Annotated in this window: 58 protein-coding genes; 30 read left to right on the top strand and 28 right to left on the bottom strand. The window is 67.6% G+C overall.

Annotation, left to right across the window (positions count from 1 at the left end; all coding sequences use genetic code 11):
• Window positions 1-256 precede the first annotated feature (256 nt).
• The 4 genes from N5D62_RS11640 (at window position 257) to N5D62_RS11625 (ending at window position 5,549) form a co-directional block, all read left to right on the top strand.
• Window positions 257-664: an Hpt domain-containing protein gene (locus N5D62_RS11640; RefSeq protein ID WP_279757951.1), complete on the top strand. Its 408-nt coding sequence runs from the start codon at window positions 257-259 to the stop codon at window positions 662-664.
• Window positions 661-2,871 carry an EAL domain-containing protein gene (locus N5D62_RS11635; protein ID WP_279757949.1) on the top strand — a complete coding sequence of 737 codons (2,211 nt, stop codon included), beginning with the start codon at window positions 661-663 and terminating at the stop codon, window positions 2,869-2,871. Before N5D62_RS11640 ends, N5D62_RS11635 begins: the two co-directional genes overlap by 4 nt.
• Before the next feature lie 57 nt (window positions 2,872-2,928).
• Window positions 2,929-4,875 (top strand): GGDEF domain-containing protein, encoded by a 1,947-nt coding sequence (locus N5D62_RS11630; protein ID WP_279757948.1) that lies wholly within the window; start codon window positions 2,929-2,931, stop codon window positions 4,873-4,875.
• Window positions 4,876-4,958: 83 nt separating this feature from the next.
• Window positions 4,959-5,549 carry a hypothetical protein gene (locus N5D62_RS11625; protein ID WP_279757947.1) on the top strand — a complete coding sequence of 197 codons (591 nt, stop codon included), beginning with the start codon at window positions 4,959-4,961 and terminating at the stop codon, window positions 5,547-5,549.
• Between the two features lie 67 nt (window positions 5,550-5,616).
• On the opposite strand, the gene N5D62_RS11620 is transcribed toward N5D62_RS11625, so the two are convergent.
• The 5 genes from N5D62_RS11620 to N5D62_RS11600 all read right to left on the bottom strand — a co-directional run bounded on the left by N5D62_RS11620 (window position 5,617) and on the right by N5D62_RS11600 (window position 11,682).
• A complete protein-coding gene (locus tag N5D62_RS11620) occupies window positions 5,617-6,132 on the bottom strand; it encodes a DUF1697 domain-containing protein (protein ID WP_279757946.1) in 516 nt (171 codons plus the stop codon).
• 77 nt (window positions 6,133-6,209) lie between these two features.
• Entirely contained in the window at window positions 6,210-8,486 is a 2,277-nt protein-coding gene (locus N5D62_RS11615) for an Ig-like domain-containing protein (RefSeq protein WP_279757945.1), read from the bottom strand.
• Window positions 8,487-8,683: 197 nt separating this feature from the next.
• Window positions 8,684-9,988, bottom strand: a complete 1,305-nt coding sequence (locus tag N5D62_RS11610; protein WP_279757943.1) for a DUF445 domain-containing protein — start codon at window positions 9,986-9,988, stop codon at window positions 8,684-8,686.
• A gap of 96 nt (window positions 9,989-10,084) precedes the next feature.
• Window positions 10,085-10,573, bottom strand: a complete 489-nt coding sequence (locus N5D62_RS11605; RefSeq protein WP_279757942.1) for a hypothetical protein — start codon at window positions 10,571-10,573, stop codon at window positions 10,085-10,087.
• Entirely contained in the window at window positions 10,570-11,682 is a 1,113-nt protein-coding gene (locus N5D62_RS11600; protein ID WP_279757941.1) for an ATP-binding protein, read from the bottom strand. The genes N5D62_RS11605 and N5D62_RS11600 overlap by 4 nt, the downstream gene beginning before the upstream one ends.
• 209 nt (window positions 11,683-11,891) lie before the next feature.
• Here N5D62_RS11600 and N5D62_RS11595 point away from each other — a divergent pair, with 209 nt between their 5' ends.
• From N5D62_RS11595 to N5D62_RS11580, 4 genes are all read left to right on the top strand, one after another.
• On the top strand, window positions 11,892-12,692 hold the full coding sequence (locus N5D62_RS11595) for a DUF4198 domain-containing protein (RefSeq protein WP_279757939.1): 801 nt from the start codon (window positions 11,892-11,894) through the stop codon (window positions 12,690-12,692).
• Window positions 12,689-13,201, top strand: coding sequence for a hypothetical protein (locus tag N5D62_RS11590; RefSeq protein ID WP_279757938.1), 513 nt, complete (start codon window positions 12,689-12,691; stop codon window positions 13,199-13,201). Before N5D62_RS11595 ends, N5D62_RS11590 begins: the two co-directional genes overlap by 4 nt.
• A gap of 107 nt (window positions 13,202-13,308) precedes the next feature.
• Window positions 13,309-13,629 carry a hypothetical protein gene (locus N5D62_RS11585; RefSeq protein ID WP_279757937.1) on the top strand — a complete coding sequence of 107 codons (321 nt, stop codon included), beginning with the start codon at window positions 13,309-13,311 and terminating at the stop codon, window positions 13,627-13,629.
• A gap of 38 nt (window positions 13,630-13,667) precedes the next feature.
• Window positions 13,668-14,033 (top strand): DUF4844 domain-containing protein, encoded by a 366-nt coding sequence (locus N5D62_RS11580; RefSeq protein ID WP_279757935.1) that lies wholly within the window; start codon window positions 13,668-13,670, stop codon window positions 14,031-14,033.
• 69 nt (window positions 14,034-14,102) lie between these two features.
• On the opposite strand, the gene N5D62_RS11575 is transcribed toward N5D62_RS11580, so the two are convergent.
• Window positions 14,103-15,188 (bottom strand): alpha/beta hydrolase, encoded by a 1,086-nt coding sequence (locus N5D62_RS11575; protein WP_279757934.1) that lies wholly within the window; start codon window positions 15,186-15,188, stop codon window positions 14,103-14,105.
• 114 nt (window positions 15,189-15,302) lie between these two features.
• Here N5D62_RS11575 and N5D62_RS11570 point away from each other — a divergent pair, with 114 nt between their 5' ends.
• Entirely contained in the window at window positions 15,303-15,548 is a 246-nt protein-coding gene (locus N5D62_RS11570; protein WP_279757933.1) for a hypothetical protein, read from the top strand.
• Between the two features lie 48 nt (window positions 15,549-15,596).
• Window positions 15,597-16,070 carry a hypothetical protein gene (locus N5D62_RS11565; RefSeq protein WP_279757931.1) on the top strand — a complete coding sequence of 158 codons (474 nt, stop codon included), beginning with the start codon at window positions 15,597-15,599 and terminating at the stop codon, window positions 16,068-16,070.
• Between the two features lie 2 nt (window positions 16,071-16,072).
• On the opposite strand, the gene N5D62_RS11560 is transcribed toward N5D62_RS11565, so the two are convergent.
• Window positions 16,073-16,465 (bottom strand): hypothetical protein, encoded by a 393-nt coding sequence (locus N5D62_RS11560; protein WP_279757929.1) that lies wholly within the window; start codon window positions 16,463-16,465, stop codon window positions 16,073-16,075.
• A gap of 35 nt (window positions 16,466-16,500) precedes the next feature.
• Complete coding sequence (locus N5D62_RS11555; RefSeq protein ID WP_279757928.1) at window positions 16,501-17,172, bottom strand: DUF6338 family protein; 672 nt, start codon at window positions 17,170-17,172, stop codon at window positions 16,501-16,503.
• 356 nt (window positions 17,173-17,528) lie between these two features.
• Here N5D62_RS11555 and N5D62_RS11550 point away from each other — a divergent pair, with 356 nt between their 5' ends.
• The 3 genes from N5D62_RS11550 to N5D62_RS11540 all read left to right on the top strand — a co-directional run bounded on the left by N5D62_RS11550 (window position 17,529) and on the right by N5D62_RS11540 (window position 18,927).
• Window positions 17,529-17,741 carry a hypothetical protein gene (locus N5D62_RS11550; protein WP_279757927.1) on the top strand — a complete coding sequence of 71 codons (213 nt, stop codon included), beginning with the start codon at window positions 17,529-17,531 and terminating at the stop codon, window positions 17,739-17,741.
• A gap of 245 nt (window positions 17,742-17,986) precedes the next feature.
• Window positions 17,987-18,487 carry a type VI secretion system amidase effector protein Tae4 gene (locus N5D62_RS11545; protein WP_279757926.1) on the top strand — a complete coding sequence of 167 codons (501 nt, stop codon included), beginning with the start codon at window positions 17,987-17,989 and terminating at the stop codon, window positions 18,485-18,487.
• Between the two features lie 32 nt (window positions 18,488-18,519).
• Window positions 18,520-18,927 carry a type VI secretion system amidase immunity protein Tai4 gene (locus N5D62_RS11540; protein WP_279758040.1) on the top strand — a complete coding sequence of 136 codons (408 nt, stop codon included), beginning with the start codon at window positions 18,520-18,522 and terminating at the stop codon, window positions 18,925-18,927.
• Between the two features lie 125 nt (window positions 18,928-19,052).
• On the opposite strand, the gene N5D62_RS11535 is transcribed toward N5D62_RS11540, so the two are convergent.
• The 19 genes from N5D62_RS11535 to N5D62_RS11445 form a co-directional block, all read right to left on the bottom strand.
• A complete protein-coding gene (locus N5D62_RS11535; RefSeq protein ID WP_279757925.1) occupies window positions 19,053-19,547 on the bottom strand; it encodes a hypothetical protein in 495 nt (164 codons plus the stop codon).
• A 321-nt stretch (window positions 19,548-19,868) separates the two neighbouring features.
• Window positions 19,869-20,855, bottom strand: coding sequence for a DUF4062 domain-containing protein (locus N5D62_RS11530; protein ID WP_279757924.1), 987 nt, complete (start codon window positions 20,853-20,855; stop codon window positions 19,869-19,871).
• Window positions 20,856-20,885: 30 nt separating this feature from the next.
• A complete protein-coding gene (locus N5D62_RS11525) occupies window positions 20,886-22,175 on the bottom strand; it encodes a methyl-accepting chemotaxis protein (RefSeq protein WP_279757923.1) in 1,290 nt (429 codons plus the stop codon).
• Window positions 22,176-22,319: 144 nt separating this feature from the next.
• A complete protein-coding gene (locus tag N5D62_RS11520) occupies window positions 22,320-23,033 on the bottom strand; it encodes an RNA polymerase sigma factor FliA (protein WP_279757921.1) in 714 nt (237 codons plus the stop codon).
• A gap of 21 nt (window positions 23,034-23,054) precedes the next feature.
• Window positions 23,055-23,876 (bottom strand): flagellar biosynthesis protein, encoded by an 822-nt coding sequence (locus N5D62_RS11515; protein ID WP_279757920.1) that lies wholly within the window; start codon window positions 23,874-23,876, stop codon window positions 23,055-23,057.
• A gap of 354 nt (window positions 23,877-24,230) precedes the next feature.
• Window positions 24,231-25,913, bottom strand: a complete 1,683-nt coding sequence (gene flhF, locus N5D62_RS11510) for a flagellar biosynthesis protein FlhF (RefSeq protein ID WP_279757919.1) — start codon at window positions 25,911-25,913, stop codon at window positions 24,231-24,233.
• Window positions 25,910-28,009 carry a flagellar biosynthesis protein FlhA gene (gene flhA / locus N5D62_RS11505; RefSeq protein ID WP_279757918.1) on the bottom strand — a complete coding sequence of 700 codons (2,100 nt, stop codon included), beginning with the start codon at window positions 28,007-28,009 and terminating at the stop codon, window positions 25,910-25,912. The genes flhF and flhA overlap by 4 nt, the downstream gene beginning before the upstream one ends.
• A gap of 284 nt (window positions 28,010-28,293) precedes the next feature.
• Window positions 28,294-29,490, bottom strand: coding sequence for a flagellar type III secretion system protein FlhB (locus N5D62_RS11500; RefSeq protein ID WP_279757917.1), 1,197 nt, complete (start codon window positions 29,488-29,490; stop codon window positions 28,294-28,296).
• Between the two features lie 210 nt (window positions 29,491-29,700).
• Window positions 29,701-30,339 carry a protein phosphatase CheZ gene (locus N5D62_RS11495; protein ID WP_279757915.1) on the bottom strand — a complete coding sequence of 213 codons (639 nt, stop codon included), beginning with the start codon at window positions 30,337-30,339 and terminating at the stop codon, window positions 29,701-29,703.
• A gap of 16 nt (window positions 30,340-30,355) precedes the next feature.
• Window positions 30,356-30,748 (bottom strand): chemotaxis response regulator CheY, encoded by a 393-nt coding sequence (cheY, locus tag N5D62_RS11490; protein WP_279757914.1) that lies wholly within the window; start codon window positions 30,746-30,748, stop codon window positions 30,356-30,358.
• A 72-nt stretch (window positions 30,749-30,820) separates the two neighbouring features.
• Window positions 30,821-31,768 (bottom strand): flagellar motor protein MotB, encoded by a 948-nt coding sequence (motB, locus tag N5D62_RS11485; RefSeq protein ID WP_279757913.1) that lies wholly within the window; start codon window positions 31,766-31,768, stop codon window positions 30,821-30,823.
• Window positions 31,769-31,783: 15 nt separating this feature from the next.
• Entirely contained in the window at window positions 31,784-32,641 is an 858-nt protein-coding gene (motA, locus tag N5D62_RS11480; protein ID WP_279757912.1) for a flagellar motor stator protein MotA, read from the bottom strand.
• A 177-nt stretch (window positions 32,642-32,818) separates the two neighbouring features.
• Complete coding sequence (locus tag N5D62_RS11475; protein ID WP_279757911.1) at window positions 32,819-33,577, bottom strand: class I SAM-dependent methyltransferase; 759 nt, start codon at window positions 33,575-33,577, stop codon at window positions 32,819-32,821.
• Between the two features lie 10 nt (window positions 33,578-33,587).
• Window positions 33,588-34,124 (bottom strand): flagellar transcriptional regulator FlhC, encoded by a 537-nt coding sequence (gene flhC, locus N5D62_RS11470; RefSeq protein ID WP_279757910.1) that lies wholly within the window; start codon window positions 34,122-34,124, stop codon window positions 33,588-33,590.
• Window positions 34,125-34,180: 56 nt separating this feature from the next.
• Window positions 34,181-34,504 carry a flagellar transcriptional regulator FlhD gene (gene flhD / locus N5D62_RS11465; RefSeq protein WP_067276158.1) on the bottom strand — a complete coding sequence of 108 codons (324 nt, stop codon included), beginning with the start codon at window positions 34,502-34,504 and terminating at the stop codon, window positions 34,181-34,183.
• 163 nt (window positions 34,505-34,667) lie between these two features.
• On the bottom strand, window positions 34,668-35,687 hold the full coding sequence (locus N5D62_RS11460) for a glycosyltransferase (RefSeq protein WP_279757909.1): 1,020 nt from the start codon (window positions 35,685-35,687) through the stop codon (window positions 34,668-34,670).
• 9 nt (window positions 35,688-35,696) lie between these two features.
• Complete coding sequence (gene flhC / locus N5D62_RS11455; protein ID WP_279757908.1) at window positions 35,697-36,233, bottom strand: flagellar transcriptional regulator FlhC; 537 nt, start codon at window positions 36,231-36,233, stop codon at window positions 35,697-35,699.
• A 54-nt stretch (window positions 36,234-36,287) separates the two neighbouring features.
• Window positions 36,288-36,611, bottom strand: coding sequence for a flagellar transcriptional regulator FlhD (gene flhD / locus N5D62_RS11450; protein ID WP_279757907.1), 324 nt, complete (start codon window positions 36,609-36,611; stop codon window positions 36,288-36,290).
• A 267-nt stretch (window positions 36,612-36,878) separates the two neighbouring features.
• Window positions 36,879-37,370 (bottom strand): tetratricopeptide repeat protein, encoded by a 492-nt coding sequence (locus N5D62_RS11445; RefSeq protein WP_279757906.1) that lies wholly within the window; start codon window positions 37,368-37,370, stop codon window positions 36,879-36,881.
• Window positions 37,371-37,974: 604 nt separating this feature from the next.
• On the opposite strand from N5D62_RS11445, the gene N5D62_RS11440 reads away from it, so the two are divergent.
• The 7 genes from N5D62_RS11440 (at window position 37,975) to N5D62_RS11410 (ending at window position 44,901) form a co-directional block, all read left to right on the top strand.
• The gene (locus tag N5D62_RS11440; protein WP_279757905.1) at window positions 37,975-38,814 is read left to right on the top strand and encodes a flagellin; all 840 of its coding nucleotides are present in this window, start codon (window positions 37,975-37,977) and stop codon (window positions 38,812-38,814) included.
• A gap of 411 nt (window positions 38,815-39,225) precedes the next feature.
• On the top strand, window positions 39,226-40,068 hold the full coding sequence (locus tag N5D62_RS11435; RefSeq protein ID WP_279757904.1) for a flagellin: 843 nt from the start codon (window positions 39,226-39,228) through the stop codon (window positions 40,066-40,068).
• 369 nt (window positions 40,069-40,437) lie between these two features.
• Entirely contained in the window at window positions 40,438-41,307 is an 870-nt protein-coding gene (locus N5D62_RS11430) for a flagellin (RefSeq protein ID WP_279757903.1), read from the top strand.
• Between the two features lie 164 nt (window positions 41,308-41,471).
• On the top strand, window positions 41,472-42,929 hold the full coding sequence (gene fliD / locus N5D62_RS11425; protein WP_279757902.1) for a flagellar filament capping protein FliD: 1,458 nt from the start codon (window positions 41,472-41,474) through the stop codon (window positions 42,927-42,929).
• A gap of 215 nt (window positions 42,930-43,144) precedes the next feature.
• Window positions 43,145-43,582, top strand: a complete 438-nt coding sequence (gene fliS, locus N5D62_RS11420; protein WP_279757900.1) for a flagellar export chaperone FliS — start codon at window positions 43,145-43,147, stop codon at window positions 43,580-43,582.
• 114 nt (window positions 43,583-43,696) lie between these two features.
• Window positions 43,697-43,996 carry a flagellar protein FliT gene (locus N5D62_RS11415; protein ID WP_279758039.1) on the top strand — a complete coding sequence of 100 codons (300 nt, stop codon included), beginning with the start codon at window positions 43,697-43,699 and terminating at the stop codon, window positions 43,994-43,996.
• Window positions 43,997-44,163: 167 nt separating this feature from the next.
• A complete protein-coding gene (locus N5D62_RS11410) occupies window positions 44,164-44,901 on the top strand; it encodes a flagellar brake protein (protein ID WP_279757898.1) in 738 nt (245 codons plus the stop codon).
• Between the two features lie 99 nt (window positions 44,902-45,000).
• On the opposite strand, the gene fliE is transcribed toward N5D62_RS11410, so the two are convergent.
• Window positions 45,001-45,318 (bottom strand): flagellar hook-basal body complex protein FliE, encoded by a 318-nt coding sequence (gene fliE, locus N5D62_RS11405; RefSeq protein ID WP_279757897.1) that lies wholly within the window; start codon window positions 45,316-45,318, stop codon window positions 45,001-45,003.
• A gap of 163 nt (window positions 45,319-45,481) precedes the next feature.
• On the opposite strand from fliE, the gene fliF reads away from it, so the two are divergent.
• From fliF to N5D62_RS11355, 10 genes are all read left to right on the top strand, one after another.
• Window positions 45,482-47,200 (top strand): flagellar basal-body MS-ring/collar protein FliF, encoded by a 1,719-nt coding sequence (gene fliF / locus N5D62_RS11400; protein ID WP_279757895.1) that lies wholly within the window; start codon window positions 45,482-45,484, stop codon window positions 47,198-47,200.
• 40 nt (window positions 47,201-47,240) lie between these two features.
• Window positions 47,241-48,236: a flagellar motor switch protein FliG gene (fliG, locus tag N5D62_RS11395; protein ID WP_279757894.1), complete on the top strand. Its 996-nt coding sequence runs from the start codon at window positions 47,241-47,243 to the stop codon at window positions 48,234-48,236.
• A gap of 27 nt (window positions 48,237-48,263) precedes the next feature.
• Window positions 48,264-49,124, top strand: a complete 861-nt coding sequence (locus N5D62_RS11390) for a FliH/SctL family protein (RefSeq protein WP_279757893.1) — start codon at window positions 48,264-48,266, stop codon at window positions 49,122-49,124.
• The gene (fliI, locus tag N5D62_RS11385) at window positions 49,121-50,545 is read left to right on the top strand and encodes a flagellar protein export ATPase FliI (RefSeq protein ID WP_279757891.1); all 1,425 of its coding nucleotides are present in this window, start codon (window positions 49,121-49,123) and stop codon (window positions 50,543-50,545) included. The genes N5D62_RS11390 and fliI overlap by 4 nt, the downstream gene beginning before the upstream one ends.
• A 34-nt stretch (window positions 50,546-50,579) precedes the next feature.
• Window positions 50,580-51,050: a flagellar export protein FliJ gene (gene fliJ, locus N5D62_RS11380; protein WP_279757890.1), complete on the top strand. Its 471-nt coding sequence runs from the start codon at window positions 50,580-50,582 to the stop codon at window positions 51,048-51,050.
• Window positions 51,051-51,082: 32 nt separating this feature from the next.
• Window positions 51,083-52,525 (top strand): flagellar hook-length control protein FliK, encoded by a 1,443-nt coding sequence (locus N5D62_RS11375; RefSeq protein WP_279757889.1) that lies wholly within the window; start codon window positions 51,083-51,085, stop codon window positions 52,523-52,525.
• Window positions 52,526-52,682: 157 nt separating this feature from the next.
• Window positions 52,683-53,264, top strand: a complete 582-nt coding sequence (locus N5D62_RS11370; protein ID WP_279757888.1) for a flagellar basal body-associated FliL family protein — start codon at window positions 52,683-52,685, stop codon at window positions 53,262-53,264.
• Between the two features lie 25 nt (window positions 53,265-53,289).
• Window positions 53,290-54,291 (top strand): flagellar motor switch protein FliM, encoded by a 1,002-nt coding sequence (gene fliM / locus N5D62_RS11365; RefSeq protein ID WP_091722333.1) that lies wholly within the window; start codon window positions 53,290-53,292, stop codon window positions 54,289-54,291.
• Complete coding sequence (gene fliN / locus N5D62_RS11360; RefSeq protein ID WP_279757887.1) at window positions 54,284-54,724, top strand: flagellar motor switch protein FliN; 441 nt, start codon at window positions 54,284-54,286, stop codon at window positions 54,722-54,724. The genes fliM and fliN overlap by 8 nt, the downstream gene beginning before the upstream one ends.
• 65 nt (window positions 54,725-54,789) lie before the next feature.
• A complete protein-coding gene (locus N5D62_RS11355) occupies window positions 54,790-55,158 on the top strand; it encodes a flagellar biosynthetic protein FliO (protein WP_279757885.1) in 369 nt (122 codons plus the stop codon).
• Window positions 55,159-55,212: the final 54 nt, after the last annotated feature.

Below are 55,212 nucleotides of genomic sequence, written 5' to 3'. Positions count from 1 at the left end.
TGTAGGCAATCCCAATGTTTCGGCGGCGTTTCCGCGCCACGCCGCCCCCGGTCCCGGTGTCCCGCCGAGGCCCGGGGCGCGCCGTGTCGCCCGCGCGCGGCGCGGCGCGCACGCGACAGCGCACCCGGGACTTACCCCGAGCGAGGCCTCCAAGAACACCAGAATTGACTGCTTTTTCGCGCGCTCCCATCCTCCTGGTGAACGACAATGGACCGCAACTCCGCGTGGAACCGCCACGCGGCGCCATGATCAGAAGATGTCACCAGACCACGCCACGACCATGCCCACCCGGACGCAGCCCGAACCCGCCGTGCTGGACGAACAGGCCCTCGCCCGTCTGCGCGAACTGGATCCGGAAGGCGTGAACCATCTGCTGGAGCGCGTCGTGGCGGCCTTCCTCAAGTCGCTGGACCAGCAGGAGCAGGTGCTCGCGCAGGGCCGCGGCGCGCCGCGCGACCTCAACGGCCTGCGTCACGTGGCGCACACCCTCAAGTCGGCCGCGGCCAGCCTGGGCGCGACCGCCCTGTCGCAACGCTGCGCCGAGATCGAGGCCCTGGCCCGCGCCGGCCGCGAGGAGGGCCTGGCCGCGCTGATCGAGGCGGTCCTGGACGACATCGCCGCCGCCCGGCTGGCGATGCAGCAACTGGTGCAACCCGCGCGATGAGCCGCGACGTGAAGGAAGGCGACCTGATCGAGCGGCCACGCGTCCTGCTGGTCGACGACGACCCGGTCAACCTGATGCTGATCGAGGCCGCGCTGCAGGAGCACGGCTTCGAGGTCACCGCGCTGACCGGCGGGCTGCAGGCGCTGCAGCTGGTCACGCAGTGGACGCCCGAGCTGATCGTGCTGGACGCGCTGATGCCCGAGCTCGACGGCTTCGAGACCTGCGAGCGGCTGCGCGCGCTGCCCGGCTTCGAGAACGCCCCGATCCTGATGCTGACCGGCCTGGACGACGAGGCCTCGATCAACCGCGCGTACCAGGCGGGCGCCACCGACTTCTTCGTCAAGTCCACCCAATGGCGGCTGCTGGCCGGCCGGCTGCGCTACATGCTGCGCAGCGCGCGCACCCGCCAGGAGCTCGAGCGCAGCAAGTCCAAGCTGGCGCGCGCGCAAGACCTGGCCCGCATGGGCAGCTTCGAGTGGCAGACCGGCCACGGCTTCAAGCTGGCCAACGAGGCGCTGCGCGTGTTCGGCCGCGGCCCGTCGGACCCGCTGGACTTCATCGGCGTGATGCGCATGGTCCCGCGCGAGGAACGGCTGCTGTTCATGCGGCTGCTGCGCGACGTCGTCGCCCACAACTCGGTGCTGGTGACCGACCTGCCCTTCACGCTGCTGGACGGCCGCAAGCGCGTCATCCACATCGAGGCCGAGCCCGAGTTCAACGAGCACGGCAACGCCTGCGGCTACACCGGCGTGATCCAGGACGTGACCGACCGGCGCATGGCCGAGGACCGCATCCGCGAGCTCGCCAACTTCGACGCGCTGACCGGCCTGCCCAACCGCCGCCAGCTGATGTGGCGCGCCGAGCGCGCGATCGAGGCCGGACGCCGCATGGGCCACGAGGTCGGCCTGCTGCTGATCGACCTGGACCGCTTCAAGATCATCAACGACACGCTGGGCCATGCCGCCGGCGACGACCTGCTGATGGAAGTCGGCCGCCGGCTGCGCAGCTGCGTGCGCCACAGCGACCAGGTGATGGAAGGCATGCTCGAGTCGGTCGGCACCCGCTCGCACCGCACGCTGGAGGCGGTGGGCCGCCTGGGCGGCGACGAGTTCGTCGCGCTGCTGCCCGAGGTTGGCGACGAGAGCGATGCCGAGCGCGTCGCCGAGCGCGTGCTGGACGCGCTGCGCGAGCCGATCTTCATCGCCGGCCAGGAATGCTTCGTGACCGCGTCGGTCGGCATCGCGCTGTACCCGCGCGACGGCCTGACGATGGCCGACCTGCTGCGCAACGCCGACGTGGCGATGTACGCCGTCAAGAACCAGGGCCGCAACGCCTCCGCGCTGTATTCGCCGATGCTGGCGGGCCGCGGGCGCGAGAAGCTCGAGCTCGAGTCCGCGCTGCACAAGGCGATCGAGCGCGACGAGCTGGTGCTGCACTACCAGCCCAAGATCGACGTGCGCACCGCCCGCATGGTCGGCGCCGAGGCGCTGATGCGCTGGCGCCGCGGCAACCAGCTGGTGCCGCCCGGCGAGTTCATCCCGCTGGCCGAGGAGACCGGCCTGATCGTGCCGCTGTCCGAGTGGGCGCTGCGCGAGGCCGCGCGCCAGGCCAAGGTCTGGCAGCTGAACTTCGGCTTCAGCGAATCGATCGCGGTGAACCTGCCCAACCGGCTGTTCGAGCGCTCGGACCTGGTCGAGCACATCCACCAGTTCGTCAGCCAGTGGGGCGTGCCGCACCGCGCGATCCAGCTCGAGATCACCGAGACCGGCCTGATGAAGGACCTGCAGAGCGTGATCCCGTCGCTGCACCGGCTCAACGAGGTCGGCGTCGAGATCTCGATCGACGACTTCGGCACCGGCTATTCGTCGCTGGCCTACCTGACGACGCTGCCGATCTCCGAGGTGAAGATCGACCGCAGCTTCGTCCGCGACCTGGGCATCACGCCGCAGAGCTCGGCGGTGGTGACCGCGATCATCGCGCTGGCGCGCTCGCTGGGCCTGCAGGTGATCGCCGAGGGCGTCGAGACGCTGCGCCAGATGGAAGTGCTGCGCCGGCTGGACTGCAGCCTGATGCAGGGTTTCCTGTTCAGCAAGCCGCTGCCGCCGGACGAGCTCGAGCGCTGGCTGGCGCAGACGGTGCTGCCGCGCAAGGCGCCCTGGATCCTGCCGACGTCCGACGCCGGCGACGACCTCCCGACCATCCGCTGACCGGGCCCAGCGCCGCGCGCGTCAGCGATCTCCCCCCGTTTCACCGAGCCCCGACCGATGCCGCAGCAGCCCCCCGCTCTCCTGGCAAAAGCGGCCCTGCGCCGGCTGGCGCTGGACAAGCTGGAACCCACGCCCGAGAACTACGCCCGCGCCTACGCGCAGGAAGCCGGCGAGCCCGCGCGCGACAGCGGCGCCCTGCCCGAGCGCGCGCAGGCGTCGATGGCGCGGCTGCTGGGACTGGCGGTGCCCGATCCGCAGCAGCGCCAGGGCTTCGCCGCCCAGTTGCGCGAAGGCCGCTGGGACGAGCTGCAGCGCGCGCTCGAGGCGCTGCAGCAGACCCACGGCCCGGGCGCGCAGGCCGAGCTGCTGGCGCAGTTGGTCGAGCGGCTGATGCGCGGCCTGGAACGCGGCGGCCGACAGTGGACGCTGGCTCGCAAGAAGGACGGCGTGCTGCGCGTGCTGCAGAGCAACCGCAGCGACCCGCAGCGGCTGATGCTGCGCTTGCGGCAGCTGGTGGCGAGCTGGGACGGCGATGTCGGCGACTCGCGCGTGGAGACGCAGCCCGCGCCGCTGGACGAGGCGCCCGGCGCTTCGTCGAGTGCGGCCTCGAGCCCGGTCGCTTCGCGCGATGACGGCGACGACGAGGACGACGAACGCGCCGGCACGCCGACGCAGTTCTTCACCGACGAGGAAAACGCGCAGCCGCCCGCGGAGGCCGGCGCCGGTTCCGGCGGCGCCGCCGCGTCGGCCGCTTCCGGCGAGGGCCGCTACGGCTCGCTGGACACGCTGATCGGGTCGAGCGGTCCCGGCCTGCAGGCCTGGCCCGAGGTCGGCACGCACCTGAACGGCACGGTCCGCCATGCGCTCGCCTCGGACGACGCGCGGGCGCAGGAACTGATCGAGGAACTGGGCCACGCGCACGCGGAGCTGGTGCGCGACGGCGCGACCCCGGAACGCGCGGCGCAGATGGACGCGCTGTGCATCCGCGCGCGGCGCTGGCTGGACCACCGCAACCACGCCTTCACCGAGCTGGGCAAGCTCTGCGGCGAGCTGACCGGCAGCCTGGCCGACCTGGCCGAGGACGACTCCTGGGCGCAGGGTCAGTGCGAGGCGATGACGCAGACGCTGGCGCAGGGCCTGACCGCGCGCAGCGTGCGCTCGGTCAGCGAGCTGCTGCACAACACCCGCGAGCGCCAGCACAACCTGCGCGAGGAACGCGGTCGCGCCCGCGACGCGCTCAAGGGCCTGATCAACCGGATGCTGCAGGAGCTCGGCGAGCTCGGCCAGCACACCGACCGCTTCAGCGACAGCGTCGGCAAGTACGCCACCGTGATCGAGCAGGCGGACTCGCTGGAGAGCCTGGCGGGCGTGGTGCGCGAGATGGTCGAGGAAAGCCGCAGCGTGCAGTCGCTGGTGCAGACCACGCAGGGCCGGCTGCGCGACGAGCACGACCGCGCCACGCAGCTGGCCGAGCGCGTCGAGCAACTCGAGGGCGAGCTGCGCCGGCTCTCCAGCGAGGTGCAGACCGACCAGCTGACGCAGGTGGCCAACCGGCGCGGCCTGATCGCGACCTTCGAGACCGAGCGCGCCAAGCTCGAGCGCGCGCCCGCGCCGCTGGCGCTGGCGCTGCTGGACATCGACAACTTCAAGAAGCTCAACGACAACCTGGGCCACGCGGCCGGCGACGAGGCGCTCAAGGCGCTGGCGGCGCGGGTCTCGGGGCTGCTGCGTCCGGGCGACAAGGTCGGGCGCTGGGGCGGCGAGGAGTTCGTGCTGATCCTGCCGGAGGCGCCGCTCGAGGAGGCGCAGGCGGTGCTGCTGCGGCTGCAGCGCTCGCTGTCGGCCAGCCTGTTCATGCACGAGGGGCGCGACGTCTTCGTCACCTTCTCGGCCGGCGTGACGCTGTTCCGCCAGGGCGAGACGATGGAGCAGGCGCTGGACCGCGCCGACGAGGCGCTCTACGAGGCCAAGCGCACCGGCAAGAACCGCGCGTGCGTGGCCTGAGCGCCGGCCCGCGCGGCCGGCCGGCGCCCGGCGCGCGCGGTCGCCAGGCCGGTGACCGGGCCGCCGGCAAGGAGACCTGAACGATGGACCACGTCGCGACCGATCCGAACCAGTTCATCCACATCCGGATGGTGCTGAGCATGGTGGTCAGCCTGTCGATCGCGCGGCTGCTGTCGGGGCTGGCGAAGTTCGTGCAGCACCCGGGACGCCTGCGGATCTACGGCGTGCACCTGCTGTGGGCGCTGTACATGCTGGTCACGCTGATCCACTTCTGGTGGTGGGAGTTCGCGCTGAGCCGCGTCGGGCCCTGGCACTTCGAGCAGTTCGGCTTCCTCGTCGGCTACAGCGCGGTGCTGTACCTGCTGTGCGCGCTGCTGTTCCCCGACGACATCGCCGAGTACAGCGGCTACCGCGACTACTTCCTGTCGCGGCGGCGCTGGTTCTTCGGGATCCTGGCGTTCTCGCTGCTGCTGGACGTGGCCGACAGCTGGCTCAAGGGCGCGGCCCACCTGCAGGAGCTGGGCCTGGCCTACGGCGTGAAGACCGCGCTGGCGGTGGCGCTGTGCGGCGTCGCGGCGACGGTGACGAACCAGCGCTTCCAGTGGGCGCTGGTGATCGTCTCGCTGGCGGTGCAGCAGTGGTGGATCCTGCGGCTGTACAACGTGCTGTCCTGACGCGGCCCCGCCGTCCGGGCAACGCCGCACGGCGCCTTGGCGCGGGAACCGGACGCGCCGGCGGGGGTCAGGCCTTGATGCACTTGCGCACCGTGTCGACGGTGCGGGTGGTGATCTGCTTGCCGAAGGTCTTCTCCAGCATCGTCATGAACAGCGGCCCCTTGTCGTTGGGCAGGTAGTGGCTGTAGACCTCGACGCCGTCGAGCTTGCAGATCGCGGCGCCCTCGCCTTCGAGCGGCAGCGACACCGCGCCCTCGTGCGGACGCTTCAGGAAGGTGATCAGGCGCTTGGCCTGCGCGGGCGGCTGGAACGGGTCGTGGTGGTCGGCGTCGACGATGCGCTGCAGGTGCTCGACCGGTCTCACGGTCGTGCCGAAGGTCTTGCCCAGCGTGTCGGTCATCGCCTGCTCGGCGGTGCGCTCGAGGTCGTCGACCGGCGCGCCGTCGTGGTCGAAGACCACGTTGCCGCTGGAGATCACCGTCTTGACGCGGGTGAAGCCCGCCGCCTCGAAGGCGCGGATCAGGTCGGGCATCTTGGCGTTCATCGGGCTGACTCCGCGTAGGAAGGCGACGTAACGGGGCATGGCGGCGCTCCACAAAGGATGAGGCGCCGGAGTCTAGAGGACACCGGCGCCCGCCGCGAAAGTCAGCCGCGGGAAGTTCAGAGGACGTGCAGGCCGTCTCCGGTGCGGACCAGGACGTTGTCGGTCAGCGCGACGTTCCACAGTTCGATCGGGCCGTAGGCGCCGTCATCGCGTCGCCATTCCAGGACGCGGCGCCCGGTCGCGGCCTGCGTCGGCAACTCCCAGAGCACATCGTGGATCGACTGTCCCGGCGCGAGCGTCAGGATCGCGCTCAGGTCGAGCACGTCGCCTTGCGCATGGCTGTAGTTGGTCAGGACGACCAGCTTCGTCGTCGCCCACGCGGTCAGGACGAAGGTGTCCTGGCCTTCGGTCCCCATCAGCGCGGCCGACTGCTTGACCCGCATGTCCACCGTCGGCGTCTGGCTGGCAGCGATCTCTTCCGTGGTGACCCAGGCCTGCAGGGCGGTCGAGTGCTTGCTCACGTTGCCGGCGAGGTCGATCTGCCGCGCCCGCGTCCACATGTTGAGCTCGCTGGGCACCGTCAGGATGTTGCCCGCCGCGCTGCCGGCGGCATTGAAGTTGTTCACCCCGATGAGTTCCCAGGTCGCGTCCTTCTCCAGGCCGTCGATCCGCACCTGGGCGACCGAGGTGATGTTGTCCGAGGCGCTGGATCCGGTGTCGTGCGCCAGCCGGATGACCGGGGCGAGCGCGACCCGGTCGAGGGTGAAGGACAACGGCGTGATCGCCTGGTTGCCGGCGGCATCGATGTGGGCCACCTCGACGAGCTTGTCGCCGTCCGCGCCCAAGGTGGCCATCTCGATGCGCATCGACGCGTCGCCATCGGCCCAGCCGCCGCCATTGACCCGGTACTGCCAGCGGTTGCCCTGGACGAGCCCGCTCACCTGCAAGGTGCCGTCGCGGGTGATGCCGTCGGTGGCGCTGGCGCCGGTGTCGTTGACGAGGCGCAGGCCGAGTTCGACGGGCGCGGTCCGGTCGAGCTGGAACTCGAAGGGCGTCTTGGTCGCGTTGCCGGCGCCGTCGTACAGGATCACGTCGACCTTGCGGGCGCCGTCCGGGAGCTTGGGCGCGAGGATCTCCTGGCCGCGCGCGAGGGTGCCGGTCTCGCCGGTGTCGAAGGCGTAGGTCGCGGTCACGCCCGGCGGCAGGTCGACCGTGATGCGCGGGTCCCGGGTCAGCCTGTCGGTCGCGGACAGGCCGGTGTCGTCGACAAGGCGGATCGCCGGTTCCGCGGGGGACTGGCTGTCGAGGATGAAGGGCAAGGTTTCGATGGCGCCCGCGCGCCCGTCGGTGGCGAGCTGCCGTACCTGCACCGACTTGGCCCCGTCGGCGCCGAAGACGGCGCCATCGATGCGGTCGCCGACGCCGGCGGTCCAGGTCCGGCCGTCGAGGCTGTACTCCCAGCGTCCGCCGGGGACCAGGCCGTCGACACGCACGGTGGCGATGGCGGTGATGCGATCGCGCAGCGACTCGCCGGTCGGATCCGCCGCGGTCGGCGCGCCGGTGTCGCGGTCCAGGTGGAGTTGCGGCTTGGCCGGCAACGGCGCGGGATCGGGCTTCTGTTCCGGCTCAGGCTTCTGCTCGGGTGTCGGCTTTTGCTCTGGCTCAGGCTTCTGCTCAGGCGTCGGCTTCTGCTCAGGCTCGGGCTTCTGCTCAGGTATCGGCTTCTGCTCCGGCTCAGGCTTCTGCCCGGGTGTCGGTTTCTGCTCCGGCTCGGGCTTCTGCTCGGGCGTCGGTTTCTGCTCCGGCTCGGGCTTCTGCTCGGGCGTCGGTTTCTGCTCCGGCTCGGGCTTCTGCTCGGGTGTCGGCTTCTGTTCCGGCTCAGGCTTCTGCTCGGGCGTCGGTTTCTGCTCAGGCTCAGGCTTCTGCCCTGGTGTCGGTTTCGGCTCCGGCTCGGGCTTCTGCTCGGGCGTCGGCGTCCCGTCGGGGCCGGGGCGGCCGCCATCGGGTTTGGGGCGCTGCGACTCCGGTTGCGGTTCGGGCTCGGGCTTCGGGGCCGGAACGTCGGGCTTCACCTGCTGGTGAGCGGGCTGGGAGCCCCCGCCGCCGGAGCCTCCTCCGGCAGCGACGGCAACGCCCAGGCCCGCGACGACGGCGGCGCCGACGCCGAGGTACTGCGACACGCCGCCCGTCATGGACGACGCGGACGACGCGGACGATGCGGCCGGCGCGGCGTCCGCCGGGACGATCGGCGGCGCGGCCTTGTCGTCCCGATCGCCATCGGCGGCGGCGTCGGGGCCGCCGGTGGCGCCGGCGTCGATGGCGGCGTCATCGTCCTCGGGACGGCGGCGGCCGGTGTTCGAGGGCTGGCGGGCAGGCGCGTTGACCGGGGTCATGACGCTCGCCTGCGACGGGAGGGAAGGCGGAAGAGGCTTCGACATGGATGAAGGGGGTTGGCTGCACGGAGATGTGAGCGCGCAGTCTCTTCATGCCGGCGTTCCGAGGCGATAGCTCTCGCAAGGGCAAGTGGCTGACGTCTCCCACCTTCTTCGGTAGGCGGCCTCCTGGAAGGAGTGGAAGACGTCGATCGGACCTATCGCTGCGCGAGCAGCGTGATCGCATAAAGCAGCAGTCCGATCACCCCGCCGACCAGGGTGCCGTTGAGCCGGATGAACTGCAGGTCGCGGCCGACGCCCAGTTCGATCTGCCGGACCAGGCTGCGGTCGTCCCACGACTTGACGGTGGACGCGATGTGGCGGGTGACGCCGTCGCGCATGCCGCCGACCAGGCGTTCGGCGCCGGACAGCAAATGCGCGTTGATCGCGCCCACGAGCGCCGGATCGCTGCCCAGGCGTTCGCCCAGCGCCGCCAGCGAGCGGTCCAGGTGGCGCATCAGCGCCGAGTCGTCGCGGCGCAGGTCGGCGTCGACGCTGGCGCGGACCTCGGTCCAGACGCTGTCGAGGTAAGCGCGGACGTCGTCGCTGCGCACGATGCGGTCCTTGAGCGCGTTGACCTCGCGCGCGAACTCGGGGTCCTCGCGCAGCCGCGCGATGAACTCGGTGATCCAGGCGTCGAACTGGCGCCGCACCGAGTGGTCGGGCTGCGAGAGCGCGGTCTGCACTTCCTCGACCAGCTGGAGCGCGAGCTTGTCGGACAGGCTGTCGGCCATCTTGTCGACGTTGGCGATGGTGTCGACCAGCGAGGTCGCCTTGGGCCATTGGGCGCGGGCGAACTTGACCAGCCGCGCGGCGACCAGCGTGCGCACCTCGGGCGTGGCGAGGTAGTCGCGCAGCTTGGACAGCGCGCCGTCGAGCACGTCCTGGTGGCGGCCGGACTGGGTCATCACGTCCAGCACCGAGGCGGCGGTGCCGGTGGCGTTCCAGGACAGCGCGCGGGCGACGAGGAACTCGCCGAGCGCGCGGCGCACGGCCTGTTCGTTGAGCAGCGACAGCGCCTCGACGGCCATCGCGCGGACGGGGCCGGTGACCTGCGCGAGGTGGGCGGGCTCGCGCAGCCACTGGCCCAGGCGTTCGCCGGGGTTGAGGATCTCGAGCTTCTGGAGCAGCACCTCGGGGTGGAGGAAGTTGTCGCGGACGAACTCGGCGAGGCTGTCGGCGATGCGGTGCTTGCCTTGGGGGATGAGCGCGGTGTGCGGGATGGGCAGGCCCAGCGGGTGGCGGAACAGCGCGACGACGGCGAACCAGTCGGCCAAACCGCCGATGGCGGCGGCTTCGCAGAAGGCCTTGAGCCAGGCCCAGGGGCCGGCGGCGCCCATGGCCAGGCTCAGGATCAGCCCGGCGAGCGAGGCCAGCAGGCAACTGAGCGCGACGAGCTTCATGCGCCGCAGGTCGGCGGCGCGGGGGTCGGCGGAGTCGGCGGGGACCGGGGAGTCGGGCAAGGGCATCGGCGGCGGGGCGGCAGGTTCGATGCCTGAGGCGGGAACCGGCCGGAACGGGCGATGCGGGGTTGTATCACCGCCGGGCGGGGAATGGGCCTAGTCCGAGCCCTTGCAGAAGCGGTGATGCTCGTCCAGGAAGACGACGTAGAACGTGTTGGCGCAGAAGCGGCCACCATGGGGATGGGCACGGCCGTCGAGCTCGCGAGGGACGACGAAACCGCACAGCCGGCCGGCCCAGTCGAGGCGGAAACGGCCCCACTGCGCCTGATGAGGCACGTGCTTGGGAGGTTTGAACTCCGAGCGCTGCGGGAACGCGCCATAGATCGAGAGCACCCGGCCACTCTTGCCGATCGACTGCTGTTTCCAGTGATCGAGCGTGCATTTGCCGTAGTGGCCCAGCTTGTCGAAGAGCCCGGCCAACTGCTCGTGGGTCCAGTCGGAGAACCGCTGGCCGGCCGCGTCGTGCGTGAAGTACGAGAAGTTGAACTTGCATCGCGCCGCGTGGTCGCTGTCGGCCGCCTCGAGGCTGGCCGCCGGGAAGCCGGCCAGGAACCGATCCTTGCCCGAATTCCCGAACTTCGTCATAGGCGCGGCACCCCGCCGATCTTGCGGTCGTTGTAGGGCGTGACGAGCGTGCGGTCGTTGCGGATCACGTCGCCGGGGATCTCGTCGAGCCGGTAGGCGTAGCTCTGGTTGTCGTCCTTGTTGACGAACACCGTGCGATAGCGGCCGCACAGGTCCATCACGTCGTTGTGATGCGTGCTGAAGAGCAGTTGGGCGGCGGGATCGCCGGGCGCCTTCTCCTGCAGGAACAGGCCCAGCAGCTTGGGCAGCAGGTGCGGGTGCAGGTAGAGGTCGAGCTCGTCGAGCACCAGCACCGAGCCCGCAGCGACCACGGCGGCGATCGGCAGCATCAGCCGGAAGATCTGCTTCGTGCCCGCGGACTCGGTCGCCGGCATCACGTCGCATTCCCGGCCGTCCACCTCGTGGATGAACACGGGGAAGAAACGTCGCTTGCCGTCCGAGCCCTCCTCGCTCGCGATGCGCAGCCGGGTGATGCCGATGTCGCATTCGCGCAGGAACTGCTCGACGTAGCGCCGCACGTCGTCATGCTCGCTCAGCAGTTGCGCGACCTTGTAGATGTCCATGAAGAGCGACTCGCGCGTGCCGCTGCTGCCGACATTGAAGTGGATGTTCTTGAAGAACGCGTGCACCGGGACGAGTTCGTCGATCTGGTGGTGATAGGCCGTGGCGAGCAGCGACGCATTGCGCCGCACCTTCACGCCCTCCAGGACCTTCAGGCGGGCGACCGCCTTCACCGTGTCCTGCGTGCGCTCGAACACCAGCGTCTTGCGCCTGCTCGCCTTGAACAGGGCTTCGCGCACCACGCCGGCGGGCGTGACGTCGAGCTCATAGCGATAGGTCGCCTCGTCGACCAGGAAGTCGACGAAGAAGGACGTGGGCTCGGGATCCGAGAAGAACGGCGCCACGGGGATCTCCGCCTCGGGATCCGCGGAAAAAGAGGTCGACACGAAGCTGGCGACGAATGCCAGGCCCTTCAGCAGATGGGTCTTCCCGCTGCCGTTGGCGCCCTTCACGCACATCACCGTCGCGGCCGGCAGGTTCAGCGAGATGCGGGGCGGGACGTTGGCATCCAGCCGGAAGGACACGGCGGCGCCTTCTCTGAAGGACAAGAAGTTCCTGAGTCCGTATTCAAGCAGCATGGCGTCTTATTTTCATTTTCCGTCGAATATGACGGAAGTATAGACAAACAGAGCCGATTTGACCGTCACTCCCGAGCCTGACCGCCGACATGGCCTGGAGATGGAAGTTGATAACAGTTCGCAATTGCGAGCCATTCTCATCTATAGTGCCGCCCACCTCTCAACCGGCCCTGAACGACATGCCCTTTCCCAGGCTCACGAAGATCGCCCCCTGGCTGACCCCGCTGCTGCTGTGCGCGGGTGCCCAGGCCCACTCGCCCTACCTCAAGCCCAACACCTTCACCGCGGACGAGCAGCGCAAGCACGTCACCGTGGAGGCCTCGTTCGCCGAAGGCGACCTGCGTCCCGACGTGGCGATGAAGTCCGACACCTTCCAGGTGACCGGTCCCGACGGCAAGAAGTTGCCGCTGGTGCCCGCCGCCGTGCTCAAGGACGCGAGCTACCTCGAGGTGCCGCTGGGCGCGGGCAACGGGACCTACCTGGTGTCGTCGGGCGTGCGCCGCGGCCGCCTGGCCAAGGGCGTGCTGCGCGACGGCAAGGTGCACTTCGCCGAACGCCAGGAAGACAAGCAGGCGGGCGACACCCCCATCGAGGTGCAGAGCATCACCCGCGCGGACGTCTACGTCAGCCGCGGCCGCCCCAGCAAGGTGGACTACGACACCGAGGGCGTCGAGATCTACCCGGTGACGCAGCCCTACGACCTCTACGCGGGGGAGCCCGTCACCGTGCGCGTGCGGGAGAACCGCAAGCCGCTGGCCGGCGAGACGCTGACTGTCATCACCGACGGCCAGAACTACGTCAGCCACAAGCAGGCCGAGCAGGATTTCCAGACCAACGCCGCCGGCGAAGTGAGCTTCAAGCCCAAGAGCGCCGGCCTCTATCTGCTCCAGGTGCGCGTGCGTCGCGCCTCGCCTGACAACCCCGCGCTGTGGTTGAGCAACACGGCCACCCTGACGATCGAAGTCCAGCCCCAACCATGAACCACACCCTCTCCCTCCGCCGCGGCCTGTCGATGGTCGCGATGAGCCTGGCCGGCCTGGCCTCGCTGTCGGCCGTCGCGGCCTCGCATTCCACGACCACCTTCATCAGCGAGCAGGACATCAATGGCGACGGCAAGGTCCTGAGCGCTGAATTCAAGCTGGGCCGCCAGGTGGAATTCACGCGCATCGACTTCAATGCCGACGGGCAGTTGAGCGAGGCCGAATACCTCGGCGAATTCGAAGGCCGGTTGATGCAGCGCATCAGCAAGATCGCCGACCCGGAAAAGCGCCGCGAGGAACTGCAGCGCCAGATGCGCCAGGCCAAGGTGCGCTTCGGCGTGCTGGACGCCGACAAGAACGGCAGCATCAGCCTGGAGGAATTCATGGCCGCTGGCGAGAGCATGTTCAAGCTGCACGACCGGAACAAGGATGGCGTCATCGACGAGGCGGACGTGAAGATCGCCGACGAGGATCGCAAGGCGGGCAAGGAGAGTTTCGTCTCGCCTTGAACGGCTCGATCGCCGGTCGATGGAACGGGCGCCTCGCGGGTATGCGGGGGGCCCGTTTTTCATTGCCGGCGCCTAAACTCGCGCACCCCGTTTCTTCCCTCCGGCCCATGAGCGAGTTCCACCTTTCCTCCCAGTTGGCGGTGTCCTGCCTGGACCTGGAGCGCCATCTCGACCAACTGCGGGAACCGAAAGGCGACGGTCATTGGCCCGGTACCCGCATGGTTCACAAGAGCGGCCTGCTGATGAAGCGCTGGTCGCATGAACGGACGATGAGGCCAATTCCAGGAGGAAGCGAATTGCGCGACAGCGTGCACTTCGAGCTGCGGTTCGGATTCCTTTCCGCCTGGGTGAAGGCGTCGCATCTCATGCGGTTCTTCCGGCTTCACCAATCGCTCCGCGCGAGGCATGGCGACATCGCTCAGCGGTGAAGCCAACTGCCCTCGATACGCCGACGACGGAGCGCGACGTGGAATTCGATCCCCTCTCCCTGGTCGAGGATGCCCCTTTGGCCCTCACCGACGCCATGCTCGACGAGCTGAATGGGATGCTCGGCAACGACCACGTTCCGCATCTGCCGGGCGTGAATCCGCAGGCGGAAAAGCTCGAGGCCAACCGGGCCGTCGACTTGGTGCTGCGCCAATTGATCGATGGATTGCGTCAGCACCCGAGCAAGCGCTGGGTGCTGGCTTGCTTTCAATCGTTGCTGGTGACGCAGCAGCACCGCGACACAGAGTACCGCGACCACCTCGGCATGGCGTTGGAAAACATCATGGATGTCCTGCGCATGGAGAGTTCGGACGGGCTGCTGGGTTACTACCTCGGCGGTTTGTAGTCGCGTCCGACCTCCGCGCTCTCCACGAAGGACAACACCGGGCCGGAGGGGCGCCGCCCAACGGTTTCCTCAACGCCCTCCTTGCCCCATCGCTTCGGCGCGAAGCCCCTGCAGCACCCGGTATTGCGCGTCGATCATCGTGGGGTTCGGATCGTGGCCGGTACGGGCCAGCGGGAGGAATTCCTTCTTCGGCGCGACCAGCGCGTCGAAATAGGCCCGGCTGATTTCCAGCGGCGTGACCAGGTCTTGCTCGCCCTGCAGCAGATACACCGGCATCGCGAAACGAAGGCCCAGCTGGCCCAAATCGATCCGGGGACCCATGCCGTCGCCGGCGAGGCCGACGAAGGCGAGGAAGGAATAGTCCTCGCCGGCCTCGTAGGCCGCTTCATACGCGGGGGAGTCATATCCGGGCCCGAACGCGAACCAGCCCTTGGGCGCGGGATCGATGCGCATGGCCTCGTATTTGCGGGTGACCCGGCGCAGCACGCCGAAGGCGCGTGGGTCGGTCCACGGCGGAGCGCCGATCTTCTCCAGCTTGCCGAGGCTGTCGGCATCGTTCGCGGCCTTCGCCAAGGCGACGGTCTTGGCATAACTGGCGGCGGTGTCCGCGTGGTAATTCACCAGCTGCGCCGTGCCGACATAGGCCTGGAACAACGCCGGCTCGGCCATGGCCATATGCACCGCCAACGCCGATCCCCACGAGCCGCCCATCAGGATCACCTGCCGTTTGCCGAGCCGGCTCGCGACATAACGAGCGACCTCGACGCCGTCCTTGGCCAACCGCGCCATCGTGAGCGGCTCATCCTCGGCCGGTTTGTTTTCCTGGAAGGTCTTGCCGGCGCCCCGCTGGTCCCACTGGACGACGGTGAACTGCCCGGTCCAGGTGCCGAAAAGGCGATCGGCAAACGGCGTGTTGGGATTGCCAGGGCCGCCGTGAACGATGAGGACGACGGGATTGGCGCAATCCGCGCCTTGAATCGTCACCCACTGGGAAATGCCGCCGATGGGCACGTATCCGGATTCCTGGATCGGCTGGGTGGAAACGCCGCAGGCCGGTGAGCGCTCAGGCGGCGCGGCGTGGGCGGACGGGATGAAGGCGATGAAGGCGGAGGCGATGAGCGCCCCGAGTGGCGCAAGCCGGAAGGGTTTCAGCATCCCGGGACTCTATCGTCGGGCGGAGGCGCGGATTCCTTGGATGGGAAGCGACAGTCGTGACGCGCGACGGGGCGCCACATTGGTACGCTCCGGGCCTCGCTCATCAGCTTCCCCATGCAGCACTTCTCCCCCATCAAGATCGTCGCGGGCATCGCGGCCGTCGTTCTGTCCATCACTGGACTGTTCTTCGCCTCCAACGTGCGCCAGGCCGTGTCGGACATCCTCTCCATCAAGCGCGAGAAGCCGCGCGCGACCGCTGCGCAGCAGCCTCCAGTGGAGGTGTCGGCCAAGGCCTCCGGCGTGCGCGTGATCCCGTTCGGGGTGGCGGACAAGCCGGCGTCGGCGAACGCCGGCAAGTGAGCGCCCTCGCCTGACATGCAGCTGCCTCGCGGATTCGACGATGCGTTGATGACGCCGCCCGATGCCAGCGGCTCGATCGATGGACCGTTGACGACCTCGATTCGCCAATGGTGCGAGGACGGCGCATTCCCGGTGATGACCGAGCCGCTGAAAGTCGCCAGCACTGCGCCGAATCCCGGTCTGGACGGCGCCGCGGCGGACCTGGATGGCAGTCATGAACTCGCGCGCCTGGGCCGGTGGCCCGGGTTGCTGTGGCGTCTGCAGCTGCTCTTGCGGGAATGCGTCTCCGAGCACGTTCGACCTCAAGACCCGTGGGATTGCGGGTGGTGGCGAGTGGGCTCGCCAGACGCTGCCGCGGGGTTTCGGCCGCGCCGAGCGACCTTGCTTCTGGTGCGTGAGGTCGACATGGGTGCCCTCAACACGCTGCTGGATGCGCTCCGGACCAAAAGCGCGATCTATGAGAAGCCGGTACGCGTGCTGGTGATTTCAGAAGCGGCCCAGGTCGGGATGGAGCGCCTGTAGTCCTATTCGGGAACCCGCCGGCCAATGGGCCGCGGGGACTCAAGCGTCGGGGAGGCCCGTTCGCCAAACCTCCCGGGGATACCTCGACGCCGCAGCTCGGCATTGATCGCCCGTCCCACGATGACGCCGGTGATCAACCCAATGATCGACGTGCTGATCAGATTGACCTCGATCCCGTAATCCCCAAACGGGCCGGGAGTCGAAAACCCCCAGATCATGAACCGGCGAGCGAGATCATCAGCCACCTGCGTGTACGCCCAGCAGAAGATCAGGTCTCGAAAATCGTAAAACGCGTTGCGCGTCCGCCAGGGTGCAGACCACCACAGTGCCGCCGAGGTCACGATGGCGGGAATCAGTTCCAGCATCAAACTGATCAGGGCAATGGTCGGTTGCATGGGGTTTTGGGGAACAAATTGAACCGTCGACGAAATCACGCATGGATCTGGTCGTCTTCCATTGATGCACCAGCGGCGGCGGAGAGCGCCGGATCCGACAATCCCCGCGGTCCAATGAACTGGATCCAAGCAACGTCGATCGCAGCAATGACAATCGAATGCTCCGTCGTTGGCGGCTCCGCTTCGCGCTCGCGCTGCTGACGGAGCCATCGCGTTCGGATCAAATGGAAATGCCCGGCGTCGGGCTTTTCGGGCCGGCCCAGAGGCCAACCAAGCAGCCGGTCTCCGTTCTTCAGATTCAAGATCACATATCCGCGTTCCATTTTGAAGATGGCAGGCCAGGAGGTACTGATCGACTTGTCCAGCTTGAGCTTCATCCCGCCATCCAATGGGCGTTGCCAAACCAGGCGTTGATCAGAAGCAATTGCACCCATCAAACCAAAAAGCGCCCCGAGAAGGAGGTCGAACGCCCGTTCACCTGGAACCGCCAGTTCTGGGAAAGGCGTAGGTGGGATGCCGGCATTCCAGAACGTCCGAAACGTGAATTTCAATGCGGCGACGAGGATACTCACGAGAATGACATTAATTGCGTACTTCGATATCTCCAAGCTGTCTCGCATGGTCAGCCATCCGTAGATCCAGTTGGCTGCGATGCCGGAGAGCAGGACGGCGGCAGCTTCGAAGTTTTCTTTCGTGATCCATTGCATAACCACCTCGCGCGGATCGAATCGGACGACGAGCGTTCCGTACGTCGACAGGGCGAAGCATAGGGATTCGCCGCCGCGCCAACAATTACTCGACTTCGAGCTCGAACAACTCATCCAAGTGAGAGAACCTTCGAGCGGAATCTGGCTCTTGATCTGGGTTAATGGATATTCTCGGAGTTGCGCTCAAGGACCAGTCATCAAGCGACTTCAAGAGAGGGGGATGAACTCAAAAGTCCGCCATCAAAAATGACCTGCCCACGTTGCCGGTTTTCGCCTATGGTTCGAGCCCATCTCCGCCCGCGACCGCAAGCGGCGCTCAACTCCCTGCTCCGACCCGCATGACTGGAATCATCCTCATGGCCGCGTTTCTGGCCGTGGTCGCCGCGCTCTGCGGCTCCATGTTTCTCTTGACCCGCTTGCTGCCGGAGACGAGCCCGGTCCGACGAAGCGTCGAAGCGGCCGCGCAATGGATCAAGGCGAATCCGCGTCTCTTCGAGAAGCGGCTGAAGCTGGTGGCGTTCGCGCTTCTGATCTCGTTCTTCATGGCGCTGACGCTCATTTACTCGTGAGGGCAAGGCCTGGCACCCTCGGCGCGGCTGGGCGCTAGTCAGCTGGTGAACGATTCGGGCCTGATCCGGCGGTAGGAACGGCCTGAGTCAGGGCCCGGCCCCAGCGGCCGGCGGCGAAGGCCCTACGGATGCCCAAAGTCAGGTGCCCACCGTCGCCCTGCCCCGTATGGTCGGGATTCACGGCAAGCCTGCGGTGCCTCTCATCGTGACGCCAGCCCCCTGCCACTTCGAGAAAGGACTCCCGCGTGAAGCGTCCCTCCTTCGCCGCAGCTTGGGCGGCATCCCTGCGCATCTATGACATCGCCGATTCCGGCGGCAAGGTCGCCTCGGTGATCGGCGGCAACGTCGAAAAGAACGTCCGCAACCCGGATGTGCAGCAGCGCTGGACCAACACCTGCGCGGTGCGGATGAGCTACATCCTCAACGAATCCGGTCTGCTGGTGCCACGCATTCCTGGTCAAACGGTGTCTGGCGGCGACAAGCGCCAGTACTTCTTCCGAGTGCGCAACCTGATCGGCTTCCTCCAGCAGCAATGGGGGAAGCCGGAGATCGTGAAGTACCCGCCGACGGGCGGCGGCAGCCTCGCCGGGAAACAAGGCGTCATCTTGTTCGAGGTATCCGGCTGGTCCGATGCCGCCGGACACGCCACGCTCTTCAATGGGCGCCAGTGCTACGACCACTGCTATTTCAACGAGCCGGGCGTCAATTACCGGACTGACCGAGCCAATTTCTGGAGCCTGCCGTGAGCGGCGTTCGTTCGATCCTGTGCGCGGTGGTGATGTCGCTGTCGCCGGTGCTTCCTGCAATCGCGCAAGACGTGGCCCCGAGCGGCGAATCACCGAAGGCGCCCGCCCGCAGCCACCTTCAGAACTACAAGGACATGGTTCTCGCGACCTGCGTCGCAATGGCCTACCGGCAGAACCCGCAGGCCGCCGGGGACGCGGGGAGCAGCGTGAGCGCGTTGCGCGACTGGACCGAGTACGACCTGGACCGGGCGCCGGACGAGATCAAGCAACTCGTCGACCGCTATCTGGCGAAGGACTATCGAAACCCGTTGGCCGAAGCGGAATCCCCGGGGCAGCGATTCGATTTCCTGAAATGCCTGGACCTGTATCACAGCACCGAACTGGACACGCAGGCGAAGAAGCTGGTGATGCACCCGAAGCGGAAGACCCAGAAGCGTTGAGTTGCCGGCCGCCGGGCGGCTCCAAAACAAAACGAGTGCCTCACGCTCCCGCGTGGGCACTCGTTTTTCTTTTCCTGCTGGATCTGTTCCGGCTACTTCTGGTCTGGGGTGAATGGTCTCGGACATCACGCCGGCTGCAGGCTGCTCCGCACCTGGTAGCTGTGTTCCTGGAGGGTCGCGATCTCCAGCACCGCCAGGAAGCTGGCGGCCTCATGGGCCAGGTCGACGACGGTATCCCGCAGATGGCTGTTGGGACCGCGGCGAACCCCCATCGGCACGTCGAATTCCTGCAGCAGCGCGGTCATGTAGGTGAGGCGATCGCGGATGTTGAACATCGCTTCGCCGACCGAGGTGGCGCGGTCGAGCAGGAGCGGACGCACGTAGCTGCGGCAGGTGTCGGGCGCTTCATAGCGATAGGGATTGCCGGCGGCGGTGCGAAGCACCTCGAGGGTCCAGTCGCTCGAGGTTTCGAGCGGCTTGCGCTCCAGGAGCGGGACGCGCGGGAGCGGATCGCCCGCCTCCCGTTTCTGCCATTCGATCTCGTGCTTCTCATTGGCGAACTGCTCGGAAATGGCGTAGCCGTCCTTGGCGACGGTGTGCATGAACTGGGCGGTCAGCATGGTCAGGTTTCCTTCAATAAACAACCGTTGAGGGATTCCCATCCAGGGCAATTGAATGCGGAGGGTGGGCGAGATGTCAAAACACGCAACACGCACGTGCGACTTTCCTCGCGGAAAAGTCCATCTCGCCCGTTATGGCGGACTGTGGAGACACACCTTTCGGTGGCGCAACGTGTTGGGTGTTTTGAGCACCTGTGCAAATGATCTTCGAATGCCAAGCAAGCCGCAACGGCAAACATCTTTCTAAAATCGCGACGGAACCACCAATATCTGCTGTCAAGGCAACACTTCAAGCAGACATCACAAAATATAGAATCTCATCTATTTCGCACGAACCACCCTACTTTTTATTGTCAGCAACTCACCCGCCTCCGTCGCCTCCCAAATAGGCTCATCCCCTCCCTTTTGTGGATGCACTCTGATCAACCCCAATGCCCGCAACTGAATAGAAATAGTTTGAAAAATTTGATCGTCTAAGGTTTCCGCTTCACCATCCAGACGCGAGCGCGAAAAAGCGGCCTTCGCAATAATGTCCTGCACGGTGTCTGCTCGCGGCCTCTGGGCCAAATATGGACCGACCGCAGCAAATATATCAAGCCAAGTCAGCTCAGTCCTCCAATTGGTACGCACATAGTTATTAAACTCATCGGATGTATACCGACCCTCCAAGGAAAATTCTTCATCCAACCCAGCCAAATCAGGGATATCGACGTGACGCTGCTCTGACTCTCTCCCCAATTGAGCGGTCAACTCCTGAATGCGCTTTCTAGCTTCATTGAGTTCCGACAATATCTCGGCACTTGCGGCTCTATCCGCCCTGATCCAGCCAACCGCCGGATAGGTGCGAATTGTCTGCGGAAGACTTAGCGCCACGATTCCTGGCAATTCATTCGCACTCTTCCAGTATTTCACAAGACGTCCGGTTGAAGCCTTTTCTCTAAATGCGACCAACTTCAAGGCCAGCGCCGAATCTTGATCAGTTTTACCCGCTGCAATATCGCCTGGGGACCCATGGAGCAGCGCCAAAACCTTCATTCCCTTCGAGATTGCATAGTCATATTCTTTTTCAGTGTAGCTAATACCATCACTTGTCAAAGATCCGTATCGTCCGCCAATGATCAACAAATAGTAGTCACAATCATCAATAACCCTTCGAATGAATGCAAACTGTTCCTCATCCATGGCAGGAAACAATTCCATCCCCGAAGGAATGCAGTCCAACTGCATTAGCGTCTGAATAACCTTCTCCCGCTCATCCTTAAGATCGGCAAAGGTCGAACTGACAAACACTTGATATCTCTTTTCCATCCCCCCTCCTTCTACAAGAACGACCGTGCTTCAGAACCCAAACGCCAACCTCACCCCACCCCAATGCCTCCCGGCAACGGTGACTGGAGCGGATGCCTCCTTCAGCAGCACGAAGTTCCCACCGCCCATATCCCGGCGGTAGGTCTGAAGCAGGAATGGGCGTTGGTTCCGGGCTGAAGCCAGCCCGGTGCGGTCGTTGAAGATCCGCCGGTAGCGGCTATTGGCGGTGTTCCACGCCGTATCGCCCGACCGCTGCGGCTGGCAGTACCGCTTGTTATGCGTCGCGACATAGCCATTGCGGTCCACCGCGATGCAGAACACCACCTTGTCGGAGAACGTCAGCATCCGTTCCTGCACCTGCGGGAACAGCTGGTCCGCGAGCGGCGTGAACCGCGTCGTGAACTGCTGCGGATCCGTGCCCTTGATCGGCTGGTATTGCTCGTCGAACAGCGACGTCAGGTCGATCTGCTTGTCCCGCACCGCGCGCTCCAGCAGCGCCGAGATCTCCGCCGCCGCGCCCTGCACCGCCTGGATGTACGGCGAGTCCTCGACCTCGACCCCGCTCGACGCGATCTGCTCGATCATCTGTTCGCTCAGCCGCAGGAACCGGTCGCTGCACGCGAACGCCGCCTCCAGCTTGCGCATCGCCTGCTGGATCTCGACCCCAAGTTCCCCCGAGCGTTCCGCCAGCTGCTGCGTCGTCGCCTGGCTCTCCTGCGCGCCCTTGGCGATCAGGTCCACGTCGACCTCGACATCGGCGAACGCCTGATGGATCTTGCTCTGCGCGCCACCGCCCGCGCCGTCCGCCCGCAACTCGCGGCTGAAGCTCTCGATCCGCGTGTCCAGCGTCCCCACCGTGCCCATGATGGCCTTGGACGACGCCTCCACCTGCGCCGCCAGATCCTTCACCGCATCGGCCACCACGCCGAAACCGCGGCCCGCCTCGCCGGCGCGCTTGGCCTCCACCGACGCGTTGAACGCCACCAGCCGCGTCTGCAGCGCGATCTTCGTGATCTCGGACGCCGCGTCGCTCACCTGGCGCAAGGTCGACACGATCCCGCCGACCTCCTCGCCGACCCCGGCCAGCGCGTCCCGCGCGCGGCCGACCGCCTCGCGGGTCTGGGTCGTGGATTGGTTGATCGCGTCCTGCGCATGCCGGACCTGCTCGAGCTCGCCGCCCAGCGCCTGCATCGCCTGCGCCTGCGAGGTCACGACCTTCTGCGTGTCCTCCAGCAGGCCACGCACCTCGGCCGCGTCGCGGCCCAGCTTGGAAACACCGCCCGAGAGCTCCCGGACGACGGTCGTGGTCTTGCCTTGCATCGTCGGCTCCCGGAAGCCGTCCCCGACTTCCCCCGCCGACGCGTCAGGCGCATCCTTCCCGGCGCGCCTGCGCCATGAGTCCCACATCGGACGCTCCCCTCATGGTTCCTCGACCACCAGGGACAGCGGCCGTTTCAGGCCGTTTTACCAGTCGCGCAGCTTCACGCGCAATCGGGCAATCGCTTGACTGTGCAGCTGGCACACCCGCGACTCGGTGACCTTCAGCACCGCGGCGATCTCTTTCAGGTTCATGTCATGTTCGTAGTACATGGACATGACGTAGGCCTCGCGCTCCGGCAGGTTCTTGATCGCCTCCACCAGCGCCTCGCGCATGCGGTGATCCCGCAGCAGCGACATCGGATCGGCCGATTCGTCGCTGACGTGACGGTCCAGGTAGTCGTCGCTGTCGTCGTCGCCGGAGATGTCCTCCAGGTAGACCAGCTGCGTCCCGCGCACCTTGCCCAGCATCTCCTGGTACTCGGCCAGCGAGATGCCCATCTCCGCGGCGATCTCCGATTCCTGCGGCGCGCGGCCCAGCTTCTGCTCGAGCTTGTGCACCGCGCTCTCGATCGAGCGCTGCTGGCGGCGCGAGCCGCGGCTCATCCAGTCGCTGCCGCGCAGCTCGTCGAGCATCGCGCCGCGGATGCGCTGCGTCGCGAAGGTCTCGAACTGCACGCCCTGCGCCGTGTCGAAGCGCGACAGCGCGTCCGTCAGCCCGATCAGGCCGACCTGGATCAGGTCGTCCAGTTCAACGTTGGCCGGCAGCTTGGCGATCATCTGATGCGCCAGTCGCCGCACCAGCGGGCTGTACTGCCGAATCAGCGAGTTGTTGTCGAGTTGACCCTTGGCGGTGTACATCGTCTCGTCTCCAATCCGGCGTCAATGCGCAGCCAGGGTCACGCCTTGCGGCCCGCGACCCGACTTGGGCTGCCACATCGGCCGCGGACGCAGCGGCATCGCATCGGCCGCGCTGTCCAGCGCGGCGCCGGGCACCGACGCCAGCAGCAGCTCGCGGGCCATGTGACGCATCTCGTGCGTCAGCGGCGCGCTCACCGGCTGGCGGGGATCCAGACAGGCCCACTCCCGCAGCACCGCCCCCAGGAAGCCGTCGCCGCAGCTCGAGAGCTGCTGCGCGATCCGCTCCGCCAGGCGCAACTGCGGGTTGCAGGCCAGCAGCAGGCTGTAGACCATCAGGCCCGCCCGCTGCGTCAGCCACTTCATGCCGGCGTAGGCGTAGGTCACGCTCTGCACGTCGGTGTCGGCCAGCAGCACCGGACGCACCTCGCGCGACACCAGCACGCGGCTCAGCTCGGCCGCGCTGGCATGCAGCAGGATCACGTCCGCGAACGGCGCGGCGTCGGTCACGGCCTCCAGGAACTGGGCCGCCGAGCCATTGGCGTTGATGTAGCGCAGCGGCAGGCCGCGCGCGGCCAGGAAGGACACCTTGGCCGACAGCGGCTCCACGCACGCCGCCAGGTCCACCGCGGCCAGGTCCGACGGCGCCGAGGCCTGCTCGCCGGCGTCCACCACCAGCGTGTGCAGGCCCAGTTCGCCGAACGCGGCGCACATGCCTTCCAGCAGCGCACCGCTGCCGACCACATGCGGGTTGCTCACCACCGGCACCACGCGCACGCGCGCCGTGGCGAACAGGCGTCGCAGGCCGTCGGCCTGGTCCTTGGGAGCATTGCTGAAGTCGCGCATTGGGCTGTGCTCTGTGTCTTCTTACGAGGTCTGCCCCAGCGATCGGTCCCTCTGGAAAAGGGAGCGCCCATTGCTGGAGCCGTTACCGGAAGTTTCGCCCTGGGGGCCCCTCTTCGACGCGGAATTGAAAGGGGGAAACACCCCGCTTTTCTCCACCGCTTCGCCCTGCTCTCGCTCGTCGGCCCTGCGACGCCGGGACGCCTCCCGCTCGCCAGGGCCAGTTGACCACCGCCCGGAGGCGGCTGCCAACTATCGCCCCAATGGCGAAAGGGGAAGCGCTCGCGCACTTCCCCTTCTTAGAACCTGCGGCCGGATTTGGCAAATCCGGCGTCCTCACGGCGCTGGACGCGCCGCTCAGTTCAGGCCCATCGGCGAGCCCGAAGCCCCCGTCTGGCCCATCGAGCCGGCGGTGAAGATCAGGTTCACGTCGTTGGCGTCCACGCGCCAGGCCGACTGGCCGTGGCTGCGCAGCGCGCGCTGCACCAGCGCCTGGGACGACAGGCGATGCCAGTCTTCGGGCACGCGCTGGCCGTTGGTCACGCCCAGCACGCGCAGCTTGTGGCGGATCACCGTGTCCAGCGCCGGGGCCAGCTTCACGGCCTCGTCCAGCTTGGACAGGATCACGCCCTGCGCTTCCGCGCCGCGCCAGGCGCCGACCACGTCCTCGATCGTCTCGCCCTGCTGGGCGGCGTTGACGACCAGGATGCGCTTGATGCTCTTGTGGGCCAGCATGTCCAGCAGCTCGGCGGTGCGGCTGTCGCGCTGGGCCGTGCCGGCCGTGTCGATCAGCACCATCTTCTTGCCGGCCAGCAGTTCCAGCAGGTCTTCCAGCGACGCGCGGTCATGCGCGGTGTGCACCGGCACGCCCAGGATGCGGCCGTAGGCGCGCAGCTGCTCGTGCGCGCCGATCCGGTACGCGTCCAGCGTGATCAGGCCCAGCTGGCTCGCGCCGTACTTGGTGGCGAAGGCCGCGGCGATCTTGGCCGTCGTCGTGGTCTTGCCCACGCCGGTCGAGCCGATCATCGCGAACACGCCGCCCTGGTCTTCCAGCGCCGGCATCTGCTCGGCGGTCTGCACGTTGCGGGCCAGCACGTTCGAGGCCCACGCGTGCGATTCCGATTCCTCGGTCATCGGCGCCGGCAGGCCTTCCACCAGCTTGCGCACCAGCGCCGGCGAGAACCCGGCGTCCAGCAGCTTCTGCGTCAGCCGCGCCTGCGCCGGCTGGCGCTGCAGCTTCTCCATGAAGGCCAGCGCGCCGAAGCGCTCTTCGATCATGCCCTTCATCGCCCGCAGCTCGGTCATCATTTCCTGCTCGCGGCGCGACGACGACGGCATGTCGTTCAGCGGATGGTTGCCCATGCCGCCGAAGCCGTGGCCGATGCCACCCAGGTCCTGCATCGGCTGTTGCTGCACGCGGATCTCGTCGCGCAGCACCGGCGGCACGACGCGCGGCGCGGGCGCCGGCATCGGGGCGGGTTCATAGGCGCGCTCGTCCACGCGGCGCGCGCCCAGCGTCTGCATCGCGGCACGGGCGCGCTGGTCGCGCTGCGCGGCCATCGAGGCCACCGACTCGGCCATCTGCGCCTGCGACGGCGCGTGCGAGGGCTCGTCCATCAGCGGATCGGGCAGGCCGTTCATCTCGGCAGAGCGGCGCTTGAGCATGCGCTCGCGCACGTAGTCCTGGAAGGACAGCGTGCTCATGCCCAGGGCGTTCACGTCGTCGCCGACCGAACCGGCGAAACCGGGTTCGGCGCGTTGCTGCGGCGCGGGCGGGGCCAGGCGCTGCTTGAGGGCCTGGCGCGGCTGCGGGTCCGGGCGCTGCGGCTGCGCGGCGGCGGGCTGGCGCGGGGCGGTGGCGCGCGGCGTCGAGGCGGCGACGCGCTCGATCTGCGACATGCCTTCCGGCGCCATCGCCAGCACTTCCACGCCTTCGGGGCAGGGCTTGTTCGAGAGCACGACCGCGTCGTCGCCGAAAGCCTGGCGGACCAGGGTCATGGCTTCGCGGGAACTGCGGGCGGTAAAGCGTTTGACGTTCATGCCGTGCCTCCGATGATGGAGCCGATGCGGATCGTGTGCGTTTCAGGAATCTCGCTGTGTCCCAGCACCTTGAGCCGCGGCGCAGCGCGCTTGAGCAGTCGGGCCAGGGGTGCGCGGATCAGGTCGGGCACCAGCAGGCAGGCGGGCAAACCGCGATCCTCTTGGGACTGGGCGGTCTGGGCGGCACTCCGCGCAAGCGTGTCGGCCACGCCGGGATCCAGCGCCGCGCCGTGAGGCGAGTGCAGGGCCTGCGTGACCAGGCGCTCCAGTTCCGGATCGAGGGCGATGACATCCAGTTCGCGGGCCGGACCGTAGATCTGCTGCACGATCGCCGGGGCGATGTGGATGCGGATGCGACGGGCCAGCTCGGCCGGATCGTTGGTCTGCGTGGCGTTTTCGGCCAGGCTTTCCACGATGGAACGCATGTCGCGGATGTGCACGCCCTCTTCCAGCAGGAACTGGAGGACTCGTTGCAGGGCGGCGACATTGACCATCTTTGGAATCACGTCTTCGATGAGCTGAGGCGCTTGCTTGGTGAGGTGATCCACCAGCTGCTGGGTTTCCACCCGGCCCAACAAACGGGCCGCGTGAACTTGCAGCAAGTGTGAAAGATGCGTGGCCACCACGGTCGCGCAATCAACGACGGTAAAGCCCGCCAATTGCGCCATATCCCGTTGCCGCTCCTCGATCCAGACCGCCGGGAGTCCGAAGGCGGGATCCGTCGTCTGGGTCCCGATCAGCTTCTGCGTCGCGTGACCCGGGTTGATCGCCAGCCACATGCCGGGGTAGGCCTCGGCCTCGCCGATCACCGCGCCGCGCAGCGTCACGCGGTACTGGCTGGGGCGCAGCTCCAGGTTGTCGCGGATGTGCACCGACGGCGGCAGGAACCCGATGTCCTGCGCGAACTTGCGGCGCACGCCCTTGATGCGGCTCAGCAGGTCGCCTTCGCGCGACTTGTCCACCAGCGTGATCAGCCGGTAGCCGACTTCCAGGCCCAGCGTGTCCACGGCGACCACGTCTTCCCACGAGGCCTCGGCGTCCGGGTTGGGCGCGCCGGGCAGCGGGGCGGCGGGCTTCTTCAGCTCGGCGGCCTTCTTGGCCTGTTCCTTGGTTCGCAGCCAGTACGCCAGGTAACCCAGGCCGCCGGCGATCATCAGGAACACCAGGTGCGGCATGCCGGGGATCAGGCCGAGGATGAAGACCACGCCGGCGGTGATGGCGACGGCCTTGGTCGAGCCGAACACCTGCGAGCCGATCATCTGGCCGACGTCCTTGTCCTTGCCGACGCGCGAGACCACGAGCGCGGAGGAGACGGAGATCAGCAGGGCCGGGATCTGGGCGACGAGCGCGTCGCCGACGGCCAGCAGGATGTAGCTGTCGGCGGCCTGGCCGGCGGACAGGCCGTGCTGGGCCACGCCGATGACGAAGCCGCCGATGATGTTGATGAAGAGGATCAGGATGCCGGCGATGGCGTCGCCGCGGACGAACTTGGAGGCACCGTCCATGGAGCCGAAGAAGTCGGCTTCGTCGCCGAGCTCGGCGCGGCGACGCTTGGCTTCCTTCTCGTCGATCAGGCCGGCGGACAGGTCGGCGTCGATGGCCATCTGCTTGCCGGGCATCGCGTCCAGGGTGAAGCGCGCGCCGACTTCGGCGATGCGTTCGGCGCCCTTGGTGACGACGATGAAGTTGATGACGACGAGGATGGCGAAGACGATCAGGCCGACGGCGAAGTTGCCGCCGATCAGGAAGTGGCCGAAGGATTCGATGACCTTGCCGGCGGCGCCGGAGCCGGTGTGGCCTTCGAGCAGGACGACGCGGGTGGAGGCGACGTTCAGGGACAGGCGCAGCAGGGTCGTGATCAGCAGGACGGTGGGGAAGGCCGCGAAGTCCAGCGGCTTGACCATCTGCGAGGCCACGAGCATCACCATGATGGACATGGCGATGTTGAAGGTGAAGAACAGGTCGAGGGCGAAGGCCGGCAGGGGCAGCACCATCATCGACAGGATGATGATGATGGCGATCGGTGCCCCGAGCGCCTGGAGGATGGCGGCGCGGGGTCCGAGGAGGTTCTGCAAACGGGCCATCAGCTCGTTCATCGGTGCTGCCTTCTGCCTGGATCGACGGGGTTGCCCGACAGGACTGTCGAGTGCCGCCATTGTTCGGCGACACCCCGATTCCCTTTAGCCCGATAAGCGGGAGATTTCCCCCCCGAACGCCGCCATTGCTGGAGCGTCGGCCGGCTCGATGACGCCCCTCCCCCGCACGCCACGCTGGGTTCGGCGTCGGCCGGATCGGTGCCCCCTTGAAGCGAATGCCGAGCGTGCGGAGGCGTCTGAGCGTAAAGGGGGCACCGATCCGGCCGACGCGTGCTCGGTCGCGATCAGGCGGGAGAGCCCTCCGGGAACGCGTCGTCCGCCTCGTCCTCTGGCGGCGTCCAGCCGGGTTTCTTGTGCGGGTCGAGTTCGTCGGGCACCGGCGGATTCGGCGCGACGTTGGGCGCCATGCCCTGCCCCTTGAGCGCGGCCTTGAGCTGGTAGACGTAGGCCAGGACCTGCGCCACCGCCCCGAACAGCGCGCCGGGGATTTCCCGGTCGAGTTCGGCGTGGGCGTACAGGGCACGGGCCAGGGCCGGTGCCTGAAGGACGGGCACCTTGTTGTCCTTGGCGATGTCGCGGATCTTGAAGGCCAGCAGGTCCAGGCCCTTGGCCACGACGCGGGGCGCGCCCATCTTGGTTTCGTCGTACGCGATGGCCACGGCGTAGTGGGTCGGGTTCATGACGACGAGGTCGGCCTTGGGCACGGCGGCGAGCATGCGGCGCTTGACCAGTTCCCGGGCCTTGGCGCGCATCTTGTGTTTCATCTCGAGGTTGCCTTCGGCTTCCTTGAGTTCGTTCTTGGCTTCCTCGCGGGACATCTTGAGCCGCTTGAGGTAGAGGTGGCGCTGCAGCGGCACGTCGATGATGGCGAACAGCGCCAATGCCAGTCCCAGCAGGGCCAGGCCGCCCATCATCTGCTTGGCGGCGAAGGCCAGCGCCGAGGGAAGCGGCACGGACATGATGCCGATGAAGCCGGCGATCCGGTCCTTGAGCGCCATCGCGCCGACGACGCCCAGCACCAGGGACAGCAGCACCGCCTTGAGCGCGGTGGTCAGGTTCTGCCACTGGAACAGCCGGCCGAAGCCGTTGATCGGGTTCAGGTGGGAGAACTTCGGGGTCAGCGGCTTCATCGTGAAGTTCCAGCCGCCCGAGGCGATGTGGGCCGCGATCGCGGCCATCGCCAGGATCAGCAGCGCCGGCAGGCCGAGCATGAAGCCCTGCCAGGTCAGCACCGACAGCCGCTCGGTCATCATGCCGGCGGTGCGGAGTTGTTCGGCATCGAAACGCAATGCGCCTTCGACCATGCGCTGGAGCTTGTCCACCGCGTACGGCGTCGCAGTCGCGAACAAGGCGCCGCCCGTGGCCATCACCGCGAAATGCGGCAGGTCCCGGGAGCGCGGCAGTTGACCCTCCTTGCGCGATCTTTCGATCTTTTTCTGCGAGGCGGGTAAGTTGCGGTCTTGTGCGTCTTGGTCGGCCATGAAGGGGGCCACGGCCTGATGCCGCGGCGCCGCCATTGTTCGGCCGAAGGGGATTCGGCCTTGGCCGGATAAGGGACGGAAAACCGCCGGTCTTCTCGCCCGCCGATGCCGGGCGGGGAATATCCCCCAGAATTCCGGCCCGAAGTGCCGGCCCGAAATGCAGAAACCCGCGCCGGGGCGCGGGTTTCGTTCAGCGAAGCGGGACCTGGATCAGAAGCCCAGCGAGGCCAGCAGGTCGTCCACTTCGGACTGGTTGGCGACCACGTCGGTGCGGCCTTCGTGGCTGACGACCGGCCCCTGCAGGATGCTGGGGTCGACCTTCTCGCGCTGCTCGGGCGGCACGACGGAGACCAGCAGCTTCACCAGCGAGTCTTCCAGGTCGTTGGCCAGCGTCACCACCTTGGCGACGACCTGGCCGGTCAGGTCGTGGAAGTCCTGCGACAGCATGATGTCGGTCAGGTGCGTGTCGATCTTGGAGGTCGAGGACTCGACCTCCTTCACGAAGTTCAGCACCGCGCCCGAGGCCACCGCGCGGACCGGGTCCGCGGTGATCGCCTGGGCCATCGCGTTGGCGGCCTCGGTGATCTTGGCGTGCTCGGCCTTGGCCTGGTCGACCGAGTTGAGCACCTTGTTGGCGGCGTCGGCGGTCTTGTTGGCGATGTAGGTCAGGCGGCTGCGCGCGTCGGGCAGCCCGTCGGTGGCGACCTGCAGCTTGGGCATCACGCCCAGCTGCTGCATCGTGTCGTGCAGCACGCGGGTGATCGTGCCGATCTGTTGGAACACCTCCGGCGAGACCGTCAGCGGCTCGTTGGATTGCGCGGTCAGTTTGGCCAGCTCTTCCATCTGCATGGTGGACTCCCCAGCATCAGGCCGCAGCGGCCAGCTTCTGCATGATCTTCAGGACCTTCTCCTCCAGCGTGGCCTTCGTGAACGGCTTCACGATGTAGCCCGCCGCGCCGCTCTGGGCGGCCAGGACGATGTCCTCCTTGCGGGCCTCGGCCGTCACCATCAGCACCGGCAGGTGCTTGAGCGAGGCGTCTTCCTTGATGGCCTTGAGCAGCTCGAAGCCATTCATGTTGGGCATGTTGATGTCGCTGACGACGAAATCGTATTTGGCCTGTTTCAGCATGCTCAGGGCCTCGACGCCGTCTTCCGCCTCTTCGGCGTTGTTGTAGCCGATCTCCTTCAGCAGACCGCGCACGATGCGGCGCATGGTCGAGAAGTCGTCGACGATCAAGAATTTCATGTCAGTGCTCATGGCGTTCCTCTGAGGGGACTGGAGGGCTTAAGACGAGATCTAGTTATGACGGGCGAACGTCGATCCGGACCGTTATCGGCCCGCGGGGGCGGAACTCGAAATCCTCGGCGCGCTGGCCGCGGGTTCCGTGGCGTCCTCGTCCTCGTCGGGCAGGTTCTTCAGCACCGCATCCTCGGCATCGCGATTCATCACGATGATGCTGATGCGGCGATTGACCTGGGCCTTGGGGTCCTTGGTATCGAGCAGCTTGCTCGATGCCAGGCCCTGCACGCGAAGGACCCGGGTATCCGGCAAACCGCCCGCCACCAGCTCGCGCCGCGAGGCATTGGCCCGGTCCGCCGACAGTTCCCAGTTGCTGTATCCGCGCTCGCCCGCAGAAAACGGCTGTGCGTCCGTATGTCCTTCCAGCGTCAGCCGGTTGGGCACCTCGGACAACACGTTGCCGAGTTCCTGCAGCAACTCGCGCATATACGGCTTTACCACCGCGCTGCCGCTGTCAAACATCGGACGATTATTCTCGTCCACGATTTGGATACGCAAGCCCTCGCGGGTCATGTCGAGCCGGATTTGCCCACCTAATGCCGCAATTCGGGGGTTGTCCGCGATGATTTTCTCGACCTTGTCCTTCAATTGCTGCAGGCGCACCCGTTCGGCGCGGCGCTGCTCTTCCTTGAGGGCCTTGAGGTTGATGGTCTTGCGGGGTGATTCGACGTCCCCGGCCTTGACCTGGCCGGTCTGGCGCGTCAGGTCCTGGCCGCCGCCCTTGATGATGTGCGAGGCGTCGCCCGAGCCCGAGCCGCCGAACATCGCCACCTTCAGCGGCGAGGCGAAATAGTCCGCGATGCCCTTCTTGTCGCCCTCGGTCGTGGAGCCGAGCAGCCACATCAGCAGGAAGAAGGCCATCATCGCCGTCACGAAGTCCGCGTACGCGATCTTCCACGCGCCGCCATGGGCGGCATGGCCGCCCTTCTTGACGCGCTTGATGATGATGGGCTGGAGTTTCTTGGCGTCACCGGCCATGGTGATTCACTCCGTTCACTTCTTCTTCACGTGGCCTTCGAGCTCGGCGAAGGTCGGGCGCTCGGTCGAGTAGAGCACCTTGCGGCCGAATTCGATCGCCACCTGCGGCGCATACCCCTGCATCGAGGCCAGCAGCGTGGTCTTGATGCATTGCAGTTCCTTGCCGGCCTCGTCGACCTTGGCTTCCAGCGCGCCGGCCAGCGGCTCGGCGAAGGCGTAGGCCAGCAGGATCCCGAGGAAGGTGCCGACCAGCGCCGAGCCGATCATCCCGCCCAGCACCGCCGGCGGCTGGCCGACCGAGCCCATCGTGTTCACCACGCCCAGCACCGCCGCGACGATGCCGAAGGCCGGCAGCCCGCCGGCCAGGCGCTGCAGCGCGATCACGGCCAGGAAGGCCTCGTGGTGGTGGGTGTCGATCTCGGCGTCCATCAGCGATTCGATCTCGTGCGCGTTCAGGTTGCCCGAGACCATCATCCGAAGATAGTCGGTGATGAATTCGGTGACGTGGTGGTCGTTGCCCACCGTCGCGTATTTCTGGAACAGCGGCGAGCTGTGCGGATCCTCGACGTCCTTCTCGATGGACATCAGGCCCTCCTTGCGGGCCTTCTGCAGGATGTCGTAGAGCAGCGCCAGCAGCTCCATGTAGCGGGCCTTCGTGTACTTGCTGCCCTTGAAGCAGTCGCCCAGGCCCTTCATCGTGGCCTTCATCACCTTGGGCGGGTTGGTGGCCAGCATGCCGCCGATGGCCGCGCCGAAGATGGTGGTCATCTCGAACGGCAGCGCATGCAGCACGACGCTGATGTTGCCGCCGTGCGCGATGAAGACGCCGAAGATGCAGGCCAGGGCAAGCACCCAACCGATGATGACAAACATGAAGGTCGTTCCGTCTTGAAGTTGCCGCCGCGTCCCCTCGCGGTCCGGGCCATCTCATCCCTTATCGACCGGCTCCCCGCCCGCTTGAGCCCGGCGCTTCACGGCCGGTGCCTTCCGCGGGCGCCGGTCGGGCGTCCCTGACTGATCGCGTGAGAAGTTGACGGGGCGCGGTCGGGCTCAGGCCCGGAGGTCGCGCACCCGGTAGACATACAGCTGGTGGCGGGTCCCGGTCTCCAGCTGCGCGAAGGGCGCTTGCCCCGGCAGCGGGAAATCCAGGCTCGCCAGCCAGCTGTCCGGCCGCATCTCGGCGCGCGCCTTGTCCAGCGCCCGCGGCATCGATTCGGGCCGCTGGAACAGGTAGACCAGGTCCGTCTCGCGCCACGGCTGGGCCCACAGGTCGCCCCGGGCGATCTCGGCCCAGGGGCAGCGCAGGCGGGCCAGCAGCCACAGCACGCCACTGTATTCAATGCCGGCCAGGCGGACCGCCGGATAAGCGCGGCGAAGAGCCACCAATCCGTCGCCCAGCCCGCAGCCGGCGTCCAGCACCCGGGCGCCGCCGGGCAGCGGCACGCGCGCGGGCAGCGCGCGCAGCGCGTCGTGGGGCGTCGGGAACAGCGGCGCGTCGGTCCAGCCGCGGCGCGGATAGGCCAGCACCAGCACCGCCAGCGGGATCAGCCAGATCCAGGCCGGCAGGTCGGTCCCGGTGAACAGCAGGGCGAGCGGGAAACCGGAGGCGACGATCAGCCGGCGCCAGGTCTGCCGGTGCACGCCGGCCAGGATGATGCCCAGGCCCGAGGCGACCAGCGCCGCCGGCCAGTCCGGCCCGAACAGGCGCCAGACCGCGAAGCAGGCGGCCCAGCTCAGCAGCGCCAGCGCCGGCCAGCGCAGCGCCGAGGGGGCGTCCCCCGGGGCGGCATGAGGGAGTCGGGCGGCCACGGCGGCGGCCTCAATGCATCTGGATGCCGCCGGCCGCCTTGCCCTTGCCGGCACGCGCCGGCGGGTTGCACAGGCCGCAGACGTAATGCTTGGCGACCTCGTGCGGGTGGGTCACGAAGTGGCCGCCGCACTTGCCGCACTTGGTCATCGTCAGCATGCCGTTGTCGACGAACTTGACCAGGCGCCAGGCCCGGGTCACCGACAGCAGCGGCTCCAGGTTCTGGGCGGAGGTCTGTTCCTGGTACAGCTGGTAGGCCTTGATGACGACGTCGATCTCGTCCATCTCGGCGACCTTGTTCAGGTACTCGTGGATGTTCAGGAACAGGCTGGCGTGGATGTTGGGCTGCCAGGTCATGAACCAGTCGGTGGAGAACGGCAGCTGGCCCTTGGACGGCGACTTGCCCGAGACTTCCTTGTACAGGCGCAGCAGGCGCTCGTAGCTCAGGTCCGTTTCCGACTCCAGCACCTGCAGGCGGGCGCCCAGGTGGATCAGCGTCACGGCGCGCTCGATCTGCTTGGCTTCGGTCAGGATGGACTTGGTGCGCATGTCGGTGTCTCCGGGGTCGTGTCGTCTTCAGTTCGGCGGCGGGCCGTCGATATAACTTAGGCGGCTTCCTGGTGACGTCCAGCCATCAGGATGGAGGCATGCAGGCGGGACACGCTGTCGTTGGCGGCGGGCTTGCCGTGCGAGGTCAGCAGGCCCCACACCAGGTCGTCGTCCATGCGGAAGCGGCACAGCAGCGTGTTGCCGGAGGCGATCTTGAGCATCTGCGCGGCGCTCAGCGTGTTCAGCAGCGTCGCGGTTTCCTCGGAGATGCCCAGGCGGTACAGCGCCTGTTCGCGGTCGGCACGGATCAGGCTCTGCGCCAGCATCAGGTACGACAGGTTGGCTTCGCGGATCTCGGCGAGGATTTGGTCGGCGTTCATCGTTCGGCTCCTGGGGTGTTGGGTGCTGATGTCGTTTCGTTTCAGCGTGAGACGAACTGTAGAGATCGCGACACGCATAAAACATCAGGTCGCTTCCATCTCCAGGTTAGGGAGTGCGCCGACGCGTTTGTCAGATCAATTCCTACAAGATGCCGGATCAGCGCTATTGCGGCTGTCCTTTTTGAAGGATCGATGACAGCAACGCCAGGTTGTGCGACGCCAGGTGGCTGCCGCGTCCGGCGACCGCGCCGGGCTGGTCCGGGCGCTCGCCGATCTCCAGGCAGCGCCGCCAGGCGTCCTCGATCATCGGCAGCAGCACCTCCGCCTGCGCCGGCTCGTCCGCCGCCCAGTCGAGCAGCAGATCCCCCAGCGCGAAAAAGAAGTCCGGCGACTCGGCGCAGCGCTGCAGCTGCGCTTCCGCGAAGACCAGGCCGTCGGCGTGGCGCTTGAGCGACTTCAGGCCGAAGAGCCGCCGCGCGACCAGGTCGTTCCACCATGCCGGCGGCAGGGGCATCGAGGTCAAGCGCTCCGCGGCGATCGCGAAGGCTTCTTCGGCTTGCGCGAAGCGGTCGTAGACGGAGAAATCCTTGCCGAGCTGGTACCAGAGGTACGGATTCGCCGGATCGTCCTGGACGGCGGCGAGCAGCAAGGCCTCGTTGCGCCCCCGCTTCCCGGCCAGACGTTCCGGCAGATAACCATCGTGCGCGACATGGACATCGAGCGGCCACACCGGCAACGCGTGCGAGGGCTGCTCATGGATGCGGCCGGCGTAGCGGACGGCGCCCGGCAGCACGCGGCTCAGGCGGGAACGCGCGGTGCCGCCGTCGAAGCGGTCCTCGAGCGCGATCGTGCCGACGAAGTCCGGCGCGGTCGAGCGCAGCGCCTCGAGCGCCGCGCCGCTGCCCTCCCCCGTCAGCCATTCGTCGGCGTCGAGCACCAGGTGCCAGTCGGCCCCGGCCGCGTCGAGCGCCGCATTGCGGGCCGCGGAGAAATCGTCGATCCAGGCAAAGTGGCCGACGCGCGCGCCCGCGGCCTGGGCCAGGCGGACGGTCTCGTCGGTGGAGCCGGTGTCCATCACCAGCAGCTCGTCCACGTGGGGGCGGACGCTGTCCAGCAGGCGGGCGATCGTCGCCGCCTCGTTGCGGGCGATGACGACGAGGCAGGTGCGCCAGCGCGACGGCATGCGGCGCGCTCAGTGCATCTGGATGCCGCCGGCGGCCTTGCCCTTGCCGGCACGCGCCGGCGGGTTGCACAGGCCGCAGACGTAATGCTTGGCGACCTCATGCGGATGGGTCACGAAGTGGCCGCCGCACTTGCTGCACTTGGTCATCGACAACATGCCGTTGTCGACGAACTTGACCAGGCGCCAGGCGCGGGTCACCGACAGCAGCTGCTCCAGGTTCTGGGCGGCGGTCTGTTCCTGGTACAGCTGGTAGGCCTTGATGACGACGTCGATCTCGTCCATCTCCGCGACCTTGTTCAGGTACTCGTGGATGTTCAGGAACAGGCTGGCGTGGATGTTGGGCTGCCAGGTCATGAACCAGTCGGTGGAGAACGGCAGCTGGCCCTTGGACGGCGACTTGCCCGAGACCTCCTTGTACAGGCGCAGCAAACGCTCGTAGCTCAGGTCGGTTTCCGATTCGAGGACCTGCAGGCGCGCGCCCAGCTTGATCAGCGTCACCGCGCGTTCGATCTGCTTGGCTTCGGTCAGGATGGACTTGGTGCGCATGTCGGTCTCCGGCTCTCTATCGGATGATCTGGATCGGCAAGTCGGCTGCCTGGATCAGGCGGCTTCCTGGTGGCGGCCGGCCATCAGGATGGAGGCGTGCAGGCGGGAGACGCTGTCGTTGGCGGCGGGCTTGCCGTGCGAGGTCAGCAGGCCCCACACCAGGTCGTCGTCCATGCGGAAGCGGCACAGCAGCGTGTTGCCGGAGGCCATCTTCATCATCTGCGCCGGGCTCAGCGTGTTCAGCAGCGACGCGGTCTCTTCCGAGATGCCCAGGCGGTACAGCGCCTGTTCGCGATCGGCACGGATGAGGCTCTGGGCCAGCATCAGGTACGACAGGTTGGCTTCGCGAATCTCGGCAAGGATCTGGTCGCTGTTCATGTCTGGGCTCCTGGGGGTGGCGTTGCTGCGATGGAATGAATTCTGAAGAAACGCGCAGGCCAGCAACATCAGCTTGCTACCAGATACAGGCTAGGGAGCGGGACGACGGCCTTGTCGGACGGATTCCTACACCTTGACAGGCCCCAAAGGGAAAACCGCCGCGAGGGGCCCGGTGGCACCGGGCTCGGCGGCGGTTTTTCAGGGAGACAGCCTGTCAGGCGGTCTCGCGGAGGACGGATCGGCAGCGCGCCAGGCGGCGCGCAGGCGTCAGGCGGCGCGCAGGCGCAGCAATTCCGTGTCGACGATCGCCATCAGTTCGGGCGAATCGCGGCGCAGCATCTCCAGCGCCTGACCTTCATTGAGGATGGTCAGCACTTCGATCGCGGCCTTGATCTCGCCCAGGCCCGACAGCGCGAAGCCCAGCGTGTACAGCGACGGCGCGTGTTGCGGCGACAGCTCGACCGCGCGGTGCGCGTACAGCGCCGCCTCGCGCAGCTGGCCCGAGGCCAGCAGCAGCGCGCCGACGTCGGACAGCAGGTCCACGCTCATCGGCGCCATTTCCAGCGCGTTGCACAGCAGCGCGACGCCGTCGCCGATGCGGCCCTGGGCGGCCTGCGCATACGCGGCGTTGCGCGCCTGGGCCAGCAGCAGCCGGGCTTCGCTCGAATTCGGGCGGACGCGGCCGTGAACTTGTTCCTCGATCGACACGTCGATCATCGACACGGCGGACCGTGCCTCGGTTTGCGATTGCAGTGGCATAGACCTCTCCATGGTCGTTGATCGGAAGCGGCTGGCCTTGTCGGCAGCGCCGGTTGGCACTTTAGGTCTGCACCCCCGTGATCGAGCACACGAAAAGCGCCCGCTTTCCCCCTCAATCCCGCCTCGTCCGGGCCGTTATCACTGTCATGTCCGTCGCCAGACCGACACCCGGGCACAAGTCCGGGTCGAGGTCAAACGACAAACAACACGTTGTCTGACCTGCTTATCTCCGGATCACATGTCTTGACAAATTGCCCTCAAGTTCTAAGGAGCGCGGTCCGATAACCAACTCAACGGGGCTGCTGTAGCGCAGAAACAAGCCAACCAGGACGACGAGTCCAACGGCAAGTGGAAGCAGGCAGGCGGCACGTGGTCCGGTTAGAAGGCCTGGCGTTCTTGGTTCCCTGAACAAGAGGGGTGGGACGGCAACGGTTGACTAGCGTCGGACTGGGACCTCACCGGGAAATGGCCCGGCAGGTTCAGCAGGAGCATCCGAGATCCTCGGCCGGTTCGCCTCACGGCGGGTCGGAGGATCGGAGGACTCAGGCGCTCATGTGTGGTTCGGCGCTTTTGCCGGTTTTACGTATAGCTGTTAGGAGCAATCATGGCCCAAGTCATCAACACCAACCTGCTGTCGCTCAACGCCCAGCGCAACACTTCGACCAGCCAATCGTCGCTGTCGGTCTCGATGCAGCGCCTGTCCTCGGGCCTGCGTGTCAACTCCGCCAAGGACGACGCCGCCGGCCTGGCCATCGCCGACCGCATGAACGCGCAAGTCCGCGGCATGAACGTCGCTCAGCGCAATGCGAACGACGGCATCTCCCTGGCGCAGACCGCTGAAGGCGCGCTGTCCAAGGTGGGCGATTCGCTGCAGCGCATGCGTGAACTGGCGGTGCAGGCCCGCAACGCGACCAACACCACGACCGACCTGGACTCCATCGGTCAGGAATACGCGCAGCTGGGCTCTGAAATCCAGCGCGTGCTGGGCGGCACGACCTTCAACGGCCGCGCCATCCTGGCCGGCGATTCGGGCACGCAGACCTTCCAGATCGGCGCCAACACGACGGCCAACGACTCGGTGGACGTCACGACGACCAACATGACCACCGACACGACGATCACCGCCGTGACGGGTGGCGCGATCACCAACGCCTCGTCGACGACCGACCTGGCCACCGTGATCGACAACATCGACTCGGCGATCAAGACGGTGTCGGGCGAGCGTTCGAAGCTGGGTGCCTCGCAGAACCGTTTCGACGCGATCGTGTCGAACCTGCAGATCTCGGTCGAGAACCAGACCGCGGCCCGCAGCCGGATCATGGACGCGGACTTCGCCTCGGAAACCGCGAACCTGAGCCGCGCGCAGATCCTGCAGCAGGCTGGCAACGCGATGATCGCGCAGGCCAACCAGCAGCCGCAGCAAGTGCTGGCCCTGCTCCGCTAATAGATAGCAGAGCGCCGCACCGGAGGGGACCGTGGTCCCCTTCTCTTTCCCCATCGCACCGGTGGTGGTGAAAGAGAAGTCAGCGAGAGCGGCTGGGGCCGGAATGGGGCTTGGGGTTCCCGGTGGGAGGCCCCATGCCCCGTGGAGAGCCCGCGCCAGGCCTCACGAAGTGGGGTTCTGGCATCCCGCCGAACGCGCCGGGGTCGGGAGACCTGCCGCCATTACTTCACGCCCGCAAAGGGCCGTTACAGCCTTTCTTTTCAGGAAGGCCTCAAGTCCATTCCTGGTGGCCCGATAACTGCATCAACGGGTCCGCAATTCAACAGCAAGGGCCACGTGGTCCGGCTCAGTCGGACGATTTCAACCGTCCGTGGGACCGAAGAAGGTCTTTGAATTCGAAAGGAATGGATCATGGCTCAGATCATCAACACCAACCTGCAATCCCTGAACGCCCAGCGCAACCTGTCCTCGTCGCAGTCGTCGCTGTCGGTGTCGATGCAGCGCCTGTCGTCGGGCCTGCGGGTGAACTCCGCCAAGGACGATGCGGCCGGCCTGGCGATCGCCGAGCGGATGAACGCTCAAGTGCGCGGCATGAACGTCGCGGTCCGCAACGCCAACGACGGCATCTCCCTGGCGCAGACCGCCGAAGGCGCGCTGTCCAAGGTGGGCGACTCGCTGCAGCGCATGCGTGAACTGGCGGTGCAGGCCCGCAACGCGACCAACACGACCTCCGACCTGGACTCGATCGGCAAGGAATACGCGCAGCTGAGCCAGGAAATCGGCCGCGTCATCGGCGGCACGACCTTCAACGGCAAGGCGATCCTGGGCGACGATGCCGGCACGCAGACCTTCCAGATCGGCGCGAACACGACGAGCAACGACTCGGTGGACGTGATCACGACCAACCTGACGAACGCGGCGGAAATCACCGCCGTGACCGCCGGCGTGATCGACAACGCCTCGACGCCGGACACGCTCAAGACCGTGATCGACAACATCGACGCGGCGATCACCAAGGTCAGCGGCGAGCGCGCGATCCTGGGCGCCTCGCAGAACCGCTTCGACGCGATCATCTCCAACCTGTCGGTGGCGGTGGAGAACCAGACCGCCGCGCGCAGCCGGATCATGGACGCGGACTTCGCGGCGGAAACCGCCAACCTGAGCCGCTCGCAGATCCTGCAGCAGGCCGGCAACACGATGGTGGCGCAGGCCAACCAGCTGCCCCAGCAGGTCCTGTCGCTGCTGCGCAGCTGATCGACGGCTCCTCGCAAGACACCCCGGAGAACGCTCCGGCGCCGCCTGCGGCGCCCCCCTGGATGACTCCTCAAGCACGGCCTCGCGGCCGGGCCTCCAAAGGCTCCGCATCGACCCTCGGGATCGATGCGGGGCCTTTTTTTATCGGCTCGGGAATGGACGGTTTTCCGCCCGTTAATCGGCCCTTCGGCGTCGGCGCTCGTTTCGCACAATGGCAACCATCGAGCATGAAGTTCGCGCTCGATCACCGGTCCAACCGGCAGGTCCGACAACACCCGCGATGGCGGGGCACGGATCGGCCGGCGAGGTCGGGAACGACCACCCCAACCGGGATCGCAGCCAGGACAGGATCTCCGCAGGAGCGCATCAATGCCACAGACCATCAACACCAACATTGCTTCGCTGAACGCGCAACGCAATCTGAATTCGTCCCAGTCGTCGCTGGCGACGTCGATGCAGCGCCTGTCGTCGGGCCTGCGGGTGAACTCCGCCAAGGACGACGCCGCCGGCCTGGCCATCGCGGAGCGGATGAACGCGCAAGCCCGCGGCATGTCGGTCGCGATGCGAAACGCCAACGACGGCATCTCGCTGGCGCAGACCGCGGAAGGCGCGCTGGGCAAGGTCGCCGACTCGCTGCAGCGGATGCGCGAGCTGGCCATCCAGGCCCGCAACGCCACCAACGCGGACAGCGACAAGGATTCGCTGGACAAGGAATTCGGCGAGCTGGCCAAGGAAATCCAGCGCGTCACCGGCGGCACGACGTTCAACGGCAAGTACATCCTGGGCCAGGACGCGGGCACCCCGCAGACCTTCCAGGTGGGCCCGAACACGACGTCCAACGACGAGATCACCGTCGTGACGCCCAACATGTCCTCCGACGACGCGATCACCAAGGTCTCGGGCTCGGACACCAGCGGCACCGGCCGTTCGGTGATCGACCACACGGCCGACGCCGGCGCGATCGCCACCGTGGTGGCCAACATCGACGCGGCGCTGGACCAGGTCAACAGCCAGCGCGCGACGCTGGGCGCGACGCAGAACCGCTTCGACGCGGTGATCTCCAACCTGCAGGTCGCCTACGAGAACCAGACCGCCGCCCGCAGCCGGATCATGGACGCGGACTTCGCGGTCGAGACCTCGAACCTGAGCCGCGCGCAGATCCTGCAGCAGGCCGGCAACGCGATGGTGGCGCAGGCCAACCAGCTGCCGCAGCAGGTGCTGTCGCTGCTCAAGGGCTGATAGGAAATCGCAATCGAAACGCCGGGGTGCCGTCCTAAAGTCGGTGCTCCGGGCGCCGATATGCAGGACAGGGCCTCACGCGAGTCACGCGGGGCCCTGTCGCGCATGGGGCTTCCAGCCAGGGGTCCCGGTCAAGGTGGCCAGGGTCACAGGGAGTTCGAACGATGGCATCCATCACCTCCACCGGTCTGGGCAGCGGCCTGGACGTCGAAAGCATCGTCACGAAGCTCGTGTCGCTGGAGAAGCAGCCCATCACGGACCTGCAGTCCCGCACCGACACGATCAAGACGCAGATCTCCGAGTACGGGAAGATCAAGAGCGCCTTCAGCGCGATGCGCGACGCCGCGGCCAAGCTGAGCAATCCCAGCACCTGGGCCGCGCTGACCGCCACCTCCTCCGACACGACGATGGCCACCGTCATCGCCGGCGCCGGCTCGGGCGCGGGCTCCTACACGCTGAGCGTGGCCAACCTGGCCTCGCCGCAGTCGCTGGCGAGCAAGGCCTTCGCGACCAACGCGACGGTGGGCTCGGGCTCGATGACCATCGAGCTGGGCCAGTGGAGCGCCGACAACTCGACCTTCACCGGCAAGTCCGGCACGTCGCCGGTGAGCGTTTCCATCTCGGCCACCGACACGCTGTCCAGCATCCGCGACAAGATCAACGGCTCCGGCGCGGGCGTGCTCGCCTCGGTCGTGACCGACGCCAGCGGCCAGCGCCTGGTGATCCGCTCGCGCGACACCGGCGAGGCCAACGGCTTTCGCATCACGACCGCCGACGACGACGGCAACGGCTCGGACGCCAGCGGGCTGTCCGCGCTGGCCTACGACCCGACCTCCTCGGTCACGTCGATGACGCAGAACACCGCGGCCCGCAACGCCAACCTGACGGTCAACGGCCTGTCGATCAGCTCCGCCTCCAACAACATCGAGGGCGCCGTCGACGGCCTGACGATCAACCTGCTCAAGGGCGGCACCGTCGACGGGGCCGGCAACGTCACGCCCGCGGTGTCCACCATCACCGTCGGCCAGGACAAGGACAGCGTGAAGAAGGCGATCAACGACTTCGTCACCTCGTACAACAGCCTGATGACGCTGATGCGCACCGACACGAAGTACGACGACGCCAACAAGACCGCCGGCGCGCTGCAGGGCGACAGCACCGCGGTCGGGCTGCAGAGCCAGCTGCGCAACATCACGGCCTCGGGCAGCACGCTGGGCGGGCAGTTCGGCCGGCTGTCGGACCTGGGGCTGGACATCGGCGCCGACGGCACGATGAAGGTCAACGACACCAAGCTGACCAGCGCGCTGGGCAGCATGGCCGACCTGAAGAACCTGTTCATGGGCGTGGACAACGCCAACCCGAACAACAACGGCATCGCCACGCGCTGGCGCGCCTTCGCCGACCAGGTGACGGGTTTCGACGGCTCGATCACGACCCGCACCACCGGGCTGCAGTCGCGGGTGACCGCCAACGGCAAGCGCATCGACGAGCTCAACGACCGCGCCGACGCCTACGAGAAGCGCATCCGCGCGCAGTACACGGCGCTGGACACGCAGATGGCCAAGCTCAACGACATGCAGAGCTACGTCAACAAGATCACCAGCATGCTGGGCAGCAGCTGAGGACGGGTCGCCGGCGGCCGCCAGTGGAACAAGGCCGTCGCGACCGCCCTTCTCCGGCGCTTCGAAAAGCGTGCCGACAAGCCTCCTCACGGAGGCTTTCCTCATTCTGGAGATCGGCAGAATTTCGAGACAAATTCGACAGGTGGGAGGCTCAAGTTGGGCCGGCGGGGGCCGAAAACTGATTCAAGCACTTCAGCACACCGCAGCAGCACATCATGTACGGCAACTCCTCCCCCTTCGCTTCCCACGGCCAGCGCGCGAGCAACATGTACAACCGCGTCGGCGTGGAGACGGACGTGATGACGGCCTCGCCGCATCGCCTGGTGACGCTGCTGCTGGACGGCGCCTTCGATTCGATGACGCAAGCCATCGGCGCGATCCGCACCGGCAATGTCGAAGTGAAGAACCGCAGCCTGAGCCGCGCGGTCCGCATCCTGGACGAGGGCCTGAAGGCGGCCCTGGACCTGGAGTCGGGCGAGCTGGCCCTGGACCTGCGCGACCTGTATGCCTACATCTGCATGCGGCTGACCTACGCCAACCTGCACAGCGACGCGGTCGCCGTCGAGGAATGCGTGACGCTGCTGCAGCCCATCCGCGAAGCCTGGGGCAGCATCGCCCCGGCCGCCGCCGCCGACCAACGCGCCGCGGCCTGATCGCCGCCGGACCGACGCCCAACGCCTGACGACTTGAGAAGTTCCATGTCCAAGTACACCGCCAAGCCCCAGACCTCCTCCGCCGCCCACGCCGCCCCGACCCCGGACCGCATCATGAGCACCCAACTGCTGAGCTACTACGAAGCCATCGAACAGGCCAGCGCCGACATGCTGAACGCCGCCCGTTCGGGCAACTGGGACGAGGTGGTCAAGCTCGAGGGCGCCTGCGTCCTGCTGATCTCCCAGCTCAAGCACGCGGCCTCCAGCCAGCAGCTGGGCCCGGACGAGGCGCAGCTCAAGACGCGCATCATGCAGCGCATCCTGCTCAACGACGCCGAGATCCGCCACCTGGCCGAGCCGTGGCTGGACGACCTGGACCAGCTGATGAAGGGCAAGTCCAAGACGGTCCACTGACCGGCGGGACGCCTCGGCGGCGCGACACGATCCGAGACATCGGTCACGCCGCGGGGCTCGCGCTCCGGAGCACGCCGCGACCGGCCCCTCGAACGGATGGGGTCGGCGCGGCGTTTGCCTTGGGGATGCGAGTAGATTTTCCGAACGACTGCTGCCGGAAGCTGGCCTTGAGCGACCTGACGATCCCCGCCCCCTCCTCCGATCCCGCGGATGCCGATTTCCGGCTGGACGCGCCCGGGGAGATCATGAACTGGATGCGCGAGCTGCTGCGGTCGCAGGCGCGGGTGCAGCTGTCCACGCCCGAGGGCGAGGCGATCCACACCGTGCTGCGGGCGCTGGACACGCCGCACGGCATGCTGACGATGGAGGCGCCGCGCGCCGGCGACACGCTGGCGCCGGTGCTGGCCAGCGACGAGCTGGTGGCCACCGCCTACCTGGACAGGATCAAGCTGCAGTTCGACGTGTCGGGCCTGGTGGCGATCCACGGCGACGGCGCCGAGGTGCTGCGCGCGCCGATGCCGCTGCGGCTGTACCGCTTCCAGCGCCGCCAGGCGTACCGGGTGGCGTCGGCGGGGCAGCTCTATCCGGCGCTGAAGCTGGCGCAGGCCGACCTGCCGCGGATCCGGGTGGTCAACGTGAGCGCCGGCGGCGTCGCGCTGCAATGGCCGGCGAACGTGGTGCCGGTGCCGCGCGTGGGCGAGGAGATCGCCGCCACGCTGGAGCTCGAACGCGAGGTCAGTTTCACGACGCTGCTGCGGGTGCAGCACATGGCCGACGGCGACGCCGGTGCCCCGCACCAGGCGGGCTGCGCCTTCGTCTCGCTGGCGCCGACGGCGGCCCGGGCGCTGCAGGTCTTCATCGACCAGGCGCAAAAGCGCGAACGGCTGATGCGGCGCGACGCCTGAGCCCCCGGTCCCTGCCTGGCCTTGATCGCCCAATGAACAAAGCCGCCCTCGGGCGGCTTTTCGCATCCAACAGCCGGCAACGCGGTGCAAGGCCGGCGATCAGACCTGCATGTTCATGATCTCGGAATAAGCCGACACCAGCCGGTTGCGCACCTGCAGCGTCGCCTGGAAGCCGATCTGCGCCTTCTGCATCGCGACCATCGTCTCTTCCAGGCTCACCGTCGGGTTGTCGAGCTGGACCTCGCGCTGCAGCCGCGACGCCTCGTTCTGCTGCGTGCTGACAGACTTCAACGCCGAGCTCATCGCATCCGCGAAGCTCGCGCCCGACGCGGGCTTGGCCACCGGCTGGCCCTGGGGGGTCAGTCCGGCACGGGCCACCGCGCTGGCGAAGTCGAAGGGTTTGAGTTTCAGGTCCACGGCACGCATCGTACGGATCCGCGCCCGGTCCATAGCTCGGAACTGGGGGGGCTTCTTCGGCCTGTTCCCACCATTCTTGAGGGCGCCGATCGAAATAATCCTGACCAGTGCCGAGGCGTCCGCCTGGGCCCTCCGTTCGACCCAGCCGTACACCCCACGCCCCATGGACAACGCCCTGAGCAGCCCCGCCGCCGGACTCCCCGAGGTGCAGCAGACCGCCAAGACGACCGGCGTGCCGGCCCGCCTGGCCGCGATGCCCACCAAGAGCAAGGTCATGCTGGGCGCCGGCGTCGCCGCGCTGCTCGCGGTCATCGTCGCCATGTCGATGATGACGGCCAGGCCCGACTACCGCCCGCTGTTCTCCGGCCTGTCCGACAAGGACGGCGGCGCCGTCATCGCGCAGCTCGCGCAGATGAACGTGCCCTACCGCAACGACCCGGGCGGCGTGATCATGGTCCCCGCCAACCAGGTCTACGACCTGCGCATGAAGCTCGCCTCCGCCGGCCTGCCCAAGGGCGGCATCGTCGGCTTCGAGCTGATGGACAAGCAGTCCATCGGCCAGACCGCCTTCAACGAACGCCTGAACTTCCAGCGCGCGCTCGAGGGCGAGCTCACCCGCACCATCACCGCCATGGCCGACGTCGCCGACGCGCGCGTGCACCTGGCCATGCCGCAGCAGAACGGCTTCTTCCGCGAGCAGCAAAAGCCCAGCGCCTCCGTCATGCTGACGCTGCGCGGCGGCCGCACGCTGGACCGCGCCCAGATCGCCGGCATCGTCCACCTGGTGTCCTCGTCGGTGCCCGAGCTCAATCCCAAGGCCGTCAGCGTCCTGGACAGCACCGGCGCCCTGCTCTCCCAGAACCCCGAGGGCAACGCCATCGGCCTGGACAGCCAGCAGCTGCAGTACAAGCAGCAGGTCGAAGCCAACCTGAACAAGCGCATCGCCGACCTGCTCGAGCCGATGGTGGGCCGCGACAACCTGCGCTCGACCGTCACCGCCGACGTCGACTTCAGCCAGGTCGAATCGACCGCCGAGGAATACAAGCCCAACCAGGGCCCCAACACCCAGAGCGCCGTGCGCCGCCTGACCTCCGAGGAGCAGTCCGGCAACACCCCCGGCGTGCCCACCGGCGTGCCCGGCGCGACCACCAACCAGGTCCCGCCGCAGGCCGCCGCGCCGATCAACGGCCAGGCCCAGCCGCTGCAGCCGGCCGGCCAGACCGGCGGCTCGCAGAACCTGCGCCGCAACAACGACACGCAGTTCGAGGTCGACCGCACCGTGCGCGTCACCCGCAACGCCGTCGGCCAGGTCCGCCGCCTGAACGCCGCCGTGGTCGTCAACCAGAAGACCGTGACCGACAAGAACGGCAAGACCACCAGCCAGCCGCTGTCCGAGACCGAGCTGCAAAAGCTCGACTCGCTGGTCAAGGAGGCGCTGGGCTTCTCGCAGGAGCGCGGCGACTCGGTCAAGGTGCTGAGCGCGCCCTTCGTCTCCGACAAGCTCGAGAACGCCGACGTGCCGCTGTGGCAGCAGCCCTGGCTGCGCGACATGGCCCGCGACGCCGCGGTGCCGGCCGCCCTGGTGCTGGTCGCGCTGATCGCCGTGTTCGGCATGGTTCGCCCTGCTCTCAAGGCGGCTTTCCCGCCGCCCGCCGAAGAGAAGGACGACACTGCCACCAGCCAGCTCAGCGTCGTCGAGAACGAGCAGCTGAGCCTGGGCGGCCCGGGCGGCCTGCCGGCCCTGGAAGCCCCGGTCTCCAACGACAAGCTCGTGCGCGCCCGGGCGCTGGCCAAGGAGAACCCGATCGCGGTGGCCAACATCATGCGCGCCTGGGTCAACGGCGAAGAGCTCGAGACGGCCGCCCCGGCCGGCCGGCGCTGAGCCCCGCCCCGCCCACACGGATCGATAGCGAGACATCACCATGGACGACAAAGGCGTAGAAGACGCGGCCATCCTGCTCATGTCGCTGGGCGAGGAAGAGGCGTCCGAGGTCTTCAAGCACCTCGCGCCCAAGGAAGTGCAGAAGCTCGGCGAGACCATCGCCAAGATGAAGGTCGTGCCGCGCGAGCGCGTCGAGCGCGTGCTCGACAAGTTCGACCTCGTCGCCGAGACCCAGAGCACCCTGGTCAACGACACCGACGAGTACGTCCGCTCGGTGCTGCGCAAGGCGCTGGGCGAGGACAAGGCCAACCTGCTGCTGGACCGGATCCTGCAGGGCTCGGACGTGTCCTCGATCGAGTCGCTGAAGTGGATGGACCCGGGCTCGGTGGCGGAGTTGCTGCGCAACGAGCACCCGCAGATCGTCGCGGCCATCCTGTCGCACCTGGACTTCGACCAGAGCAGCTCGGTGCTGCGCGTCTTCACCGAGCGCCAGCGCAACGAGGTGCTGATCCGCATCGCCACGCTGGACGGCATCCAGCCGATGGCGCTCAAGGACCTCAACGAGGTCATGGGCCAGATCCTGGCCGGCGGCGAGCGCATGAAGAAGTCCAACCTGGGCGGCGTCAAGACCGCGGCCGAGATCATCAACATGATGGGCACCAGCGTCGAGGCCTCGGTGCTGGACTACATCCGCGAGGCCGACTCCGACCTGGCGCAGAAGATCATGGACAACATGTTCACGTTCGACGACGTGGAGAAGATCGACGACCGCGGCATCCAGGCCGTGCTCAAGGAAGTGCAGTCCGAATCGCTCATCGTCGCGCTCAAGGGCGCCGGCCCCGAGCTGCGCGAGAAGATCTTCCGCAACATGTCCAGCCGCGCCGCCGAGACGCTGCGCGAGGACCTGGATTCGCGCGGCCCGGTGCGCCTGTCCGAGGTCGAGGCCGAGCAGAAGGAAATCCTCAAGGTCGTGCGCCGCCTCGTCGACGAGGGCCAGATCGTGCTGGCCGGCGGCGGCGACGACCAGTTCCTGTAATCCCGACGCCGACGGACGCCCGCATCGATGGTCACCCGCCCGCCCCGCCAGGTCCCCCCGCCGCCCCGTCCGGACGGCGATCAGCCGCGCGGCAACACCTACAGCCGCATCATTCCGCGCGAGGAGCTCTCGGGCTTCGCCGCGTGGAACCCCGGCACGCTGGACGGCGCCGCGCCGCCGCGCCGCCCGGCCGTCACCGCGCCGGCCCCGGTCGAGCCCCCGCCCCCGCCGCCCCCGCCCGGTCCCAGCATCGAGGAGCTGCTCCAGCAGGCCCGCCAGGCCGGCTACCAGGACGGCTACCGCGACGGCATGGCCGCGCTGGACGCGTTCAAGCAGAGCTTCGCCAAGCAGATCAGCGCGCAGGTCGGCCAGCTGGTCGCCAGCTTCGACCAGGACCTGTCCGCGATGGAGCAGGACATGGCCCAGGCACTGGCCCGCACCGCCGTCGAGCTGGCGCGCCAGGTCGTGCGCAACGAGCTGTCGACCGCGCCGGAGCTGGTCTCCAAGGTCGCGCATGACGCCGTCGAGGCGCTGCTGATCAACGCCCGCCACGTGCGCGTGCGCGTGCACCCCGACGACCTGCCGCTGGTGCTGGACGGCGCCGGCCAGGAACTTCGCGCCCGCGAGGCGCAGGTCATTCCCGATCCCGCCATCGCCCGCGGCGGCGTCAAGGTGGACGCCGACATCTGCAGCGTCGACGCCTCGCTGCCGGCGCGCTGGCAGTCGGCGGTCAACGCGCTGGGCCAGACCTCGGTCTGGGAGGACCGCCGCTCCGCCGCCGACGAGCAGCGCGAGGCGCGGCTCGATTTCCGCGCCGATCCGACGCCCAGCCAGTACGGCGGGCTGCCGCACGGCCGCCAGAACGGCGCCGAGGAGCCGCAGCCATGAGCGCGCGTATCGGCCGCTGGCAACAGTACTTCGACGATCTGCAGGCATTTGCCGGCAACGGACCGGCATTGGAGCCGCAAGGCAAGCTCGTGCGCGTCGCCGGACTGGTGCTGGAGGCGACCGGCGTGAAGGTGCCGGTGGGCTCGGTCTGCGAGATCCACATGCCCTCCACCGCCGCCGCGCCGCGCCGCGGCCAGCGGCCGGTGACCGCCGAAGTGGTCGGTTTCTCCGGCGATCGCGCCTATCTGATGCCAACGGACGAGATCCAGGGCCTGGCCAGCGGCGCGATGGTGCTGCCGCGGCCCGCCGCGCCGCATGGTCCGGTGCTGGGCGAAGAGCGCCATCCCTGGCGCCGCGACGAGGACCGCGGCCTGCACCTGCCCATGGGCGACGGCCTGCTGGGCCGCGTCGTCGATCCGCAGGGCCATCCGATCGACCGCCGGGGCCCGCTCGAGGAGGTTCGCGACGAACCGATGGTGCGCCGCCCGATCAACGCGATGGACCGCGACCCGGTCCGCCGCCCGCTGGACACCGGCGTGCGCGCGATCAACTCGTTGCTCACCGTCGGCCGCGGCCAGCGCCTGGGCCTGTTCGCCGGCACCGGCGTGGGCAAGTCGGTGCTGCTCGGGATGATGGCCCGCTACACGCAGGCCGACGTCATCGTGGTCGGCCTGATCGGCGAACGCGGCCGCGAAGTGAAGGAATTCATCGAGGACATCCTCGGCGAGGAAGGCCTGCGGCGCAGTGTCGTCGTCGCCGCGCCGGCCGATGCGCCGCCGCTGCTGCGCATGCAGGGCGCGACCTACGCCACCGCCATCGCCGAGCACTTCCGCGATCGCGGCCAGCACGTGCTGCTGCTGATGGATTCGCTGACCCGCTACGCGATGGCGCAGCGCGAGATCGCCCTCGCCATCGGCGAACCGCCGGCCACCAAGGGCTATCCGCCTTCCTGTTTCGCGAAGCTCCCGCAGCTCGTCGAGCGCAGCGGCAACGGCCTGGCCGGCGAGGGCTCGATCACCGCCTTCTACACCGTGCTGTCCGAGGGCGACGACCAGCAGGACCCGATCGCCGACGCGGCCCGAGGCATCCTGGACGGCCACATCGTGCTCAGCCGCGAGCTGGCGGAGAGTGGGCACTACCCCGCCATCGACGTGGAGCGCTCGATCTCGCGCGTGATGACCAGCGTCGCCGACAAGCGCCATGTCGAACTGGCGCGCCGTTTCCGGCAATTGCTCGCGAAATACAACAAGGCGCGCGACCTGATCCAGCTCGGCGCCTACCAGCCCGGGCACGATGCCGAGCTCGACGCCGCCGTGCGCCTGCATGCCGACATGGACCGATTGCTCCAACAAGACATGCATTCCCCCGCTTCTTTGAACGATTGCCTCAATCAACTGACCGCCACACTTAACTTTGCGTGATAGCTGCCGACATCCGTAAAGCGAGGTCATCGACATGAGTAGTTCCAATCTGCAGGCCCTGACCGTTCTCCTCGAACGCGCGGAGGCCGAGCGCGATGAAGCATTGCGGTTCCTGCAGGACGCGCAGTCGCGGGCCAACGCGGCGCGCAACCAGCACGACCAGCTCTCCCAGTACCGCACCGACTACCGCAGCCGCTGGACGCAGGAATTCGCCCAGCAGACGACGGTGCAACTGCTCGGCTGCTACCAGAACTTCGGCCAGCGCCTGGACCAGGCGATCGGCCAGCAGGCCGGCATCGCCGACTACGCCGACCAGCGCCTGACCGCCGCGCGCGACGTGCTGCGCGAGCGCGAGCTGCGCGTGGCCTCGGTGCGCAAGCTCATCGAGCGCCGCCGCGCCGAGACGCTGCGCAGCCAGATGCGCCAGGAGCAGCGCGCCACCGACGAGCAAGCCGCGCGCGCCGCGGCCCGCGGCGGCAACCCGATGTCCCGGCTGGTCGCCTGACGGCGGCCTGGTCCACCGGAACCTCCCTCGCCATGACGCAGATTCAGAACAATGCCCAGTTGCCGGGCGCCCTTGCTGGCCTCGGCGCGAACAATCCTGCCTACACCGGCCGCAAGGAGGGCTCGCCCGACTTCGCCCGATGGCTGAACCAGAGCAGCCAGCAGCTGCAGACCCAGTCGACGCAGGCGCAGCAGGCCTCGCAGCTGCAGACGCAGCAGCTCGCCGCCCAGCAACTGCAGACGCAGCAGCAGGCGCAACAGCTCCAGGCCCAGCAACAGGCGCAGCGGCAGAACGCCGCGCAAGCGCCCAAGCCGCCCAAGGCGCCCGAGAACACTTCCGCGCAGGAAGAGAACAAGCTGGCCGCGCGCAACGCGGCCGCCCGCCGTGGCGCGGCCCCCGCCGAGGACGCGAAGGCGCCGGCGCAAGCCGTGAAGGCGGACGCCGCCGACCAGCCGGACGCGGCCGATGCCGCCGAGCCGGTCGACGCGAAGGACCCCGCCGCGGCTGACGCCGAAGGCGCCCAGGCCGGCGAGCGCGTCGAGGCCAAGGACGGCGAGGGCAAGGACAGGAAGGTCGCCAAGGACGCGAAGGACGGCGCCGCGACGCCGGCCGAGCAGATCCTGGCGATGCTGCGCGGCGAGGCGCCGCCCGAGGCCAAGGGCCCGGCGCGCGCCGGCTCGGCCGATGGCGAGGCCGCCGGCACCGACGCGCTGCCCGGCGGCGCGCAGGCCCACGGCAAGCACCCGACCACCGGCGACGCGATGCGCGAGCGCCAGGAACTCCAGCGCGAGCTGAGCCAGGCCGCGGCCGGCAAGGCCGGCGCCGCCGAGGGCGCCGACAAGGCGGCCGCGCAGGAGACGCTGCAGGCCGTGTCCGGCGGCGCGCACGAGATCGCCGCGGGCGACGGCGCGGCCAAGGGCCCGCAGCCGAGCTTCGACGCGCTGCTCGCCGCGGCGCAGCAGGCCGGCTCGACCTCCGCCACCGGCTCCGCCGATGCCGCCGCGCCGGCCCCGGCGCCCAGCGTGCCGCTGAGCCAGCCGCTGACCAGTCCCGATTTCGCGCCGGAGCTGTCCGCCAGCGTCAGCCTGCTGATCCAGGACGGCGTGCACGAGGCGCAGCTCCAGCTCAACCCGACCGAGATGGGTCCGGTGTCGATCAACATCCAGCTCGACGGCCAGCAGGCGCAGGTGAACTTCCATGCCCAGCACGCCGCCACCCGCGAGGTGCTGGAACGCAGCCTGCCCGACCTGGCGGCGGCCCTGCAGGCCCAGGGGCTGACCCTGAGCGGCGGGGGGGTGTTCGCACAGACCCAGTCCAACGGCGGCCAGAATCGTGGGGACGGATCCTCCGAGGGCACGGCCAACGGCCGTCCGGGCCGCGGTCGACGCGGGCAGGACGACGACGGCGCGATCGCCGCCGCCGGCCGGGCCGAGCGCCGCACCGCGCCGCGCGGGCTGGTCGACCTGTACGCCTGACGCCTGCCTCGGGACTGGCGGGGAACCGCGAGTCTGACCGGAAACCGCCGCCTTTTCGCGCGTTGAGCGCGCGGGCGGCGTTTCACAATGGGAGCCATTGCCGGATCGATCGGTCCGGCGCCTCGCCTACTCCTTCAACCTCGTCACCGGAGCGCCCATGGCCACAGCCGCCGCAGGCAACGACGCCGCCGTCAAGGGCGGCGGCAAGAAGAAGCTGATCATCATCGTCGCCATCGTCCTGGTGGTGGTGCTGGTGGGCGTCGCCGCGTTGCTGATGATGAAGAAGAAGTCCCATGCCGACGACGAGGAAGGCGCCGCGGCCGACGAGAAGCCGGCCGCCGCCGCCCACGCCAAGCCGGGCACGCCGCCGACCTTCGTGCCGCTGGACCCGTTCACCGTGAACCTGGCCGACAAGGAAGTCGACCGCTTCGCGCAGGTCGGCATCACGCTGGAGGTGGCGGACGCGCATTTCGCCGACCAGCTCAAGGCCTACATGCCGGCGATCCGCAACAACGTGCTGCTGGTGCTGTCGCACAAGACCTCGGCCGAGCTGCTGACCGTCGAAGGCAAGGAGAAGCTGGCCAAGGAGATCCGTCGCGAGGCCGTGCGCCCGATGGGCATCGAGCTCGACGACGAGGATGAGGACGAGGACGCCGCGCCGAAAAAGAAGAAGAAAAAGAAGCGCCAGGTCGAGAGCCCGGTGACGCAGGTGCTCTTCTCCACCTTCATCGTGCAGTGACGACGGACCCAGAAGGGATCGGGCGATGAATCAGCAAATCCTGTCGCAAGACGAAGTCGATGCCCTGCTCCAGGGCATCACCGGCGAGAGCCAGAAGCTCGAGGCCGAGGAAGTCCAGACCGGCGGCATCCGCGAGTACAACCTCGCCAGCCAGGAACGGATCGTCCGTGGGCGCATGCCCACGATGGAGATCATCAACGAGCGTTTCGCGCGCAACATCCGCATCGGGCTGTTCAACTTCATCCGCAAGAGCCCGGAAGTCGCCATCGGCGGCATCAAGGTGCAGAAGTACAGCGCCTTCCTGCGCGAGATCGTGGTGCCGACCAACTTCAACATCGTGTCGGTGAAGCCGCTGCGCGGCAGCGGGCTGATCGTGTGCGACCCGACGCTGGTGTTCGCGGTGATCGACTCGCTGTTCGGCGGCATCGGCAAGTTCCACACGCGCATCGAGGGCCGGGACTTCTCCGCCACCGAGCAGCGGGTGATCCTGCGCCTGGTGGAAGTGATCATCCAGGAGTACCTCAAGGCCTGGAAGGGCATCTATCCGCTGGAGCTGGAATACCAGCGCTCGGAGATGCAGCCGCAGTTCGCCAACATCGCCACGCCCAGCGAGATCGTCGTGTCGACCTCGTTCACGCTGGAGATCGGCGAGACCAGCGGCACGGTGTATTTCTGCATTCCGTACTCGACGCTGGAGCCGATCCGCGACGTGCTGTACAGCACCACGCAGGGCGACTCCAGCGAACCCGACCGCCGCTGGGTCAACCTGCTCAAGCACCAGATCCAGTCGGCCGAGGTCGAACTGGTGGCGGAGCTGGCCAAGGCGCCGGCGACCGTGGAACAACTGCTGGCCTTCAAGCCGGGCGACTTCATCGAACTGGACCTGGAGCAGATCATCCAGGCCAAGGTGGACGGCGTGCCGGTGTTCGACTGCCATTACGGCACCTCGAACGGCAAGTACTCGATCAAGATTGAAAAGATGCTGACCGGCCCGGATGCCGGCTGGCTGGGAGCCCGCAATGGCTGACAACACCCCGATGGACGAACAGGACGCGATGGCCGCCGAATGGGCGGCGGCGCTGGCGGAAGCTGGCGGCGGCGGCAGCGAGGTCGCGGCCGAAGTGCAGCCGGTGGCCGAGCAGGTCGCGCCGGCGGCCTTCACCAATTTCTCGCCGACGCCGGGCAACCTGCCGGGCAGCGACATCAACATGATCCTGGACATCCCGGTCCAGTTGACGGTTGAACTGGGCCGCACCCGCATCCCGATCAAGAACATCCTGCAGCTGGCGCAGGGCTCGGTGGTGGAGCTCGACGCGCTGGCCGGCGAGCCGATGGACGTGCTGGTCAACGGCTACCTGATCGCGCAGGGCGAGGTCGTGGTGGTGAACGACAAGTTCGGCATCCGCCTGACCGACATCGTGACGCCATCCGAACGCATGCGCCGCCTCAGCAAGGCATGACGTGACCCCCGATCAGCCCCACCCTCGTGGGGCTGATGCATTTCAGGGACGCATAATTCATCGCCATGACCAACAGCCTCGTCCCCTTGCTCTGGTTCCTGGCCATCCTGGCCTTGATTCCAGTCGTCCTGTGGCTGCTCAAGCGCACGCCGCTGGGCGGCTCCGCGCTCGGCGGGCAACTGCGCACCGTGGCGCAGCTGGTGATCGCGCCGAGCCAGCGCATCGTGATCGTCGAGGTCGGCCAGGACGAGGACCGCCAGTGGCTGGTGCTCGGCATCACCGGCCAGCAGATCCGCACGCTGCACGTGATGCCGCCGCAGGCCGACGCCGGCCAGGCGCTGCAGGCCGCGCAGCCCTCGTTCTCCTCGATGCTCAAGCGCAGCCTGGGCGGCGGCAGGCACGCCGATGGCCCCGGTGCCGGAACCTCGGCCTGATCGAGGACGGCGCATGACCGCTTCCGCTCCCCTGTCGACCCCCCTGCCCGCGCG

The organism is Mitsuaria sp. GD03876 (genome assembly GCF_029840635.1).
Lineage (GTDB): Bacteria > Pseudomonadota > Gammaproteobacteria > Burkholderiales > Burkholderiaceae_C > Roseateles.
This window is presented reverse-complemented; position numbering and strand designations above follow the sequence as displayed.

Bases quoted from the DNA above. Each gene is read 5' to 3' on its own strand.
- flhF (WP_279757919.1), bottom strand. From the start codon at position 25,913: ATGAACGTCAAACGCTTTACCGCCCGCAGTTCCCGCGAAGCCATGACC.
- N5D62_RS11390 (WP_279757893.1), top strand. From the start codon at position 48,264: ATGGTCACCCGCCCGCCCCGCCAGGTCCCCCCGCCGCCCCGTCCGGAC.
- N5D62_RS11635 (WP_279757949.1), top strand. From the start codon at position 661: ATGAGCCGCGACGTGAAGGAAGGCGACCTGATCGAGCGGCCACGCGTC.
- N5D62_RS11460 (WP_279757909.1), bottom strand. From the start codon at position 35,687: ATGCCGTCGCGCTGGCGCACCTGCCTCGTCGTCATCGCCCGCAACGAG.
- flhD (WP_279757907.1), bottom strand. From the start codon at position 36,611: ATGAACAGCGACCAGATCCTTGCCGAGATTCGCGAAGCCAACCTGTCG.
- N5D62_RS11615 (WP_279757945.1), bottom strand. From the start codon at position 8,486: ATGACCCCGGTCAACGCGCCTGCCCGCCAGCCCTCGAACACCGGCCGC.
- fliJ (WP_279757890.1), top strand. From the start codon at position 50,580: ATGAGTAGTTCCAATCTGCAGGCCCTGACCGTTCTCCTCGAACGCGCG.
- N5D62_RS11535 (WP_279757925.1), bottom strand. From the start codon at position 19,547: ATGCTGACCGCCCAGTTCATGCACACCGTCGCCAAGGACGGCTACGCC.
- fliF (WP_279757895.1), top strand. From the start codon at position 45,482: ATGGACAACGCCCTGAGCAGCCCCGCCGCCGGACTCCCCGAGGTGCAG.
- N5D62_RS11605 (WP_279757942.1), bottom strand. From the start codon at position 10,573: ATGACGAAGTTCGGGAATTCGGGCAAGGATCGGTTCCTGGCCGGCTTC.
- N5D62_RS11640 (WP_279757951.1), top strand. From the start codon at position 257: ATGTCACCAGACCACGCCACGACCATGCCCACCCGGACGCAGCCCGAA.
- N5D62_RS11595 (WP_279757939.1), top strand. From the start codon at position 11,892: ATGCCCTTTCCCAGGCTCACGAAGATCGCCCCCTGGCTGACCCCGCTG.
- N5D62_RS11550 (WP_279757927.1), top strand. From the start codon at position 17,529: ATGGCCGCGTTTCTGGCCGTGGTCGCCGCGCTCTGCGGCTCCATGTTT.
- flhC (WP_279757908.1), bottom strand. From the start codon at position 36,233: ATGCGCACCAAGTCCATCCTGACCGAAGCCAAGCAGATCGAACGCGCG.
- motB (WP_279757913.1), bottom strand. From the start codon at position 31,768: ATGGCCGGTGACGCCAAGAAACTCCAGCCCATCATCATCAAGCGCGTC.
- N5D62_RS11620 (WP_279757946.1), bottom strand. From the start codon at position 6,132: ATGCCCCGTTACGTCGCCTTCCTACGCGGAGTCAGCCCGATGAACGCC.
- N5D62_RS11585 (WP_279757937.1), top strand. From the start codon at position 13,309: ATGAGCGAGTTCCACCTTTCCTCCCAGTTGGCGGTGTCCTGCCTGGAC.
- N5D62_RS11440 (WP_279757905.1), top strand. From the start codon at position 37,975: ATGGCCCAAGTCATCAACACCAACCTGCTGTCGCTCAACGCCCAGCGC.
- flhD (WP_067276158.1), bottom strand. From the start codon at position 34,504: ATGAACGCCGACCAAATCCTCGCCGAGATCCGCGAAGCCAACCTGTCG.
- N5D62_RS11630 (WP_279757948.1), top strand. From the start codon at position 2,929: ATGCCGCAGCAGCCCCCCGCTCTCCTGGCAAAAGCGGCCCTGCGCCGG.
- N5D62_RS11435 (WP_279757904.1), top strand. From the start codon at position 39,226: ATGGCTCAGATCATCAACACCAACCTGCAATCCCTGAACGCCCAGCGC.
- fliM (WP_091722333.1), top strand. From the start codon at position 53,290: ATGAATCAGCAAATCCTGTCGCAAGACGAAGTCGATGCCCTGCTCCAG.
- N5D62_RS11415 (WP_279758039.1), top strand. From the start codon at position 43,697: ATGAGCACCCAACTGCTGAGCTACTACGAAGCCATCGAACAGGCCAGC.
- N5D62_RS11530 (WP_279757924.1), bottom strand. From the start codon at position 20,855: ATGGAAAAGAGATATCAAGTGTTTGTCAGTTCGACCTTTGCCGATCTT.
- N5D62_RS11370 (WP_279757888.1), top strand. From the start codon at position 52,683: ATGGCCACAGCCGCCGCAGGCAACGACGCCGCCGTCAAGGGCGGCGGC.
- N5D62_RS11555 (WP_279757928.1), bottom strand. From the start codon at position 17,172: ATGCAATGGATCACGAAAGAAAACTTCGAAGCTGCCGCCGTCCTGCTC.
- fliD (WP_279757902.1), top strand. From the start codon at position 41,472: ATGGCATCCATCACCTCCACCGGTCTGGGCAGCGGCCTGGACGTCGAA.
- N5D62_RS11525 (WP_279757923.1), bottom strand. From the start codon at position 22,175: ATGCAAGGCAAGACCACGACCGTCGTCCGGGAGCTCTCGGGCGGTGTT.
- flhC (WP_279757910.1), bottom strand. From the start codon at position 34,124: ATGCGCACCAAGTCCATCCTGACCGAAGCCAAGCAGATCGAGCGCGCC.
- N5D62_RS11560 (WP_279757929.1), bottom strand. From the start codon at position 16,465: ATGCAACCGACCATTGCCCTGATCAGTTTGATGCTGGAACTGATTCCC.
- fliS (WP_279757900.1), top strand. From the start codon at position 43,145: ATGTACGGCAACTCCTCCCCCTTCGCTTCCCACGGCCAGCGCGCGAGC.
- fliN (WP_279757887.1), top strand. From the start codon at position 54,284: ATGGCTGACAACACCCCGATGGACGAACAGGACGCGATGGCCGCCGAA.
- motA (WP_279757912.1), bottom strand. From the start codon at position 32,641: ATGTTTGTCATCATCGGTTGGGTGCTTGCCCTGGCCTGCATCTTCGGC.
- N5D62_RS11500 (WP_279757917.1), bottom strand. From the start codon at position 29,490: ATGGCCGACCAAGACGCACAAGACCGCAACTTACCCGCCTCGCAGAAA.
- N5D62_RS11625 (WP_279757947.1), top strand. From the start codon at position 4,959: ATGGACCACGTCGCGACCGATCCGAACCAGTTCATCCACATCCGGATG.
- flhA (WP_279757918.1), bottom strand. From the start codon at position 28,009: ATGAACGAGCTGATGGCCCGTTTGCAGAACCTCCTCGGACCCCGCGCC.
- N5D62_RS11430 (WP_279757903.1), top strand. From the start codon at position 40,438: ATGCCACAGACCATCAACACCAACATTGCTTCGCTGAACGCGCAACGC.
- N5D62_RS11575 (WP_279757934.1), bottom strand. From the start codon at position 15,188: ATGCTGAAACCCTTCCGGCTTGCGCCACTCGGGGCGCTCATCGCCTCC.
- fliI (WP_279757891.1), top strand. From the start codon at position 49,121: ATGAGCGCGCGTATCGGCCGCTGGCAACAGTACTTCGACGATCTGCAG.
- N5D62_RS11495 (WP_279757915.1), bottom strand. From the start codon at position 30,339: ATGCAGATGGAAGAGCTGGCCAAACTGACCGCGCAATCCAACGAGCCG.
- cheY (WP_279757914.1), bottom strand. From the start codon at position 30,748: ATGAGCACTGACATGAAATTCTTGATCGTCGACGACTTCTCGACCATG.
- fliG (WP_279757894.1), top strand. From the start codon at position 47,241: ATGGACGACAAAGGCGTAGAAGACGCGGCCATCCTGCTCATGTCGCTG.
- N5D62_RS11565 (WP_279757931.1), top strand. From the start codon at position 15,597: ATGACGCCGCCCGATGCCAGCGGCTCGATCGATGGACCGTTGACGACC.
- N5D62_RS11375 (WP_279757889.1), top strand. From the start codon at position 51,083: ATGACGCAGATTCAGAACAATGCCCAGTTGCCGGGCGCCCTTGCTGGC.
- N5D62_RS11540 (WP_279758040.1), top strand. From the start codon at position 18,520: ATGTCGCTGTCGCCGGTGCTTCCTGCAATCGCGCAAGACGTGGCCCCG.
- N5D62_RS11570 (WP_279757933.1), top strand. From the start codon at position 15,303: ATGCAGCACTTCTCCCCCATCAAGATCGTCGCGGGCATCGCGGCCGTC.
- N5D62_RS11590 (WP_279757938.1), top strand. From the start codon at position 12,689: ATGAACCACACCCTCTCCCTCCGCCGCGGCCTGTCGATGGTCGCGATG.
- N5D62_RS11445 (WP_279757906.1), bottom strand. From the start codon at position 37,370: ATGCCACTGCAATCGCAAACCGAGGCACGGTCCGCCGTGTCGATGATC.
- N5D62_RS11520 (WP_279757921.1), bottom strand. From the start codon at position 23,033: ATGTACACCGCCAAGGGTCAACTCGACAACAACTCGCTGATTCGGCAG.
- N5D62_RS11515 (WP_279757920.1), bottom strand. From the start codon at position 23,876: ATGCGCGACTTCAGCAATGCTCCCAAGGACCAGGCCGACGGCCTGCGA.
- N5D62_RS11355 (WP_279757885.1), top strand. From the start codon at position 54,790: ATGACCAACAGCCTCGTCCCCTTGCTCTGGTTCCTGGCCATCCTGGCC.